Source organism: Sediminimonas sp. (assembly GCF_024637375.1).
Lineage (GTDB): Bacteria > Pseudomonadota > Alphaproteobacteria > Rhodobacterales > Rhodobacteraceae > Sediminimonas.
Genome location: NZ_JAGXFK010000018.1, coordinates 1 through 55567 on the forward strand (window position 1 = coordinate 1; position 55567 = coordinate 55567).

56 protein-coding genes (1 of these 56 cut by a window edge) are annotated in these 55567 nt (G+C 65.7%); 15 read left to right on the plus strand and 41 right to left on the minus strand.

The genetic code is table 11. The annotated features are described in order from the left end of the window. The 3 genes from Q0L89_RS01915 to Q0L89_RS01925 form a co-directional block, all read right to left on the minus strand. Window positions 1-140, minus strand: a 140-nt coding sequence (locus tag Q0L89_RS01915) for a GTP-binding protein (RefSeq protein ID WP_296762253.1), incomplete at its 3' end; no start/stop codon positions are given. A gap of 111 nt (window positions 141-251) precedes the next feature. Continuing rightward, window positions 252-908 carry a hypothetical protein gene (locus tag Q0L89_RS01920; protein ID WP_296762099.1) on the minus strand — a complete coding sequence of 219 codons (657 nt, stop codon included), beginning with the start codon at window positions 906-908 and terminating at the stop codon, window positions 252-254. A 122-nt stretch (window positions 909-1030) separates the two neighbouring features. Beyond that, window positions 1031-3340 carry a DNA topoisomerase IV subunit A gene (locus Q0L89_RS01925; RefSeq protein WP_296762101.1) on the minus strand — a complete coding sequence of 770 codons (2310 nt, stop codon included), beginning with the start codon at window positions 3338-3340 and terminating at the stop codon, window positions 1031-1033. A 136-nt stretch (window positions 3341-3476) separates the two neighbouring features. Between Q0L89_RS01925 and Q0L89_RS01930 the strand changes: the two genes are divergently transcribed. From Q0L89_RS01930 to Q0L89_RS01950, 5 genes are all read left to right on the plus strand, one after another. After that, window positions 3477-4307: an SDR family NAD(P)-dependent oxidoreductase gene (locus Q0L89_RS01930; protein WP_296762103.1), complete on the plus strand. Its 831-nt coding sequence runs from the start codon at window positions 3477-3479 to the stop codon at window positions 4305-4307. A gap of 133 nt (window positions 4308-4440) precedes the next feature. Then, window positions 4441-4644, plus strand: coding sequence for a twin transmembrane helix small protein (locus Q0L89_RS01935; RefSeq protein WP_296762105.1), 204 nt, complete (start codon window positions 4441-4443; stop codon window positions 4642-4644). Between the two features lies 1 nt (window position 4645). Then, window positions 4646-5218 (plus strand): cob(I)yrinic acid a,c-diamide adenosyltransferase, encoded by a 573-nt coding sequence (locus Q0L89_RS01940; protein ID WP_296762106.1) that lies wholly within the window; start codon window positions 4646-4648, stop codon window positions 5216-5218. 273 nt (window positions 5219-5491) lie between these two features. After that, a complete protein-coding gene (locus Q0L89_RS01945) occupies window positions 5492-6250 on the plus strand; it encodes an electron transfer flavoprotein subunit beta/FixA family protein (RefSeq protein ID WP_296762107.1) in 759 nt (252 codons plus the stop codon). Then, complete coding sequence (locus Q0L89_RS01950) at window positions 6250-7176, plus strand: FAD-binding protein (RefSeq protein ID WP_296762109.1); 927 nt, start codon at window positions 6250-6252, stop codon at window positions 7174-7176. The genes Q0L89_RS01945 and Q0L89_RS01950 overlap by 1 nt, the downstream gene beginning before the upstream one ends. 108 nt (window positions 7177-7284) lie before the next feature. Here Q0L89_RS01950 and Q0L89_RS01955 read toward each other — a convergent pair whose 3' ends face one another. Further along, window positions 7285-8133, minus strand: a complete 849-nt coding sequence (locus Q0L89_RS01955; protein WP_296762111.1) for a DUF6473 family protein — start codon at window positions 8131-8133, stop codon at window positions 7285-7287. A gap of 165 nt (window positions 8134-8298) precedes the next feature. Here Q0L89_RS01955 and Q0L89_RS01960 point away from each other — a divergent pair, with 165 nt between their 5' ends. Next, window positions 8299-9174 (plus strand): 3-hydroxybutyryl-CoA dehydrogenase, encoded by an 876-nt coding sequence (locus Q0L89_RS01960; protein ID WP_296762113.1) that lies wholly within the window; start codon window positions 8299-8301, stop codon window positions 9172-9174. Between the two features lie 134 nt (window positions 9175-9308). On the opposite strand, the gene Q0L89_RS01965 is transcribed toward Q0L89_RS01960, so the two are convergent. The 7 genes from Q0L89_RS01965 to Q0L89_RS01995 all read right to left on the minus strand — a co-directional run bounded on the left by Q0L89_RS01965 (window position 9309) and on the right by Q0L89_RS01995 (window position 14697). Continuing rightward, a complete protein-coding gene (locus tag Q0L89_RS01965; RefSeq protein ID WP_296762255.1) occupies window positions 9309-10139 on the minus strand; it encodes a lysophospholipid acyltransferase family protein in 831 nt (276 codons plus the stop codon). An 87-nt stretch (window positions 10140-10226) separates the two neighbouring features. Further along, a complete protein-coding gene (locus Q0L89_RS01970; protein WP_296762115.1) occupies window positions 10227-10505 on the minus strand; it encodes an HPr family phosphocarrier protein in 279 nt (92 codons plus the stop codon). Between the two features lie 2 nt (window positions 10506-10507). Beyond that, on the minus strand, window positions 10508-10906 hold the full coding sequence (locus tag Q0L89_RS01975) for a PTS fructose transporter subunit IIA (RefSeq protein ID WP_296762117.1): 399 nt from the start codon (window positions 10904-10906) through the stop codon (window positions 10508-10510). Between the two features lie 38 nt (window positions 10907-10944). Further along, window positions 10945-11826, minus strand: a complete 882-nt coding sequence (gene rapZ, locus Q0L89_RS01980; RefSeq protein ID WP_296762118.1) for an RNase adapter RapZ — start codon at window positions 11824-11826, stop codon at window positions 10945-10947. Between the two features lie 6 nt (window positions 11827-11832). Next, entirely contained in the window at window positions 11833-12279 is a 447-nt protein-coding gene (locus Q0L89_RS01985) for an HPr kinase/phosphorylase (RefSeq protein ID WP_296762119.1), read from the minus strand. A 1-nt stretch (window position 12280) separates the two neighbouring features. Further along, entirely contained in the window at window positions 12281-13996 is a 1716-nt protein-coding gene (locus Q0L89_RS01990) for a sensor histidine kinase (RefSeq protein ID WP_296762120.1), read from the minus strand. Continuing rightward, window positions 13996-14697: a response regulator transcription factor gene (locus Q0L89_RS01995; RefSeq protein ID WP_296762122.1), complete on the minus strand. Its 702-nt coding sequence runs from the start codon at window positions 14695-14697 to the stop codon at window positions 13996-13998. Before Q0L89_RS01995 ends, Q0L89_RS01990 begins: the two co-directional genes overlap by 1 nt. 371 nt (window positions 14698-15068) lie before the next feature. Here Q0L89_RS01995 and Q0L89_RS02000 point away from each other — a divergent pair, with 371 nt between their 5' ends. Next, window positions 15069-16667: a phosphoenolpyruvate carboxykinase gene (locus tag Q0L89_RS02000; protein ID WP_296762124.1), complete on the plus strand. Its 1599-nt coding sequence runs from the start codon at window positions 15069-15071 to the stop codon at window positions 16665-16667. 74 nt (window positions 16668-16741) lie between these two features. Here the strand turns inward: Q0L89_RS02000 and Q0L89_RS02005 are convergent, their stop codons facing one another. Beyond that, window positions 16742-17449, minus strand: a complete 708-nt coding sequence (locus Q0L89_RS02005; RefSeq protein WP_296762126.1) for a hypothetical protein — start codon at window positions 17447-17449, stop codon at window positions 16742-16744. 62 nt (window positions 17450-17511) lie between these two features. Beyond that, window positions 17512-18396: a LysR family transcriptional regulator gene (locus Q0L89_RS02010; RefSeq protein WP_296762128.1), complete on the minus strand. Its 885-nt coding sequence runs from the start codon at window positions 18394-18396 to the stop codon at window positions 17512-17514. A 244-nt stretch (window positions 18397-18640) separates the two neighbouring features. Between Q0L89_RS02010 and Q0L89_RS02015 the strand changes: the two genes are divergently transcribed. Further along, window positions 18641-18961: a helix-turn-helix transcriptional regulator gene (locus tag Q0L89_RS02015; RefSeq protein ID WP_296762129.1), complete on the plus strand. Its 321-nt coding sequence runs from the start codon at window positions 18641-18643 to the stop codon at window positions 18959-18961. A 20-nt stretch (window positions 18962-18981) separates the two neighbouring features. Here Q0L89_RS02015 and Q0L89_RS02020 read toward each other — a convergent pair whose 3' ends face one another. Continuing rightward, window positions 18982-19752 (minus strand): sulfite exporter TauE/SafE family protein, encoded by a 771-nt coding sequence (locus Q0L89_RS02020; RefSeq protein WP_296762131.1) that lies wholly within the window; start codon window positions 19750-19752, stop codon window positions 18982-18984. 145 nt (window positions 19753-19897) lie between these two features. On the opposite strand from Q0L89_RS02020, the gene Q0L89_RS02025 reads away from it, so the two are divergent. Further along, window positions 19898-21583 (plus strand): acyl-CoA dehydrogenase family protein, encoded by a 1686-nt coding sequence (locus Q0L89_RS02025; RefSeq protein WP_296762132.1) that lies wholly within the window; start codon window positions 19898-19900, stop codon window positions 21581-21583. A 93-nt stretch (window positions 21584-21676) separates the two neighbouring features. Continuing rightward, entirely contained in the window at window positions 21677-22507 is an 831-nt protein-coding gene (locus Q0L89_RS02030) for a 3-keto-5-aminohexanoate cleavage protein (protein ID WP_296762133.1), read from the plus strand. Between the two features lie 18 nt (window positions 22508-22525). Here Q0L89_RS02030 and Q0L89_RS02035 read toward each other — a convergent pair whose 3' ends face one another. The 13 genes from Q0L89_RS02035 to paaI all read right to left on the minus strand — a co-directional run bounded on the left by Q0L89_RS02035 (window position 22526) and on the right by paaI (window position 35619). Then, the gene (locus Q0L89_RS02035) at window positions 22526-23503 is read right to left on the minus strand and encodes an SLAC1 anion channel family protein (RefSeq protein ID WP_296762134.1); all 978 of its coding nucleotides are present in this window, start codon (window positions 23501-23503) and stop codon (window positions 22526-22528) included. A gap of 140 nt (window positions 23504-23643) precedes the next feature. After that, complete coding sequence (locus tag Q0L89_RS02040) at window positions 23644-24966, minus strand: TRAP transporter large permease (protein WP_296762135.1); 1323 nt, start codon at window positions 24964-24966, stop codon at window positions 23644-23646. Then, on the minus strand, window positions 24963-25556 hold the full coding sequence (locus Q0L89_RS02045) for a TRAP transporter small permease (RefSeq protein WP_366937890.1): 594 nt from the start codon (window positions 25554-25556) through the stop codon (window positions 24963-24965). Before Q0L89_RS02045 ends, Q0L89_RS02040 begins: the two co-directional genes overlap by 4 nt. 91 nt (window positions 25557-25647) lie before the next feature. Next, the gene (locus Q0L89_RS02050) at window positions 25648-26685 is read right to left on the minus strand and encodes a TRAP transporter substrate-binding protein (protein ID WP_296762137.1); all 1038 of its coding nucleotides are present in this window, start codon (window positions 26683-26685) and stop codon (window positions 25648-25650) included. A gap of 73 nt (window positions 26686-26758) precedes the next feature. After that, complete coding sequence (gene maiA, locus Q0L89_RS02055; RefSeq protein ID WP_296762139.1) at window positions 26759-27406, minus strand: maleylacetoacetate isomerase; 648 nt, start codon at window positions 27404-27406, stop codon at window positions 26759-26761. Beyond that, window positions 27403-28095 (minus strand): fumarylacetoacetate hydrolase family protein, encoded by a 693-nt coding sequence (locus tag Q0L89_RS02060; RefSeq protein WP_296762140.1) that lies wholly within the window; start codon window positions 28093-28095, stop codon window positions 27403-27405. The genes maiA and Q0L89_RS02060 overlap by 4 nt, the downstream gene beginning before the upstream one ends. Window positions 28096-28439: 344 nt before the next feature. Beyond that, window positions 28440-29315 (minus strand): glutathione-dependent disulfide-bond oxidoreductase, encoded by an 876-nt coding sequence (gene yghU / locus Q0L89_RS02065; RefSeq protein WP_296762142.1) that lies wholly within the window; start codon window positions 29313-29315, stop codon window positions 28440-28442. 109 nt (window positions 29316-29424) lie between these two features. Then, a complete protein-coding gene (locus tag Q0L89_RS02070; protein WP_296762143.1) occupies window positions 29425-30504 on the minus strand; it encodes a PLP-dependent cysteine synthase family protein in 1080 nt (359 codons plus the stop codon). Between the two features lie 364 nt (window positions 30505-30868). Next, complete coding sequence (locus Q0L89_RS02075; RefSeq protein WP_296762144.1) at window positions 30869-31981, minus strand: S-(hydroxymethyl)glutathione dehydrogenase/class III alcohol dehydrogenase; 1113 nt, start codon at window positions 31979-31981, stop codon at window positions 30869-30871. 134 nt (window positions 31982-32115) lie between these two features. Next, window positions 32116-32685: a TetR/AcrR family transcriptional regulator gene (locus tag Q0L89_RS02080; protein WP_296762146.1), complete on the minus strand. Its 570-nt coding sequence runs from the start codon at window positions 32683-32685 to the stop codon at window positions 32116-32118. Then, a complete protein-coding gene (paaK, locus tag Q0L89_RS02085; RefSeq protein ID WP_296762147.1) occupies window positions 32685-33995 on the minus strand; it encodes a phenylacetate--CoA ligase PaaK in 1311 nt (436 codons plus the stop codon). Before paaK ends, Q0L89_RS02080 begins: the two co-directional genes overlap by 1 nt. Continuing rightward, the gene (pcaF, locus tag Q0L89_RS02090) at window positions 33995-35188 is read right to left on the minus strand and encodes a 3-oxoadipyl-CoA thiolase (protein WP_296762149.1); all 1194 of its coding nucleotides are present in this window, start codon (window positions 35186-35188) and stop codon (window positions 33995-33997) included. Before pcaF ends, paaK begins: the two co-directional genes overlap by 1 nt. Then, entirely contained in the window at window positions 35185-35619 is a 435-nt protein-coding gene (paaI, locus tag Q0L89_RS02095; protein WP_296762151.1) for a hydroxyphenylacetyl-CoA thioesterase PaaI, read from the minus strand. Before paaI ends, pcaF begins: the two co-directional genes overlap by 4 nt. A gap of 122 nt (window positions 35620-35741) precedes the next feature. Here paaI and paaZ point away from each other — a divergent pair, with 122 nt between their 5' ends. The 3 genes from paaZ to Q0L89_RS02110 are packed head-to-tail and all read left to right on the plus strand — an operon-like array spanning window position 35742 to window position 39023. Further along, window positions 35742-37769: a phenylacetic acid degradation bifunctional protein PaaZ gene (paaZ, locus tag Q0L89_RS02100; protein WP_296762152.1), complete on the plus strand. Its 2028-nt coding sequence runs from the start codon at window positions 35742-35744 to the stop codon at window positions 37767-37769. 59 nt (window positions 37770-37828) lie between these two features. Next, the gene (locus Q0L89_RS02105) at window positions 37829-38647 is read left to right on the plus strand and encodes a PaaX family transcriptional regulator C-terminal domain-containing protein (protein WP_296762153.1); all 819 of its coding nucleotides are present in this window, start codon (window positions 37829-37831) and stop codon (window positions 38645-38647) included. A 31-nt stretch (window positions 38648-38678) separates the two neighbouring features. Continuing rightward, window positions 38679-39023 carry a DUF2794 domain-containing protein gene (locus tag Q0L89_RS02110; RefSeq protein WP_296762154.1) on the plus strand — a complete coding sequence of 115 codons (345 nt, stop codon included), beginning with the start codon at window positions 38679-38681 and terminating at the stop codon, window positions 39021-39023. A 6-nt stretch (window positions 39024-39029) separates the two neighbouring features. Here the strand turns inward: Q0L89_RS02110 and Q0L89_RS02115 are convergent, their stop codons facing one another. The 3 genes from Q0L89_RS02115 to Q0L89_RS02125 all read right to left on the minus strand — a co-directional run bounded on the left by Q0L89_RS02115 (window position 39030) and on the right by Q0L89_RS02125 (window position 41796). Then, window positions 39030-39917 carry an NlpC/P60 family protein gene (locus tag Q0L89_RS02115; protein WP_296762156.1) on the minus strand — a complete coding sequence of 296 codons (888 nt, stop codon included), beginning with the start codon at window positions 39915-39917 and terminating at the stop codon, window positions 39030-39032. Next, entirely contained in the window at window positions 39914-41308 is a 1395-nt protein-coding gene (locus Q0L89_RS02120) for a M17 family metallopeptidase (protein WP_296762157.1), read from the minus strand. Before Q0L89_RS02120 ends, Q0L89_RS02115 begins: the two co-directional genes overlap by 4 nt. A 77-nt stretch (window positions 41309-41385) precedes the next feature. Continuing rightward, on the minus strand, window positions 41386-41796 hold the full coding sequence (locus Q0L89_RS02125) for a hypothetical protein (protein ID WP_296762159.1): 411 nt from the start codon (window positions 41794-41796) through the stop codon (window positions 41386-41388). A 120-nt stretch (window positions 41797-41916) separates the two neighbouring features. On the opposite strand from Q0L89_RS02125, the gene Q0L89_RS02130 reads away from it, so the two are divergent. Further along, the gene (locus Q0L89_RS02130; protein WP_296762161.1) at window positions 41917-42567 is read left to right on the plus strand and encodes a carbonic anhydrase; all 651 of its coding nucleotides are present in this window, start codon (window positions 41917-41919) and stop codon (window positions 42565-42567) included. A 90-nt stretch (window positions 42568-42657) separates the two neighbouring features. Here Q0L89_RS02130 and Q0L89_RS02135 read toward each other — a convergent pair whose 3' ends face one another. From Q0L89_RS02135 to Q0L89_RS02175, 9 genes are all read right to left on the minus strand, one after another. Continuing rightward, on the minus strand, window positions 42658-43680 hold the full coding sequence (locus tag Q0L89_RS02135) for an aspartate-semialdehyde dehydrogenase (RefSeq protein ID WP_296762163.1): 1023 nt from the start codon (window positions 43678-43680) through the stop codon (window positions 42658-42660). Window positions 43681-43854: 174 nt separating this feature from the next. Next, window positions 43855-45033, minus strand: a complete 1179-nt coding sequence (locus Q0L89_RS02140) for an MFS transporter (RefSeq protein ID WP_296762165.1) — start codon at window positions 45031-45033, stop codon at window positions 43855-43857. Between the two features lie 78 nt (window positions 45034-45111). Beyond that, window positions 45112-45855, minus strand: coding sequence for an SDR family oxidoreductase (locus tag Q0L89_RS02145; protein ID WP_296762167.1), 744 nt, complete (start codon window positions 45853-45855; stop codon window positions 45112-45114). 36 nt (window positions 45856-45891) lie between these two features. Then, a complete protein-coding gene (locus Q0L89_RS02150; RefSeq protein WP_296762169.1) occupies window positions 45892-47349 on the minus strand; it encodes an aldehyde dehydrogenase family protein in 1458 nt (485 codons plus the stop codon). Then, entirely contained in the window at window positions 47349-48935 is a 1587-nt protein-coding gene (locus Q0L89_RS02155; RefSeq protein WP_296762170.1) for an ABC transporter ATP-binding protein, read from the minus strand. Before Q0L89_RS02155 ends, Q0L89_RS02150 begins: the two co-directional genes overlap by 1 nt. Next, window positions 48932-49780: an ABC transporter permease gene (locus tag Q0L89_RS02160; protein WP_296762172.1), complete on the minus strand. Its 849-nt coding sequence runs from the start codon at window positions 49778-49780 to the stop codon at window positions 48932-48934. Before Q0L89_RS02160 ends, Q0L89_RS02155 begins: the two co-directional genes overlap by 4 nt. After that, window positions 49777-50724 carry an ABC transporter permease gene (locus tag Q0L89_RS02165; RefSeq protein WP_296762174.1) on the minus strand — a complete coding sequence of 316 codons (948 nt, stop codon included), beginning with the start codon at window positions 50722-50724 and terminating at the stop codon, window positions 49777-49779. Before Q0L89_RS02165 ends, Q0L89_RS02160 begins: the two co-directional genes overlap by 4 nt. A gap of 98 nt (window positions 50725-50822) precedes the next feature. Further along, complete coding sequence (locus Q0L89_RS02170; RefSeq protein WP_296762176.1) at window positions 50823-52307, minus strand: ABC transporter substrate-binding protein; 1485 nt, start codon at window positions 52305-52307, stop codon at window positions 50823-50825. 4 nt (window positions 52308-52311) lie between these two features. Further along, a complete protein-coding gene (locus tag Q0L89_RS02175) occupies window positions 52312-53622 on the minus strand; it encodes an acetylornithine deacetylase/succinyl-diaminopimelate desuccinylase family protein (protein ID WP_296762178.1) in 1311 nt (436 codons plus the stop codon). A gap of 93 nt (window positions 53623-53715) precedes the next feature. On the opposite strand from Q0L89_RS02175, the gene Q0L89_RS02180 reads away from it, so the two are divergent. After that, window positions 53716-54258, plus strand: a complete 543-nt coding sequence (locus tag Q0L89_RS02180) for a PAS and helix-turn-helix domain-containing protein (RefSeq protein ID WP_296762179.1) — start codon at window positions 53716-53718, stop codon at window positions 54256-54258. A 44-nt stretch (window positions 54259-54302) separates the two neighbouring features. Here Q0L89_RS02180 and Q0L89_RS02185 read toward each other — a convergent pair whose 3' ends face one another. Together Q0L89_RS02185 and Q0L89_RS02190 are read right to left on the minus strand one after the other, a co-directional pair. After that, window positions 54303-54842 carry a hypothetical protein gene (locus Q0L89_RS02185; protein WP_296762181.1) on the minus strand — a complete coding sequence of 180 codons (540 nt, stop codon included), beginning with the start codon at window positions 54840-54842 and terminating at the stop codon, window positions 54303-54305. Then, window positions 54820-55567, minus strand: partial view of an IS630 family transposase gene (locus Q0L89_RS02190; RefSeq protein ID WP_296762182.1) — the 3' portion only. The gene runs 344 nt beyond the window's last position; 748 of the gene's 1092 nt are visible here — the last part of the coding sequence; its start codon lies off the right edge, out of view — the gene reads right to left on this strand; it ends in the stop codon at window positions 54820-54822. Before Q0L89_RS02190 ends, Q0L89_RS02185 begins: the two co-directional genes overlap by 23 nt.

Genomic DNA, 55567 nt, shown 5'->3' on the forward strand with positions numbered 1-55567 from the left:
CCGTCGATCTTGTCATACGCCTGAAAATCGCCGAAATACTTGGTGATCGCCGCCGTCAGCGTCGTCTTGCCGTGGTCAACGTGACCAACCGTGCCAATGTTCACGTGCGGTTTCGAACGGTCAAACTTTTCCTTAGCCATGTCAGAGGCGCCTCGCGATTTGGGGGCCGACACGGGCCCGTTTCAGGTTCGCGCGCCGTTTATTTCGTCGGGCAGGGAAAATCAAGCGCCACGTGCGCCGATTGGCGCAGGTCAGTCCGCGTCAGCGGGTGGCGCGGATGCGGCGGTATCTCCGTCCCCCTCGTCGGGGGTTTCTTCGGCGTCCTGCGCGGGCTGCGCGCCTGTCTCGTCACCCGGCGCGGCTGCCTCTTCGGGCACGAACCAGCCCTCGGCGTTCATCATGCGCACCAGATAGGTCTGGATCTGCTTGGCGGCATTGCGGCTGAGATTGCGCATCTGCTCCTGCTTGGTCTGGGTCAGGCCCGAGCCGACCATCGTGTCGCCCGACAGGGTCTCCATGATGGTGATCTGCTTGGGTTCTGCGTTGAGCTTTTTCTCCGCCGCGTCGTCCCAGACCGTTAGCCGGATGATCAGCACCGACTTGGGCGACAGCACCACCGGTACGCCCGGTTGCGCCAGCACGTAACCCTCGACGCTGACACCGAAATGGTAGAGCCGGTCGCCCTCGTAGCGGTCGAACCGCTCGGCGATGGCGTCGGTCAGCGCCTCGGCCCATTCCTCTTTGCTGGCCTCGCGCGACAGCGGGCCCTTCTGCATCTTGGGGGCCACCACGATGTTGTGGCCCAGCCGGAAATCGCCCATATCCACCGGCGCGCGGTCCAGGTCGTTGGCGTTGGTGCAGGCAGCGAGGCCCGCCATGATCAGCAGGGCGGTGATGAAACGCGGCATCCGGGACTCCGGCTCTTGGCAGTTGCGCGACCTGCATAGCGCAGCCCTGCGGTCCACGCAATCACGCCGGGGCGAGCTGTGCCTCCGGCGGAAGTGCTTGAAGCTAGATAAGGGACGCGGCGTCAGGTAAAGCGGTTGTCGCGCGGGAAACCGCGCGGTGCCATGCGCCCCGCCCCGGCGCGTTTTCCCAGCCATTCGGCCAGGTCGGTTTCGGTGCGCGTACGCCCGGCGGGGTCTTTCCACGACAAGCCGTCGGCCAAGGTGAATGTGGTGGCGTCACTGAGCCCGCCATCGCGGTATTTCTGCATCCGCACGCCCTTGCCACGCGCCATGCGCGGCAATTCGTCAAGCGCGAAGACGATCACCTTGCGGTTCTCGCCCACGCAGGCGACATGGTCGCCCGCGACCGGCTTGCACAGCAGCGCCCGCGCATCGCCGCGCAGGTTGAGTACCTGCTTGCCGCCGCGGGTCTGGGCCAGCACCTCGTCCTCGGGAACCAGGAAGCCGTCGCCAGCGCTGGAGGCCACCAGCAGCGTGCGCCCCGGCGCGTGCACCAGCAGAGTGACGATGTCGGCCTCGTTCGGCAGATCGACCATCAGGCGCACCGGGTCGCCCATGCCGCGCCCGCCGGGCAGGTTGACAACCGGCAAGGTGTAGGCGCGCCCGTTGGAGCCGAACAGCAGCAGGCGGTCGGTGGTCTGGGCGTGGAACATGAAGCGCGGGCCGTCGCCGTCCTTGAACTTGAGCGGCTTGTCGAGGGGCACATGCCCCGCGAGCGCCCTGATCCAGCCCATCTGCGAGCAGACCACGGTGATGGGCTCGCGTTCGATCATCGCCTCGATCGGCGTCTCGGGCGCTGCCCCGGCATCGCCGAAGGTGGTGCGGCGGGCGCCGCCGGGCGCGTCGCGGCCGAACTGCTTGCGGATTGCACGCAGCTCGTCGGCAATGTGCGCCCACTGGCGGGCCTCGTCGGCCATCAGGTCTTCGAGACCGGCGCGCTCCTCGATCAGCGCGTCGCGCTCGCGGTTGAGTTCGATCTCTTCAAGCCGGCGCAACGAGCGCAGGCGCATGTTGAGGATCGACTCGGCCTGCAATTCCGACAGCTCCCCCTCGCCGTCGGCGGGCAGCGGCGAGACGTAATCCGCCTCGGACGCGGCGCGGGCACGGCCGCGGCCCCACTGCTCGGCCATCAGGGCGGCTTTCGGGTCGTCGTCGTAGCGGATGATGTCGATCACCCGGTCGAGGTTGAGAAACGCCACGATCAGCCCTTCGAGCACCTCGAGCCGGTGATCGATGCGGCCCAGCCGGTAGCGCGTGCGCCTGAGCAGCACCTCGCGGCGGTGGTCGAGGAAGGCGCGCAGCAGCTCGCGCAGGCTGCACACCTTCGGCGTCAGCCCGTCGATCAGCACATTCATGTTGAGGCCGAAACGAACTTCGAGATCGGATTGCCGGAACAGCATCCCCATCAGCACCTGCGCTTCCACGTTGCGCGAGCGCGGCTCCAGCACGATGCGGATGTCGTCGGCCGATTCGTCGCGCACGTCGGCAAGGATCGGCACCTTTTTCGTCTGGATCAGTTCGGCCAGTTTCTCGATCAGGCGCGACTTGGGCACCTGGTAGGGGATCTCGGTCACGACGATCTGCCATTGGCCGCGGGACAGATCCTCGACTTCCCAGCGGGCGCGCAGGCGGATCGCGCCGCGGCCCGTCCGGTATGCCTCGGCGATCGCCTCGCGCGGCTCGACGATGACCCCGCCGGTGGGGAAATCGGGGCCGGGGATGTGGTCGAGCAGCGTTTCGTCGCGCGCGTTCGGCGACTTGATCAGGTGCAGGCAGGCGCCGATCAACTCCCCTATGTTGTGCGGCGGGATGTTGGTGGCCATGCCCACCGCGATTCCGCTCGACCCGTTGGCCAGCAGGTTGGGAAACCGCGCCGGCAGCACCACGGGCTCGCGCAGGGTACCGTCGTAATTGTCGCGAAAGTCGACCGCGTCCTCGCCCAGCCCTTCCAGCAGCGCCTCGGCGGCGGCGGTCATGCGGGCCTCAGTATAGCGCGGGGCGGCGGGGTTGTCGCCGTCGACGTTGCCGAAATTGCCCTGCCCGTCGACCAGCGGGTAGCGCACGTTGAAATCCTGTGCCAGCCGCGCCATCGCATCATAGATCGCGGCGTCGCCGTGCGGGTGATAGTTGCCCATCACGTCGCCCGATATCTTGGCCGACTTGCGAAAGCCCCCCGACGAGGCGAGCTTGAGTTCGCGCATGGCGTAAAGGATGCGCCGGTGCACGGGCTTCAGCCCGTCGCGCGCATCGGGCAGCGCGCGGCCCATGATGGTGGACATCGCGTAGCTGAGGTAACGCTCGCCGATGGCACGGCGCAGCGGCTCGGTCAGGTCTGGCAGCGGGGCCGGGGCATCATCGGGCGTGTCATTCATGGGGCCGGGTTTAGCGACGTGCGGTCGGTGCGTAAAGGTGCGTAAAGCGCTCATCGCGGGGGCGGGTATTCAGGGCGACGCCAAAATAGCCGCGGCGGCGTTGCGCCCGGCCGCATGTCGGGGCATGGTCGCGCCGATGACGCGCAAATCCATCCTGATCACCGGCTGTTCCTCGGGCATCGGCCTCGACGCCGCCACCACACTGAAGGCGCGCGGCTGGCGCGTCTTCGCCTCATGCCGGCAGGAGGCGGACGCGAGCGCCTTGCGTGCGCAGGGGTTCGAGGCGATGCGCCTCGACTACGCCGACCCGGACAGCATCGACGCAGCACTGGCGCAGGTGCTGGAGGCCACCGGCGGCACACTGGACGCGCTGTTCAACAACGGCGCCTTCGCCTGCCCCGGCGCGGTCGAGGATCTGCCCCGCGATGCGCTGCGCGAGATATTCGAGACCAACCTGTTCGGCTGGCACGATCTGACCGTCAAGGTATTGCCGGTGATGCGCGCGCAGGGCCACGGGCATGTAGTGAACTGCTCGTCGGTCCTGGGCCTGGTGGCGGCACCGTGGCGCGGCGCCTACAACGCCACCAAGTTCGCGCTGGAGGGGCTGACCGACACGCTGCGCGTCGAGATGCGCGACACCCCCGTGCGCGTGGTGCTGATCGAGCCGGGGCCGATCAGCACCCGGTTCCGGGTCAATGCCGTCACGCATTTCGAACGCTGGGTCGATTGGCAGGGATCGGCCCGTGCCGATCAGTACCGTGCGACCCTTCTCAAGCGGCTCTACCGCGACGGCGGCCCCGACCGGTTCGAACTGCCGCCCGCCGCGGTCACCGCCAAGCTGATCCGTGCGCTCGACACCCCGCGGCCCAGGGCGCGCTACTATGTCACCACACCGACCTACGTGATGGGCACGCTCCGCCGCGTACTGCCGGTGCGCACGCTGGATTGGCTGCTGGCCAGGGGCTGAACCGCCACGACGTCGGCGCAGGTTGTCATCCCGCATCGCCCGACAGACCTTGGACTTTCGGCAAATTTCCGGTTCGCTTTTTGCGCCGTAACCACTACATCGGGACCAAAAGCATGACGCGAGGAACCTGACGATGAAGGACGATCCGCTATTCTACGTGGTTGCCGCCGCCTGCCTGGTGGTGGTGGTCATCCTGATGGTCGGTATCGGTGGCTTCGCCAAAGGCGGCGACTTCAATCGCAAAAACGCCAACCGGCTGATGCGCTGGCGCATCATCGCGCAGTTCATCGCCGTGTTGCTCATATTGGCTTTCGTATGGCTCAGGGGTGGAAACTGACATGGTCGTTCTCAACAAGATATACACGCGCGGCGGCGACAAGGGCGAAACCGCGCTCGGTAACGGCACACGGGTGCCCAAGCACGCGCCGCGCGTCACCGCCTACGGCACGGTGGACGAGTTGAACGCCACGCTGGGGATGGCCCGGCTGCACGCCGATGGCGACACCGACGCCGCGCTGGCGCGCATCCAGAACGACCTGTTCGATCTGGGCGCCGACCTGTGCACCCCCGACATGGATCGCGACGCCGAAGCCGAGTATCCGCCGCTGCGCGTCGCCGCCTCGCAGGCGACGCGGCTGGAATCCGAAATCGACGCGATGAACGCGGCGCTGGAACCGCTGCGCAGCTTCGTCCTGCCCGGGGGCACGGCGCTGGCCGCGCATCTGCACCTGTGCCGCACCGTGGCGCGCCGGGCCGAACGGCTGTGCACCGACCTGGCCACGGCCGAGCCGGTAAACCCCGACGCGGTGAAATACCTCAACCGCCTGTCGGACTGGTTCTTCGTCGCCGCGCGCATGGCCAACGACGAGGGCCGCGCCGACGTGCTGTGGACGCCTGGCGCCAACCGCTAGGCCGCCCCAGGCAAGCCCCCGAAGGCGCGGAATTAAAACGCGCAGCGCCACCGTGTCAGCGCCAGGTCGAAGACCGCCACCGCGGCCCGCGAGGCGGCACATGCGCCGCACCGATTGGCAAGAATTCCTGACCGCGACCCGTAACGCGACGTTGGTTGGCGCTAACGTGACGATTTTCCCCTGTTTCACCGCTTGCCAAGTCTGTATCAACGCGCGAGAGGAGCGCGGTAAGCCTCACGAGGCGCCCGCCAAACTGTAAAGGAGACCACGCATATGAAGGTGCTTGTGCCCGTCAAACGCGTGATCGACTACAACGTGAAGGTCCGTGTCAAGTCGGACGGCAGCGGTGTCGATCTCGCCAACGTGAAAATGTCGATGAACCCGTTCGACGAGATCGCCGTCGAAGAGGCGATCCGCCTGAAAGAGGCCGGCAAGGCCGACGAGGTCATCGCCGTCTCGATCGGCGTCAAGCAGGCGCAGGAAACCCTGCGCACCGCTCTTGCCATGGGCGCCGACCGCGCCATCCTGGTGGTGGCCGCCGACAACGTGCATACCGACATCGAACCGCTGGCGGTGGCCAAGATCCTCAAGGGCGTGATCGACGAGGAACAGCCCGGCCTTGTTATCGCCGGCAAGCAGGCCATCGACAACGACATGAACGCCACCGGCCAGATGCTGGCGGCGCTCATGGGTTGGAGCCAGGCAATGTATGCCAACAACATCGACATCGACGGCGATCATGCGGTCGTCACCCGCGAGGTCGATGGCGGCCTGCAGACGATCAAGGTGAAAATGCCCGCGGTCGTCACCGCCGATTTGCGCCTCAACGAGCCGCGCTATGCCTCGCTGCCCAACATCATGAAGGCCAAGAAAAAGCCGCTGGATGAAAAGACCGCCGAGGATTACGGCGTCGACGTCAGCCCGCGGCTCGAAGTGGTCAAGACGTCCGAGCCCGAGACCCGCCAGGCGGGCGAGATCGTGCCGGATGTTGATACGCTGGTGGCCAAACTCAAGGAAAAGGGGGTCGTGTGATGGCTGTTCTTCTGCTTGCCGAAGTGAACGACGGCGAACTGGCGCGCGACGCCACCGCGAAGGCCGTGACCGCCGTGAAAGACCTGGGCGAGGTGACGATCCTTGCCGCCGGCGCCACCTGTTCGGCCGCGGCCGAAGAGGCCGCCAAGATCGACGGCGTCGCGAAGGTGCTGTGCGCCGAGCACGATCTTTATGGCCATCGCCTTGCCGAACCCGTGGCCGACCTCGTCGTGTCGCTGGCTGGTGATTACGACCACATCGTCGCGCCGGCGACCACGGACGCCAAGAACATCCTGCCGCGCATCGCCGCGCTGCTGGACGTGATGGTGCTGACCGATGTCTCGGGCGTGGTGGATGCCCACACTTTCGAGCGCCCGATCTATGCCGGCAACGCGGTGCAGACGGTCAAGTCTAAGGACGCCAGGAAGGTGATTTCGATCCGCACCTCTACCTTCGACGCCGCCGGCGAACAGGATGCCGCCCCGGTCGAGAATATCGATGCCGCCGCCGATCCGGGCCTCAGCGAATGGGTCGAGGACAAGGTCGCCGAATCCGATCGCCCCGAGCTGACCTCGGCCGGCGTGGTCGTGTCGGGCGGTCGTGGCGTCGGCAGCCAGGAAGACTTCGCCCTTATCGAGAAACTGGCCGACAAGCTGGGCGCGGCCGTCGGCGCCTCGCGCGCCGCGGTCGATTCGGGCTTTGCCCCCAATGACTGGCAAGTGGGGCAGACCGGCAAGGTCGTCGCGCCCGACCTTTATGTCGCTATCGGCATCTCGGGCGCGATCCAGCACCTGGCCGGCATGAAGGACTCCAAGATCATCGTCGCCATCAACAAGGACGAGGAAGCGCCGATTTTCCAGGTCGCCGATTACGGCCTGGTTGCCGACCTGTTCGAGGCCGTGCCCGAGCTGGTCGAAAAGCTCTGACAGGCGGGGACGCTCGGGCGCACATCGTACGCCGCGCCAGTACGAACCGTACATCCTGCGAGAAGGGGTCCGCCCGTCGGCGGGCCCCTTTGCGTTTTCTCCACGGCGTTATGGCCGCCCTTGTGCCACGCGTGCCAAGGGCCGCAACAGCGCCTCGGCCACTTCGCGGTGTGCCAGCGGACCGGGCACCCCGGCCGCGGCCGGAGCTTCCATCTCGTTGAAAATCATGCCTTTCGTGCCTTGCGCGCGCGCCCTTCGGCTCAGCACCACCTCGACGACGCGCGCGGCATGGGGGCTCAGCTTGGCCATCATCGGCCCGGTGACGAAGACCGGGTCGCTGATCAGATCGCCCTCGCAACCTTCCTTGAGTCGCTGCGATATTGGCCGTTCGGAAACCCATAACAGTATGGTTTTACTCCCAATTCTACCCAGAACCATACGCATCCGCCGCACCCAGCAGCGACGTGCCGCGGCACGCACCTGCGCATATCGCCGCGGCGACACCCGCCACAGCCGGCCCAGCATGTGCCGGGTGAAATGGAATTCGGTGAAATCGATCTCGGGAAACAGCCTCAAGAGCGGCGCGTTGGCCGCGACGAAGCGGTCGTTGCGCCGCGGATGAACGCGGTAAAACGGGTTGGTCACGTTCTGCGCTCCGGTCACCTGCACAACAACAGCCCGCGCGCCGGAGGCGGCATACATGATGTCGTCATCCTGCGCGAAGGCATCCACCCCGGCATTCGGCCAGCCGAAATTGATGCACCGCATCCCGCCAAGCCGCTCGGCCATGACCGGGAACGGCTCGGCAACGAACTTGCCATAGGTCTCGGTGCCGCCCAGGAACAGCACATAGCGCCCCTCCAGGCGCCGCGCCGGCCCCCGGAACATGAGCTTCGACGCGCCGTAGCGCCACGGCATATAGTCCAGCGCCCCGCCGGACGCGTCCGCATAGGTCATGCAAACCCCCACCAATTGATTTTCTCACCCGCGACCAGAGTCGCGCGGACATCTTGCCAAATCGCTAAAGCCCGCATTTATCGCGGTTTTTAGCGACCCTGCGGCCTTGCGGCAGAACCCGCCGCGGGCCTATGCTGCGCGTGCAATGGCGAAGGGAGTGGCGTGATGGAGATCGAAAGGATCGGCGTGATCGGTGCCGGCCAGATGGGCAACGGGATCGCCCATGTGATGGCACTGGCCGGGTACGAGGTTTTGCTGACCGACATCAGCCAGGATGCGCTGAACGAGGCCGTGGCGCTGATCGACCGCAACCTGACCCGGCAGGTGAGCCGCGAAAAGATCAGTCAGGCCGAAAAGGATGCGGCCATGGCCCGGATCGGTACCACGCTGACGCTGACGGATCTGGGCATTTGCGACCTGATCATCGAGGCCGCGACCGAGCGCGAGACAGTCAAGCAGGCCATTTTCGAGGATCTGCAACCGCACCTGCAACCGCACACGATCCTGACCTCGAACACCTCGTCGATCTCGATCACCCGGCTGGCCAGCCGCACCGACCGCCCCGAACGGTTCATGGGGTTCCATTTCATGAACCCGGTTCCGGTGATGCAACTGGTCGAACTGATCCGCGGCATCGCCACCGACCAGGAAACCTACGACACCTGCCTCGGCGTGGTCGAAAGGCTGGGCAAGACGGCCGCCAGCGCCGAGGATTTCCCCGCCTTCATCGTCAACCGCATCCTGATGCCGATGATCAACGAAGCGGTCTATACCCTCTACGAAGGAGTGGGCAACGTCCGCTCGATCGACCAGGCGATGAAGCTGGGCGCCAACCACCCGATGGGGCCGTTGGAACTGGCCGATTTCATCGGGCTGGATACCTGCCTTGCGATCATGAACGTCCTGCATGACGGATTGGCCGACACCAAGTACCGCCCCTGCCCCCTGCTGACCAAATATGTCGAGGCCGGATGGCTTGGGCGCAAGACCGAGCGCGGATTCTACGACTACCGCGGCGAGACGCCGGTGCCGTCGCGTTGATAGATCGCCGAGGCAACCGAAACCCAAGCCCGGGCAAGCGGGTCGTGGCAAGGCGTTGAAATACCTCGATGGATTGACCCGTGAAGAAAACCCAAAGGGTCAACTCGTCGAATTCGACCTGCTGGGCGTGCCCTTCAGTCACGCAGCGACAGCGTCTGCTCGCGCAACCAGGCCGCGAAGGCGCGCGGCTCGGCGCTGCGCGCCTGCGCTTCCTCGGGCGAAATCGGGTGCCCGATGACGGGCGCCTGCGGTTTGTCGAAGGCGTGCACCACCTCGTGCAGCAGCAGCCCCTGGCGCAAGGTCGGCGATATCCGGTTGGCGATCTGGTACCAGCGCGAATTCGATCCCGGGAAATGGCACATCGACACCGCCGCGCCCGACCGCCGGATCATCTTGGCGGTGAAGACGTTCCAGTCCGCCTCGACCACGGGGCCGAACATCGTCTTCGACGTGGCCACGACACCAGACGGGAAAAGCGCAACGAGCCCGCCCTGCGCGAGGTGATCCATCGCCTGCTTGCGCATCTCGATCATCCTCTTCTGGGCGTCGGGCTCGTGCGGGAACGGAACGGGAATCATGTAACCCGCCGCGCTTTCGTCGATGCCGGTCAGCAGCGAGCGCGTCAGGATGCGATAGTCGTTGCGCACCCGGCTGATCAGGTCGGCCAGGATCATGCCGTCAACCAGGCCGTGGGGATGGTTGGCCACCAACACCACCGGCCCCTCGGCCGGGATACGGTCGAGCTGCTCTTGTGGTGTCAGAAGGTCGATCCCCATCACCTCCATCGTGGCGGGCCAGAAGGCCTGCCCGGTTGGGACGCCGCGCCGTTCGAACTCGCGGATACGGCGCAGGATGGTGATCTTGCCCGTCATCCACTCCATCGTCTTGATGGCTGTGCGCTTGGCGGCGCTGTCGAAACTGTTGGCGTAGGTCAGACTACGTCGGTCGTATTTCGTGAAGGTCACCCCCGGCGCATCCGACGCCTGGCCGGGCTTGTCGTTGTGAGCCGGTTCCTTCACGATACGCTTCCACCTTCCCGACGCCCGCGCGCCTTACATGTCTTCGCCGAACTGATCCGCCACCAGCGCCGCGAGGGCATCGGCCAGCGCCTCGGCATCCGGTCCGGATGTGGCAATCTCGATACTCGTCCCGCGCGATGCTGCCAACATCAAAAGGCCCATGATGCTGTCGCCCGAAGCATATTGCCCATCGCGAGAGACCTCGGCCGTCGCATCGAACCCTTCCACCACTTCGACCAGCTTGGCCGCCGCGCGGGCGTGCAGCCCCTTTTCATTGATGATTTCGAGGCTCCGATGAATCGTGTCGGACATGGCTACCCCTGGTCCTTGCTGATCGTCTGGGTGTCAATATACTTGCGGCCCGCCTCCATCGCTGCCCGCACTGCGGTGCCGACAGCCATGTGGCGACTTTTTGCCAACTTGATCAGCATCGGCAGGTTGGCGCCGTAAAGCACGCGCCGCCCTTCGGGCCTGCAGGCCAGCAGCGACAGGTTCGACGGCGACCCGCCGAACATGTCGGTAACCACCACGACGCCATCGCCCTGATCGACCTGATCGGCGGCTTCGCAAATCTCGGCCTGTTTCTGCGCACGGTTGTGGTCGGCCTCGATCGCGACGGCACGAATGCCGCTTTGCGGGCCGATCACATGCTCAATCGCCGCGAGATACTCACGCGCGAGGCGTCCATGTGCAACGATCACGATTCCTATCACGCAGGCTTCCTTCTGCAGTGTCGCGGGCCTCGCCGGGATCAGTCGAGTTCGCGGTGTCTTATTGACACCCGCCAGCCGCGTTCTACAAGGGCCGCGGCCAGTTTTTCTGCACTCGCAACCGAGCGGTGACGCCCGCCCGTACACCCCAGCCCGACGGTGAAATGCGCCTTGCCCTCCTCGGCGTAAGCCGGCAGCAGGGTTTCGAGAAGGTCCAGAACCTTGGCGTGGAACTCGGCGAAACGGGGGTCGGCGGCGACGTAATCGGCCACCTCGGACGCGCGTCCGTCAAGCGCGCGCAGGTCTTCCTGCCAATGCGGGTTCCGCAGGAAGCGGCAGTCAAGGACCATGTCGAGCCCCCGCGGCAGCCCGCGCTTGTAGGAAAACGACGCCACCGTGATCGCCAGCCGCCCCGCGCCGTCGGGCATGAAGTGGTGATCGATTTCCTCGCGCAGGTCATGCGGGGTCATGTCTGAGGTGTCGATCAGCACGTCGGCACGCGACCGGATCGGCCCCAGCAGCCGCGCCTCGCGCTCGATGCCCACGCCGGGGCTTTCGTCCGGGGCCAGCGGGTGCCGCCGCCGCGTTTCCGAGAACCGACGCAACAACACGTCGTGCCGGCAATCCAGGTAGATCAATTCCGGCTTGAAACCGTGCGTCTTCTCAAGCTGGGCAAGCGCGTCCAGCACCCCATCGACCGAGAAATCCCGGTTGCGCACGTCCAGCCCCAGCACCAGCGGGCGATCGGGGATCGGCCCCGAAATCAGCCGTGGCAGCAGCGACAGCGGCAGGTTGTCTATCGCCTCGAAGCCCAGATCCTCGAAAACGCGGATCGCAGTGGTGCGCCCGGCGCCCGACGGGCCGGTGACAAACACGATGCGCTGTGCCTCGACATCGGGGTTTTCCAGGGGCGCCTGCGACATGATCTTTCATTCCCTTCTTTGTGCCTCGAGGTATAGCATCAGGGCGGCGGGAAAATGATCGGTCATGGAATTGTGAAGAACCGGCAGCGAACAGCCCAGAACGGTGCGGCGGCGCGGGGGCGGCAGACGCTCGGTTTCCTCGCGGTCGAGATCCACGATCAACCGCAGCGGCGCCGGCGCCGCGCAGGGCACCTCCAGGATGCCCAAGAAACGTGCCTCGATCCGTCCCCGGATCGCCGCCGGCGCCTCGGCGATCAGTGCCTCGCCACGCCGGGTCACACTGGTGCGGTCATCCGCGACGAGCCCGGCGCCCAGCGCCAGCATTCGCAACGCCAGCGCCGACTTTCCCGCGCCCGCGCGCCCCATGATCAGCACGCCGGCACCTGCCACGCTGACGCTGGTGGCATGCAGCACCACCGCGTCGCCACCGTCATGCGCAGCCCCCGCGGTCACGTCAGACCGGCAGGCCGACAACGAACCGCGCCCCCAGCGGGTCGGACGTTATGTCGGCGTCGGTCGGGCGGATATTCTCAGCCCATATGGCACCGCCATGGGCCTCGACGATCTGCTTTGAAATCGCCAACCCGAGGCCCGAATTGTTGCCGAACTCCCCCTCGGGGCGCTGCGAGTAAAACCGCTTGAAAACCTTTGACAGCGCCTCTTCGGGGATACCCGGGCCGGTATCTTCGACCACCACGAGAACGCGGTCGTCGCGTCGGCGCGCCCACAGGCGGATCGCGTCGCCCTCTTCGCAGAAGCTGATCGCGTTGGTGATCAGGTTGACGAAGACCTGCGCGAGTCGTGCCTCAAGCCCATGCATCCTGATTTCGCCATCGGGCAGGTCGGTGATGAAATCAATTCCCTTGCCGCGCGCCTCTTCGCCCAGGTACTGGCCGAGGTTGTCGAGCATCCTGAGCAGGTCGAACGGCTCTTGCTCTTCCTTGACCAGTTCGCTGTCGAGGCGCGAGGCGTTGGATATGTCGGAAACCAGCCGGTCGAGGCGACGCACATCGTGTTCGACCACGTCGAGCATCTTCTCGACCTGGTCGGGCCGCTTCGCCACCCGCATGGTGCCGACCGCCGAGCGCAACGAGGCCAGCGGGTTCTTGATTTCGTGCGCCACGTCGGCGGCAAATTGTTCGTTGCTGTCGATACGGTCGTAGAGGGCCGTGACCATGCCCCGCAGGGCCGCCGAGAGGCGACCGATCTCGTCCGGACGGGCGCTGAGATCGGGGATGCGGATGCGGCGCGATCGCGAGCCGCTGCGGTTGCGCCGGTGGCCCTGCTCGGCGGCATTGGCCAGATCGGAAATCGGTGTCGCGATGGTCGAGGCCAGAACGATGCTGAGCCCGATCGACACCAGCGTCGCGACCAGAAACATCTGCAGGATGCGCTCGCGTTCGGCCCTCACGATTCGGTCGATTTCACCCGCCGGGCTGATCAGGGCCACCGCGCCCACTGCCCTGTCGCCCTGCATGATCGGGGTCGCGGTGGCAATCACCGTCCCGCCCGAAGCGTCGCGCGCCGTCTCCAGCGCGGTGCGCCCCGCCAGGACGTCGGGCAACAATTTGGCGGCCTGCGCCTCGACGCTGGGGGGCGAGGCAGCGTCCGGCGGCGCCCCCGGCAACAACCACTCGATCGCCGTCCACAGCGACGACAGGAAATCAATGATGACGGTCCTCTCATCACGCTGGCCGGCGTTGTCGGGCTTGCGCCCCACGCCCCGCTCGACGATCCTGGCCGAGGTGTCGAAGACCAGCACTTCCAGCCCCTCGCGCAGGTCAAGCCCGCCCAGCGTTGTCGCGACATCCACTCCGTCACCGGTTGCCAGGCTGACGGGCGCCCCGGCAGGAAGCTGCGCCTCGAACACGTCGGCAATCAACTCGGCCTGTCCGACCAGGGCATTGCCCCGGTGCATCGCGAGCGACTCGCGCGAGGAATTCAGAAACAGAACCCCTGCGACAAGGATGTTGAGCGCCACCAGGTTGAAGATAATGATCTTGCGGGTCAGCGGCGAATGCCGGAACGAAAACCGCCCGCTGGAATTCGCGCGTCCGGCCGTGTCGCGGTCGCCGGAAGGGGCCGGTGCGATGAAATCATCGCCCAGAACGACATCGCCGTCGCGCCTTGGCGTCTGATCATTCACCGCTACCCCTTCCGCGAGCGCCATCACTCTTCGTTGTACCTGTAGCCGATGCCATAAAGTGTCTCAATCGCGGAAAAGTTGCCATCTACATTGCGCATCTTTTTCCTAAGCCGCTTGATGTGGCTGTCGATGGTCCGGTCGTCGACATAGACCTGATCGTCATAGGCGACGTCCATCAGCTGGTCGCGGCTCTTGACAAAACCGGGCCGTTTGGCCAGCGCCTGCAATAGCAGGAATTCGGTCACGGTCAACGAGACGTCCTTGCCCTTCCACGTCACGGCATGGCGGAGCGGGTCCATGCGAAGCTCGCCGCGCTCCATCACCTTGGTTTCCTCGGTATCGCCGACGATATCACCTGAAATCGCTTCCTGCCGGCGCAACAGCGCGCGGATGCGTTCGACGAGCAGACGCTGCGAGAACGGTTTCTTGACGTAATCGTCTGCCCCCATGCGCAGGCCGAGCACCTCGTCGACCTCGTCATCCTTGGAAGTGAGGAAGATGACTGGCATCTGCGTCTTCTGGCGCAGGCGCTGCAACAGGTCCATCCCGTCCATGCGGGGCATCTTGATGTCCAGCACGGCCATGTCCGGAAGCTTCTTGTTGAAGGCGTCGAGGGCCGACTGTCCATCGGTGTAGGTTTCGACCTCGAAGCCCTCGGCCTCGAGGGTCATGGATACCGACGTCAGGATATTCCTGTCGTCGTCCACCAGGGCGATCTTCGACATGGTTGATTTCCTTGTACTGCTGTTCCTGCCGTTTTTTGTGCGCAATAATCCCCTTTTCGGGCTTTACAATCAATCGTTATCTGCGAATCGCCCGCCGACCGCGCCCATTCGAACACGGTCCGCATGAGCCAGGCGTTAAACGCATCCTGACAAGTCGCACACATAAGGTCACGATCCGAGGAATCCCGCCGCGTTTGCGCTAACCTCGCGTTGGTTGCGCTAACGCCTTGGGAGCGCCCTGTTCTTTCGCTGGATGCACATGCTATGAGGCCCGCGACGGGCCACCGTGGCCCGGTCTGGCGCGGGCCCGATTTCTCGCGCATTCGTTTCTCAAGGATCGCCGCAGTTCATGCGGCTGAAGGAGCTTGCACATGACATTCGGACGGGTGAACCCGCAATTCCGGCTTGAAGAACAGGGGATCACGGGGCTGGGAAATGTCTATTACAACCTTTTGGAACCCGCGCTTGTCGAGGCCGCGCTGAAGAACGGCGAAGGCACCCTCGGCAAAGGCGGTGCGTTGATGGTCGAGACCGGAAAGTTCACCGGCCGCTCGCCCAAGGACAAGCACGTGGTCAAGACCGCCTCGGTCGCAGACAGCATCTGGTGGGAAAACAACGCCACCATGTCGCCCGAAGGGTTCGATGCGCTCTATGCCGACATGCTCGAACACATGAAGGGCCGCGACTATTACGTCGAAGACCTGGTCGGCGGCGCCGACCCTACCATGGCCATCAACGTGCGCATGGTGACGGAACTGGCCTGGCACGCGCTGTTCAACCGGCACCTGTTGCGCCGGCCCACGCCCGAGGCGCTGGACGGCTACCTTGCCGATTTCACGATCGTCAACTGCCCGAGCTTCAAGGCCGACCCGCAGCGCCACGATTGCCGGTCAGACACCGTGATCGCGCTCAATTTCGACCGCAAGCTGATCCTGATCGCCAACACCGGATACGCGGGCGAGAACAAGAAATCGGTTTTCACGCTGCTCAACTACCTGCTGCCGGAAAAAGGCGTGATGCCGATGCACTGCTCGGCCAACCATGCCATCGACAACCCGGTCGATGCGGCGGTGTTCTTCGGCCTCAGCGGCACCGGCAAGACGACGCTGTCGGCCGATCCCGGGCGGGTTCTGATCGGCGACGACGAACACGGCTGGTCCGATCGCGGCACCTTCAACTTCGAGGGCGGCTGCTATGCCAAGACCATCGGCCTCGACCCCGACGCCGAACCCGAGATCTACGCCACCACGTCGAAATTCGGCACGGTGATCGAGAACATGGTGTTCGACCCCTACACCAGGGAACTGGATTTCGACGACGACACGCTGACCGCCAACATGCGCTGCGCCTACCCGTTGCATTATATCTCGAACGCGTCCGAAACCTCGCTTGGTGGCCACCCCAAGAATGTCATCATGCTGACCTGCGACGCCTTCGGCGTGCTGCCTCCTATCGCGCGGCTGACGCCGGCGCAGGCGATGTATCACTTCCTGTCGGGCTTTACCGCCAAGGTGGCCGGCACCGAACGCGGCGTCACCGAACCGCAGCCGACTTTCTCGACCTGTTTCGGCGCGCCCTTCATGCCGCGGCGTCCCGAGGTCTATGGCAACCTGCTGCGCGAGAAGATCGCCAGGCACGGCGCGACCTGCTGGCTGGTCAACACCGGCTGGACGGGTGGCGCCTATGGCACCGGTTCGCGCATGCCGATCAAGGCAACCCGCGCGCTGCTGACCGCGGCGCTGGACGGCAGCCTGAACGATGTCGAGTTCCGCAAGGACGACAATTTCGGCTTTGACGTGCCGGTTGCCGTTCCCGACGTGGCCGAGGTTCTGCTGGACCCGCGCCGCACCTGGCCCGACACCGATGCCTACGATGCGCAAGCGGCCATGCTGGTGAAGATGTTCGCCGACAATTTCGCGCAATACCTGCCCTATATCGACGACGACGTGAAAGCCGCGGCCATCGGCTGACCCCGTATCGACGGACCCACACCATGCGCGCGCGCCCCGATCAAACCGGTCGGGGCGCTTTCACTTGCGGCCGGTCATGCCGCGACCTCGTCCAGCGGCACGTGCATGACGTGGCGAATATCGTCGCCGGCCATCCAGACCATGTTGCAATCGAGCGGTTCGTTGCGGCCATGCACCTTCCAGCTCAGGCAATAGGGGTCGGTGTGCATGTATCCCTCGCGCTCGGCCAGGCCACGCCGTGCCACCGGGCGCAGCATGAACCCCACCACGTAGTCGGGTTGCCAGTGCAGCAACCCGGTCAGGAACGCGACGCGCGCCAGCACATCGATAATCCCGCGGCCGCGGTAGACCCCCGAATCATCGTTCAACCACATCTCGCCGTGATAGCAGACGCGCCCGCTTATCCGGTGTGCTGCCGGGCCCGGGCGAAACCATGATCCGTCGTAGTCGATGTCCAGCCCGGCCGGCGGAAAATCGTGGAACCGGGCCTGCAGGTACTGCGCCAGCGTTTGGTCGTCCAGGTCCAGCAGGCGCATCGCCTGGGTGTGCACGACCTGCCCCGCTGCATTGTGCCCGACAACCCACATCCCCTTGGAACGCGGCAACAATTTCTTTGCCGGATCAAAGGGCGGCCCGAGCGGCTGATCGGGCCGATGCTGGGCCACGAGCGCCGCGTACTCGGCAAAATCGTCCCCCATCGTCAGGAACAACTGGTTGCGGCGCAGGGTCGCGATGCTTTCGCACAAAAGCTGCGCCCCGTCGAAAACGTCTTGGATGGTCATGCCGTCTCTCCCGTGTTGCGAACAACCACAGGATGACCAACCAGCGTGTCGATGTTCTATCCCTATTTCATGTGACCGGTGGAGCCGTCCATCGCCTGATCCGCGGGCATGGACAGCCGGCGCGCCTCGGGCAGCCCCTCGATCTCGACGTCAAAGGTCCGCTCGACCAGCGAGATCAACGCAAAGCTGTCGTCGGGGAAACGTCCGCCCATCAACAGGCGCCGGTAATTGATCGCTTCGAAAACACCCTCCTCGCCGCGCGCCATCTGGGTGTGGATGTGATCGTATCGCAGCCCGTGATGCGTGGCCACCTCTTCGAAGTGCTGCCCCAGAAGCCGCGCCAGACCCGGGCCGCCCGGCAGGCCGGGCAGGCCCCGGCCGACGGCGCTGCGCTCCCACCTGCGACCGTACCATGTGGCATAGGACGATGCCTTTCCGACCTCCACGCAGATCCATTCGCGTTCCAGCTTGCGAAACACCATCAGGTAGGGGCGCAGATCGTGCAGCGCCGGATGATCGAGCGCCCCGCCCGCCCCGGCCCAGGCCTGCACCCCCTGACGCAGCAAAGGCGCGCGCTGCGTCCAGACCTTGCTGATGGGCTGCTGTTGCAGGAAAAAGCACCAGTCATCGGACTCCTCGATCGCGATATGCGTCAGCCCGTCCACCCGCCGCGACTGGTTGGCCAGCCAGGCATTGCCGCCGGTCAGGATATCCTCGGCATCCTGCAACGCCGCGCACCCGGCATCGGTCAGGTGGTACTGGCGGTCCCGCATCACGAACAGCCGCTCGCCGCGGGCCTGTTCCAGTTGCGCGATGTGGCGGCGCACGGTCTGCCGGGTGCTGCCCAGGTCGCGCACCGCCCGCGACAGGTTGAGCGTGCGCGCCAGCGTGGTGAACGAGCGCAGCATTTCGTGCAGGATCGCGTGCATTTGGCGCTTGTCGGTCACGGGCCCGCCTTTCCGGTTTCGCGGCACGGGTCGCGTCGCCGATTCCAGCCGGCCATGGCCGGACTCGTGTTGCGATGGCGGTTGATGGTACACTCATCATCCATATTGGGAACATCTATAACACTATTTGGTGTATTGATAACAAGTTGATTTGCAGCGTCCAATAGACATCTTCAGGATGTAATCGGAGATTTCTCAGGGAAGTAACATGTCTCATCCAGTTGATGTTCACGTCGGAAAGAAGTTGAAACAGATCCGTATCCTGCGCGGCATGACGCAGACAGATGTTGCCGACGGGCTGAACATCTCGTTCCAGCAGGTGCAGAAATACGAACTGGGGCGCAACCGCATCTCGGCCAGCAAGCTGTTCGAACTGGCCCGCATCCTGAACGTGCCGCCTGCCTATTTCTTCGACGGGCTTGAAGGAACGGGCCCTGACAAGGCACCCCGGATGGATGACGAAGCAGCCAAGGTCGCGGCGATGCTGACCCGCATCAAGGATACCAAGCTGCGCAACCATATCCGCAGCTTCATCAGCGAAGTTGCGGCGACGCACAGCGCCTGAACCGCTCCGGGCTGCGATGCCTAGGCCATCAGCGCGCGCCGGATCAGGTTCAACCCCGCGACGAACAGCACCAGCAGGGTGGCCGTGCGGAACGCCTGCTGGTTGATTCGGTCCTGGATGCGGAACCCGACCCACATCCCGGCCAGCGCCGGCGCGACCATGGCGATCGAAAAGGGCAGCGTCTCGGCACGCAGCACGCCCGACGCGACATGCGCCCAGAACAGCGCCAGCGCCCCCAGCCCGTAGATCACCCCCTGCACCCTGATCTGTTCGGTCTTGGGGGTGTCGAGCGCGGTCAGGTACAGGATCGTGGGCGGCCCCCAAATGCCCGACATGCCGCCGACAAAACCCGCGAAGGCACCCAGCGTCGCCTCGACCCAGGCATGGCCGCGCACCGGCAGACGCGGTTGCCAGCCGGCCAGTTGCATGCTGGTGAATGCCACCACCGGCACGCCGATCAGCAGCAGCAGCACGTTGCCGGGCAACACGCGCACCATCTGGGCGCTGAGCACCAGCAACACCAGCCCGGACAGCAGGAACCGGCGGAACCGCCTGAGCGACTGCCACGCCGCGCGCGGGCCCTGCCTGAGCGCCTGCAGGCCGTTGCTAAGCAGCGTCGGCAGGATCAGCCCGGCAAGGGCCAGTTCGGGGCCGATCACGCCCCCGAGCAGGGAAATCATGATCATCGGCATCGCAAAACCCACCATGCCCTTGACCACCCCGGCCATCAGGACAACCAGACAGGAAACCGCAAGTGCCTCAGCGGACAGCATCGGGAAGGCGCTCATCATGGAAGGGTCATAGCGCGGCCCCGACTCCGCTGCACGGAGAAATCTCCGTGCGCAACTATACATCGCGTGGGCATGATATTTGGCATATTAATTGCGCTGCAACTGCAAAGTAGCTAGGACAGGCCCTAGCGAAAGGAATCGATCCATGGCTCATGACGGACAGGACATCACGATGACATCATCCCCCCTGCTGACCGATCTTCTGGCACTTGGCGAGGGGGCGATCGGCGCCGCCGAGACGGTGCTGGAAAAGGCAACGGCCCGGGTGCGCGAGATGGTGAGCGAGGATGGCCGGGTCGCGGGTCGACTGATCGAAACGCACCAGACCGCCGCGCACGGGTTGGCCTGGCTGGCGACTTACGTCGAATCGTTGCGCCAGATGCAGAAATGGGCCGAGGCCCTGCAAGCGGCCGGCAGGTTCGGCGATGTGGAACAACTGATCCACCAGATCGCGCTTGGCGAGTACCTCGACCAGATCGCCGGCGGTATCCCGATGAGCCAGGGCGAGCGTGTCCGCATGCACGATGTCGGGCTCGACTGGGACACTCTCGCCGCCTTCCAGACAGATGCCGTGCGCACGCTGCGCGGCGCCGGCAACACGCAAGCCGCGCGCACCCGCCTTGTGGAGTTGATGCAGGAACGCAGCGCCGAAATCACCGTGGGCGCGACCGGGCTGGATGACGAGTTGGAGATGATCCGCGAGCAGTTCCGCCGCTACGCCGTCGACCGGATCGAGCCGAACGCCCACCACTGGCACCTCAAGGACGAGCTTATCCCGATGGATGTCATCGCCGAGTTGGCCGAAATGGGCGTGTTCGGCCTGACCATCCCCGAAAAATTCGGCGGCCTCGGGCTCAGCAAGGCCAGCATGGCCGTGGTGTCCGAGGAACTGTCGCGCGGCTATATCGGGGTGGGCAGCCTCGGCACGCGCTCGGAAATCGCCGCCGAACTGATCCTGTGCGGGGGCACCGACGCGCAAAAGGCCAAATGGCTGCCCGGCATCGCCAGTGGCGAGGTACTGCCGACAGCGGTGTTCACCGAACCCAACACCGGCTCGGACCTGGGCAGCTTGCGCACCCGCGCCGTCAAGGACGGCGACGACTACCGCGTGACCGGCAACAAGACCTGGATCACCCACGCCGCGCGCACGCACGTCATGACGCTGTTGGCGCGCACCGACCCCGACAGCACCGATCATCGCGGCCTGTCGATGTTCCTGGCCGAAAAGACACCGGGCACCGACGACGCGCCGTTCCCCGACGACGGCATCACCGGCGGCGAGATCGAGGTGCTGGGCTATCGCGGCATGAAGGAATACGAACTGGGCTTCGACAATTTCCACGTCAAAGGCGAAAACCTGCTGGGCGGCGAAGAGGGCAAGGGCTTCAAACAGCTCATGCAGACGTTTGAATCGGCCCGCATCCAGACCGCGGCGCGCGCCGTCGGCGTGGCGCAGGCGGCGCTGGACGTGGCGATGCAATACGCGCAAGACCGCAAGCAGTTCGGCAAGCCGCTGATCGCGTTCCCCCGGGTGTCGGACAAACTGGCGATGATGGCGGTCGAAATCATGGTGGCACGGCAACTGACCTATTTCGCCGCCTACGAGAAAGACCATGACCGCCGCTGCGACCTGGAGGCAGGCATGGCCAAGCTGCTGGGCGCGCGGGTGGCCTGGGCGGCGGCCGACAACGGCTTGCAAATCCACGGGGGCAATGGTTTCGCGCTGGAATACACCATCAGCCGCATCCTGTGCGACGCGCGCATCCTCAACATCTTCGAGGGCGCCGCGGAAATCCAGGCGCAGGTGATTGCCCGCCGTTTGCTGGGCTGATCCGGCAGCCGACGAGGGACGACCGCCGGCTTGCCGGGGGCGCGGGGAATGTGGCAGTGTCAATGAAACACTGAACACGAAAGCCCCCCACCCATGAGCAAGCCTTGCATCATTTGCGTGGCCATCACCGGATCGGTCCCCACCAAGGCGGACAACCCCGCCGTACCCGTCACCGTCGATGAGCAGATCGAAAGCACCCATGCCGCGTTCGAGGCTGGCGCCAGCATCTGCCACGCCCATGTGCGCAACGACGACGGCACGCCATCGTCGGACCCGGAGAGATTCGCGCGCCTGAAATCGGGGCTGGAGAAACACTGCCCCGGTATGGTGATACAGTTTTCCACCGGCGGGCGCTCGGGCGCGGGCCAGGCGCGTGGCGGTATGCTGCCCTTGCGTCCCGACATGGCCTCGTTGTCGGTGGGATCGAACAACTTTCCCACCCGCGTCTACGAGAACCCGCCCGACCTGGTGGCGTGGCTGACCTCCGAGATGCGCAAATACGACGTGACACCCGAGATCGAGGCGTTCGACCTCAGCCACATCCACCAGGCCGTGCGCCTGCACGACGCGGGCGCGCTTCCCGGAAAGCTCTACATACAGTTCGTGATGGGGGTGAAAAACGCCATGCCCGTCGATCGCCCGACCTTCGATTTCTACATCGAAACGGTCGAGCGGCTCGCGCCGGGCACCGAATGGTGCGCGGCCGGCATCGGGCCGGGGCAGATCGTGGTCAACGAATGGTCCGTCGCCACGGGCGGGCACGCGCGCACCGGGCTGGAAGACAACATCCGCCTCGACCGCGACACGCTGGCGCCCTCCAACGCGGTGCTTGTCGAGCGGGTGGTCGAGCTGTGCGACAAGCACGAACGCCCCGTGGCGACCCCGGCCCAGGCGCGCGAGATGCTGGGCCTGCGCCCGGCCTGACCCGCGGCGCGTCGGGGCTTACTCGGGAACGCAGACCTCGCCGGCGCGCATCGCGCGCAGGGTTTGAACGACGAGTACCGCGATCACGACGACCAGAACCGCCAGCAGGCCGGTTCCGATGATCCGGTGCGTGGTTGATCCGACCGCGCCGGCATAGACGAAACTGGCGATCGTCACCGCCGCGAAGGGAAACGACAGCGCCCAGAACGACATGGCGAACGGCAACTTCACCATGCGCGGCAGTTGTATGGCGACGATCAGGGTAAAGAAATAGGCCCCGTTCAGCAGCAACCGCGCGAAGGCATCCACATCGCCGACCAGCCGCATCCAGGCCACGAAGGCCACCGCCGGCGGCGCGATCAGGATCACCAGCGTCGGCTGCAAGCGCCCCGGCAGCGGGTCGTGAAAGATCAGGCGGTTGACGACCAGCGTCATGAGGACGATCCAGAAGATCAGCCCCACTGACATGAAATACCAGCTCAACTCGATATATCCCAGCGGCACGCCGGCAATTGGCACGATCACGTTGCCGACGGCGGGGATGAACCACGCCGGGCTCAGATGCCCGGCAAGGAACGACCGTGCCCCGATCCAGCCGGTGACCACCGCGATGGTCAACACGCCCTGCAAGGCCATGCCGACAAGCCAAAGGGCGTGCGCGGCCCCCTCGTTGCCCGGAAGCGCGCATGTGGCGAGCAACAGCAGAGAGATCGAGATCGCCGGGAAAAACGAAAGCCGCACCGGGTGATGCCATTCGCCCGCAACAGCTTGTGGATGGCGCAGCGCCTTGAGCGCGTAAATGACCGCTATGACAACAAACATCGCCGCAGCGAGCGCGAAAACAGCGCCCGATGCGGCGCCGCCTGTCCCATAGGCATGTTCCGCCGCATGCAGCGCCAGCGAAAACCCGCCCACCCCCATCACCGTGGCGAAGAAGGTAACGGGGAAGTTCTCAAGCCGGTTGCGTGGCGCCTGCGTGGCAGAAGTGTCGGTCATCGGTGGGCTCCTGCTGCGGCCGCGCCAAGGCCCGGCCGGCGATCCTGCGTTTCGCGTTACATATGACGATTCGCATATGACTGAAGCCCGGACATTGATCCAAATCAAAGCCGCATCGACAATACATCATTTTGCCGGCGTCAGTGCAGCAGCCGCAGCAGGAACAGGGTGATACCGGGGAACGCCACCAGGATGACGACGCGCAGGATATCGGAGGCCACGAACCACAGAACCGCCTTGTAGGTTTCGACCATCGGCGTCAGCCGGTCCATCGAGTTGATGACGAACAGGTTCATCCCCACCGGGGGCGTGATCAGCCCCACCTCGACGACGATCAGTACCAGGATGCCAAACCAGATCGCGACCTCTTCGGTTGTCAGCCCGAAATCGAGGTTCGAGATGATCGGAAAGAATATCGGGATCGTGAGCAGGATCATCGAGAGGCTGTCCATCAGGCAGCCGAAGACCAGGTAAAGCGACAGGATGATCGCCAGGATCATCCACGGGCTGTAGCCAAGGCCGACCACGTAATCCGACAACTCCTGCGGCACCCGTGTCAGCGCCAGGAACCCGTTATAGAATCCGGCTCCGAGGACGATGAAAAAGATCATCGCGGTGGATCGCGCCGTGGCGATGAAGCTTTCGACAAGCGAGTCGCGCGTCAGCCCGCCCTTGGTCAGTGCGATCAGCCCGGTCCCTGCCGCACCCACGGCCGCGCCTTCGGTGGGGGTGAAGACGCCCAGGTAGATACCGCCAACGACCGCGAGGAAAACCAGCAGCACCGGCCAGACGGCCCTTAGCGCGACGAACCGTTCGCGATAAGGGATCGGCTCGCGCACTCCGGCCGAGCCCGGGTGGACGCGCGCATATAGCGAAATGGTGATCATGTAGCCGAGCGCCGCCAGAAGCCCGGGGATGAACGCCGACACGAACAGCTTGGCGATGTTCTGCTCGGTCAGGATCGCGTAGATCACCAGGATCACCGAGGGCGGAATGAGAATCCCGAGCGTGCCGCCGGCGGCCAGGGTGGCGGTGGAAAAGCCACCCGAATAGCCATAGCGCCGCAGTTCGGGCAGGGCGACCTGGCTCATCGTGGCGGCGGTGGCCAGCGACGAGCCGCAGATCGCGCCGAAGCCCGCGCACGCACCCACGGCCGACATCGCCACGCCCCCGCGGCGGTGGCCAAGCCACGCCTCGGCCGCCTTGAACAACGCCGTGGACATGCCGCCCAGGGTGGCGAAATGGCCCATCAGCAGGAACATCGGAACGATCGACAGTGAATAGCTGGAAAAGGTCGAATAGGTCTCGGACTTGAGCTTGTTGAGGGGAACCGCCGTGCCGTCGGTGACGAAATAGATGCCCACAAGCCCCACGAGCAGCATCGACAGCCCGATAGGGATACGCAGGAAAATCAACAGCAGAAGAACGGGAAATGATGTCAGGCCGATTTCCAGGTTGGTCATTGGTCGCCCCCCCCGCCGATGCTGAGCACGCCGTGGCCGCTGAGGAATTCGATAACGCGTACCACGGCCACGTAAATACCCACCAACGCGGCGGCGATGGCTGCGGCCAGGCTGGCCGCATAGGACCACCACACGGGAATCTGCAACAGATAGGTCGTCTCGCCATAGCCCAACTTGCTCATCATGCCCTCGTAGAGCCGCCACGCGATCACGATGAGAACAATCGCGAACAGGGCATCGGCAACCATCTGGATAAAGCGGTTGACCCGCGTCGGAAACGCCGAGGTAAAGACATCCACCGTCGCGTGCCCGCCGGTGATCTGGCACAACGGTATGAACGCGAAGATCGCAAAGGCGATCCCGGCCTCGACGATCTCGAAATCACCCAGGATCGGGCCGACACCTGTCGCCAAAAGCGCGTCGGCAAGCTTTCCCATTGATCCCTGCACGGCATCGCTGTGCAGGATGGTGTTGATCGCCCGCCCGGTGACCGAAACGCATGTTAACAGGATCAGCGCCGACAGGACCGCGCCGCCGACGATCGCGAAGGCGCGGGCGACCGCATTCATCACCCAGTGTATCCGCTGCATTCCCATCCCCGTTTCTGCATGCAGGTAAGCCGGAACAGTGCCGCCGCGACGGCTGAAAACCATCGCGGCGGGTCTTTCGTGACAGCCCCGATTACTCGGCGCTGTGCTTTTCGATCAGGCCCTTGGCCTCGTCGAACACGGCCTGGCCGTCAAAGCCCTTGGAATCCATGTTCGCGATCCACTGCTCGATCGTGGGCTGCGCCGCCTCTTTCCAGCGCGCGACTTCTTCGGGCGGCAGGGTGATGATGTTGTTCCCCATCTCCTTGGCCGCTTCGTAGCCGGGCTGGTCGGACGCCGCCTGGGTCTTGCCGGCGAAGGCCGAGAAGTCGGCGCCCGAATTCTCGTCGATCACCGCCTTCAGGTCATCCGGCAGCGCCTCGTACTTGTCCTTGTTCATGGCAAAGATGAACGCGGTGGTATAGAGAGCTTCGTCGCCGAACGTGGTGTGGTTGTGAACCATCTCGGGGATCTTCAGCATCGCGGTCACTTCCCACGGGATCACCGCGCCGTCGATCACGCCCTTGGACAGCGCCTCGGGAATGGCAGGCACCGGCATGCCGACCGGGGTCGCGCCCAGATCACCCAGCATCTGGGTGATGATGCGGGTCGGGCCGCGCAGTTTCTTGCCGTTCATGTCCTCGAGCGAGGTAACCGGTTCGGCCGAATGGATCAGGCCGGGGCCGTGCACCCAGACGCCAAGAACCTTGAAGTCCTTGTAGTCGGAGTCGAACATGTTCTTTTCGGCATATTCCCAATAGGCCCGGCTGGTGTCCTCGGCATTGGACATCATGAAGGGCAGTTCGAACACCTCGGCCTGCGGAAAGCGGCCGGGGGAATAGCCCGCCACCGTCCAGACCACGTCGGCCACGCCGTCGATCGCCTGGTCGATCAGTTCCGGCGGCTTGCCGCCAAGCTGCATTGAGGGGTAGTGCTGCACGTCGATGCGGTCGCCGGAGTCTTCTTCGACGTCCTTGGCCCACTTTTCCAGGACCAGCTTTGGCACATTGGCCTGCGCCGGCAGGAACTGGTGCATCCGCAGCGTTACCTCCTGCGCGAAGGCGGTGCCGCTCATCCCGGCCAGCACGGCCGAGGCGGCCGCGGTCCGGAGCATTGTCTTGAACAGTGTCATGTTGATGTCCTCCCTTTGGTTCAACACTTGTCGGGCCATTTTCTGGCGGCCCGGTTCCGAGTGATACGCCGGCCTACTCCCTATAGTCCGGTTGCCGGGCGGGATGCGCCTCGGCAAATGCGGGCAGAGCCTCGCAACGTTGGTGAATATCATTGATGCGGGTCAGGGCGCCTATATCAACCCCGAATCGCGCCGCAGAGTAGATTTGCGGCACCAGGCAGATATCGGCCAACCCGGGCGTGTCTCCGAAACAGAACTTCGTGTTTTCCGCGCGCCGCGCCAGCAAATCCTCGCATGCGGCCAGCCCTTCGCCGATCCAGTGCGCAAGCCACGCACTTTTCCGGCCCGCATCCACGCCCAATTCCCCCGACAGGTATTCCAGCACCCGCAGGTTCTGTAGCGGGTGGATCTCGCAGGCAATGGTCTGTGCAAAACCGCGCACCGCGGCGCGCAGGTCGGGCTCGGCCGGCAACAGCGGCGGCGCGGGGTGCGTCTCGTCCAGCCATTCGATGATCGCCAGCGATTGGTGCAGCGCATGGCCCTCGTCGGTGACAAGCGCGGGTACCAAGCACTGCGGGTTGATGCGCTCGAAATCCGGCTCGTGCTGCGCGCCGGCCCGCAGGTTGACCGGCGCGTTTTCATAGGCGAGACCCTTGAGGTTCAGGGCGATGCGGCAGCGATAGGACGAGGAGCTGCGGAAATATCCCAACAGGCGCATCATCGGGCCGCTCCGATACTCAATTCGACCGGCGCCAGCGCATCGATCGTGCCATGCAGCACATCGCCGGGCGACACCGCACCTACCCCGGAAGGCGTGCCGGTATAGATCAGGTCGCCCGCGTCGAGGTGATAGTAGCGCGACAGGTCCGCCACGATTTCCGGCACCGACCAGATCATGTCGTCCAGCGTCGCCTCCTGGCGCGTGACGCCGTTGCATGTCAGCGCGATGGATTTGCCGGACGGGTCGAACTCCTCCGCCCGCGTGATCGGCGCGATCACCGCGGCGTTTTCGAAATCCTTGCCCAAATCCCAGGGGCGGCGCTTGTCTTTCCCCTGCTGTTGCAGGTCGCGGCGCGTCATGTCGAGCCCCGTGGCATAGCCCAGAACCGCGCCTTCCGCCTGCGCCACCTCCACCCGGAAAGCGGGCGCACCGATCGCGACGACCAGTTCCATCTCGTGATGCACATCTCGCGTGCCGGGCGGATAGGGGATTGTACTGCCGCTGTGGCAGATCGCGAAAGCCGACTTGGTGAAGTAGAACGGCGCCTCGCGGTCGACCTCATTGCCCATTTCGGCCGCGTGGGCGGCATAGTTGCGGCCGACGCAAAATATCCGACGCACCGGAAAACCCTGTGCGCCCCCTGCAAGGGGCACCACGGGCAAGGCTGGCGGGGCGAAAAGCGGCGTCATGCACCACCCCCGCCCGGACGCGGGGACGCCGTGGCGTAAGGCAACCGTGTTGCGCGCATCGCTGACATCAAGCCCCCTCCTGCCGCGCGGGGGTGTGCCCCACTGACAAAGCCGACCAAACGGTCGCTTTTGTCAAGATGCCAGAAAAATTTAACAAAGCAAGTAAAAATTCGTGTGCGTCGTGCTGAAACGCCGCCCTGCCGCGCGCTTGAGCCGCAACTACGCCGGATAATCGCAACCAGAAGACGCACCCGCCCCCGGCGGAGTGCATCTTCATCCTGCCCGAAAAAAATACTCCCGCCGGAGGCGCCCTCTCCGCCAGCCCGTGCCAGCGATCAGGGCGATCAGCCTTCGCCGTCGCCGATCTTGTCCTGCGTGCGGGTTTCGAAATCCTCGGCCGCGTGGCGCTCGTGCAGCTGCATCTCGGGCTCGCCGAAGGTGCGGTTGACCATGCGCCCGCGCTGCACCGCGCCGCGAGCGTCGATCCGGTGGGCCCAGTCCATCACATGCGTGTAGCTTTCGGCATCAAGGAAGGTTGCCGCGTCATAGAGCCGCCCCAGCACCAGTTGCCCGTACCACGGCCAGATCGCCATGTCGGCGATGGTGTAGTCATCACCGGCAATATAGCGCCGTTCGGCAAGCTGCCGGTCAAGCACGTCAAGCTGACGCTTGGTTTCCATGGTGAATCTGTCGATAGGGTATTTCCATTTTTCCGGCGCGTAGGCATAGAAATGGCCGAACCCGCCGCCAAGGTACGGCGCGCTGCCCATCTGCCACATGAGCCAGTTGAGCGTTTCGGTGCGCGCCGGCCCCTCGGGCGCCAGGAAGGCGCCGAATTTCTCGGCCAGGTGAATCAGGATCGAGCCGGATTCGAACACCCGCAGCGGTGCATCGCCGGTATGATCCACCAACGCGGGAATCTTTGAATTGGGGTTGATGTCGACGAAGCCGCTGCCGAACTGGTCGCCATCGACAATGCGGATCGGCCAGGCGTCGTATTCGGCACCGGCATGGCCGGCGGCGAGCAACTCCTCGAACATCACCGTGACCTTGACGCCATTGGGCGTGGCTAGCGAGTAAAGCTGGAAAGGGTGCGCGCCGGTCGGCAGATCCTTGTCATGTGTGGCCCCCGCGACGGGGCGATTGATGCTGGCGAACTGACCACCGGAGTCGCCCTCCCATGTCCAGACCTCGGGCGGGGTGTAGCTGTCGTCGCTCATATCTGAGTGTCCTTTGATTTGTGTGGCAGCAACATCCTATTGCTTTGGGGCAGGCCCGCAATCGGCGCGGTCGCACAAGGGGATGTGCAACCGCGCATGGGAAGGTGCGTCAGTCGAGTTGATAGCCCGGTGTCGAGGCGGAAATCGCCTGCTCCTCGTCGTCCATCCCTTCGGGAATCCCTTCGAAAAGCGGCGTGGTCATGTAACGCTCGCCAGTATCGGGCAGCATGCACAGGATCACCGATCCGGGCGCGGCATTTTCCGCGACCCGAAGCGAGACGGCGAAAGTAGCACCGCCGGAAATGCCGGTTAAAATCCCCTCTTTCGCCGCCAGATCACGCGCCGCCTTGATGCCGTCAGGCCCGGTGACTGGCACCAGGTCGTCATAATAACGCCTGTCCACGGCCTCTTGCAGAACCAGCGGGATGAAATCCGGGGTCCAGCCTTGGATCGGGTGCGGCTCGAATGCCGGGTGACTCTCGGCGGGGGCGCCGTCAGCGGTGCGCTCCTGCGCGTGGCCGCTGCCCAGAAGGGCCGCGTTGGCGGGTTCCGACAGGACGATCTTCGTCTCGGGCCGCTTGTCGCGCAACACCCGGCCCAGACCCGTCACCGTGCCGCCCGTGCCATAGCCCGTCACCACGCAGTCGAGACGCTCGCCCTCGAAATCGCCCAGGATTTCCTGCGCGGTGGTGGCCTCGTGGATATCGGCATTGTCGTCGGTCTCGAACTGATGCGCCAGGAACCAGCCATTTTTCTCGGCCAGTTCCTCGGCCTTCTTGTACATGCCGAAGCCCTTTTCGGCCTTTGGCGTCAGCACGACCTTGGCCCCCAGCATCCGCATCAGGCGGCGCCGCTCGATGGAAAAGCTCTCGGCCATGGTGATGACCAGCGGATAGCCTTTCTGCGCGCAGACTATGGCCAGACCGATGCCGGTATTGCCGCTGGTGGCCTCGACCACGGTCTGCCCTGGCTTCAGCCGCCCGTCGCGTTCGGCGGCCTCGATGATATTGACCGCCAGCCGGTCCTTGACCGAAGCCGCCGGATTGAATGCCTCGGCCTTGACGTAGATCGTGACGTGATCGGGGCCGAGATTGTTGATGCGGATGACCGGCGTGTCGCCGATCGTGTCCAGAATGCTGTCATAGCGCTTGCCGCGCCCCTTGGTGGCTCGAATGCCGGTATCTGCCATGATCTGTCTCCCGGTTGCTTTGGGTAAACCTATGCGCCGAAAAGGCTGTCGAAAAGGGTTGTTCCAACGTTGCGCGTCGCTCAGCGCCAGATCGGAAAATCATTCTCGATATGGACCCGGAAGAAGGATGAAACAGGCGTTTCGGTTCCCGCGCGCCGAACGGGAAAGGCCGCCCGTGACAGGCGGCCTTCGTGTCGCGCGGTGCCCGCGACCGGCCCGTTTCGCAGCCCTGGAGGGTCGGCTCTGACGCTTCGACCCACCAAGGTTCTTAGGTATGGATCAACTCGTCAAGACGTTTGAAAGACCTGCCACGATGCGTCTTTGCCAGACGGAGGGGGGCAGATGTCTTGGTCGACCCACTGGCTCAATACACGACCACGGCGCGGATGCTCTCGCCGCTATGCATCAGATCAAACCCCTTGTTGATATCGTCTAGGCTGAGGACATGCGTGATCATCGGGTCGATCTCGATCCGGCCATCCATGTACCAGTCGACGATCTTGGGCACGTCGGTGCGTCCGCGAGCGCCGCCGAAGGCGGTGCCCTTCCAGGTGCGCCCGGTGACCAGTTGGAAGGGCCGGGTGCTGATCTCGGCGCCGGCCGGCGCCACGCCGATAATGACGCTTTCACCCCAGCCCTTGTGCGCGGCTTCCAGCGCGGTGCGCATCACGCCCACGTTGCCGGTGGCGTCGAAGGTGTAGTCGGCGCCGCCGCCTGTCAGGTCGACCAGATGCGCGACCAGGTCGCCAGTCACGTCCTCGGGATTGACGAAATCGGTCATGCCGAAATGCTCGGCCATGGTGCGCTTGTCGGGGTTGATGTCGACGCCCACGATCTGCCGCGCCCCGGCCATGCGCAGCCCCTGGATCACGTTGAGCCCGATCCCGCCCAGGCCGAAGACGATCGCGGTGCTGCCGATCTCGACCTTCGCGGTGTTGATCACCGCGCCGATCCCGGTGGTGACGCCGCAGCCGACATAGCAGACCTTGTCGAACGGTGCGGCGGGGTCGATCTTGGCCAGCGCGATCTCGGGCATAACGGTGTGGTTGGCGAAAGTCGAACAGCCCATGTAGTGCAGGATCGGCGTGCCGTCGAGCATCGAGAACCGTGTCGTGCCATCGGGCATCAGCCCCTGCCCCTGGGTGGTGCGGATCGACTGGCAGAGGTTGGTCTTTGGGTTGAGGCAATATTCGCATTCCCGGCATTCAGGCGTGTAGAGCGGGATGACGTGATCGCCGGGTTGCAGGCTTTTGACACCGGGGCCGACCTCAAGCACCACGCCGGCGCCCTCGTGGCCCAGGATGGCGGGAAACAGCCCCTCGGGGTCGGCGCCCGAGCGGGTGAACTCGTCGGTATGGCAAATGCCGGTGGCCTTTATCTCGACCAGAACCTCGCCTTCCTTCGGGCCGTCGAGGTTCACCTCCATCACTTCCAGCGGCTTGCCGGCCTCGAGGGCCACGGCGGCACGTGTGCGCATGTCTTTGCATCCTTCCCTGTTGACGGTCGAACCCTGCCCCGATCACGGCGGCGTTTCAACCGTCAGGCTGCCCGCCGGCGGTGCCGACAGCTTCGCCCGCAGCGACAGCCGAGCCGCCGCTTGCGACGCGCATCCTAGAGGGCGCGCAGCCCGCCGATCACGAAATCGCCGACCAGGTCGGCATAGTCCGCGCGGCTCAACCCCTTGCCGGGGCGGTGCCACATGTAGAACCAGTTGATGATCCCGAAGATCGACATCGTCACCGCGCGCAGCCGGTCGGGCGGCAGTTCGGGCGCCTGCGCGGCCACCGCGTCCGACACTACCGCCACCAGCCGCCGTTGCAGCGCATAAAGCGGCTCTTGCCGGTCGCGCGGCAGAACCGTCAGCGCGTCCAGTTGCAGCTTGTGCTCGGCGTCGGCGTCTTCATAGGCGGCGAGGATCGCACGGATGATACCGCGCAGGCCGGCGCCGCGAGCGGCCTCGACCACCGCGACCAGGTCCGACAGGTGCGTATCCAGGATATCGAACAGCAAGTCCTCCTTGCTGCTCCAGTAGTGATAGATCAACGCCTTGGACACACCGCAGGACTTCGCCGCGCCGGTCATCGAGGCACGGTCGAACCCGTGGCGCGCGAAATACCGCGCCGCGCCCTTGCGCAGGGCCGCGCGTTTCTCGTCATGGTCACGGGCCAGACCGCGCGCCATCAATCGGCCTTGGGGCGATTGTCGATCAGGCGCACCGCCTTGCCCTCGCTGCGTGCCACCTTGCCCGGCTCGGCGACGTTGACTGTGATGGAGATCCCGACATTGGATTTCACCCGACCGCGCAGATCGTGCGCCGCGGCATTGCGGGCCTCGATCGACACGCCTTCGATCGGTTCGACATGCACGGTCATCTCGTCCATGCGGCCGGGACGCGACAGCTCGATCTGGAAATGCGGTGCCAGCTCGGTCACCGTCATCAACTGTTCCTCGATCTGGGTCGGGAAAACGTTTACGCCACGCAGGATGATCATGTCGTCGCTGCGCCCGGTGACCTTTTCCATCCGCCGCATGCTGCGCGCGGTGCCGGGCAACAGCCGAGTCAGGTCGCGGGTGCGGTAACGGACGATGGGGAATGCCTCCTTGCTGAGCGAAGTGAACACCAATTCGCCCAGTTCGCCATCGGGCAGCACCTCACCGGTGGCCGGATCGATCACCTCGGGGTAGAAGTGGTCTTCCCAGACGTGCAGGCCGTCCTTGGTTTCGACGCATTCGTTGGCCACGCCGGGGCCGATCACCTCGGACAGGCCGTAGATATCGACCGCGTGCATGTCGAAGGCTTCTTCGATCTCCAGGCGCATCGCATTGGTCCACGGCTCGGCGCCGAATATCCCGACCTTGAGCGGCGATTGGCGGGGGTCGCGGCCCTGCGCGGCATATTCGTCGAGGATCGACAGCGCATAAGAGGGCGTGACGGTGATGCCGTCGGCGTGGAAATCCTCGATCACGCGCACCTGGCGCTGCGTCATCCCTCCCGAGACGGGCACCACCGTCAGGCCCATCTTCTCGGCCCCGCCATGCACGCCCAGCCCGCCGGTGAACAACCCGTAGCCATAGGCATTGTGCAGCACATGACCGGGCCTGAGCCCCGCGGCGCGCAGCGACCGCGCCATCACGTCGGCCCACATGTCCAGATCGCCCTTGGTATAGCCCACAACGGTAGGCTGGCCTGTCGTGCCCGACGAGGCATGCAAACGCGAAATTCGCTCGCGCGGCACGGCGAACATGCCGAACGGATAGTTGTCGCGCAGATCCTGCTTCACGGTGAAGGGGAATTTCGACAGGTCCGAAAGCTGTTTCAGGTCATCGGGATGCACGCCGGCCTTGTCAAAGGCATCGCGGTAGAACGGCACGTTGTCATAGGCATGGCGCAGCGACCATTTCATCCGTTCCAACTGCAGCGCCGACAACTCGTCGCGGCTGGCCGTCTCGATATGCTCCAGATCGCCGGGTTTGGGGGACAGATCTTCCATTACACAGCCTCCATCATAAGCGCGATGCCCTGGCCCACGCCGATGCACATGGTGCAGATCGCGCGCCGGGCGCCAGCGTCCGACAGGTTGATCGCCGCGGTCAGCGCCAGGCGTGCGCCGGACATGCCCAGGGGATGGCCAAGCGCGATCGCGCCGCCATTGGGGTTCACATGGTCGGCATCGTCGGGCAGGCCCAGCTTGCGCATGACGGCCAGCCCCTGCGCGGCGAACGCCTCGTTCAACTCGATCAGGTCGATGTCGGAAATCTTCAGCCCGTGCCGGTCCAGCAAGGCCCGCGTGGCCGGCGCCGGGCCGAGCCCCATGACCCGCGGCGGCACGCCGGCACTCCCCATGGCGGTGATTCGGGCGCGCGGGGTAAGCCCGTATTTTTCGACCGCAGCAGCAGAGGCCACGATCAGCGCCGCCGCGCCGTCGTTGACGCCGCTGGCATTGCCCGCCGTCACCGTGCCGCCGTCGCGGAACGGGGCTGGCAGGTTGGCCAGTTTTTCGGCCGTAGTAGCGCGGGGGTGCTCGTCGGTATCGACGACGCGCGGCTCGCCCTTGCGCTGCGGGATGGTCACCGACGTAATCTCGCGCGCCATGCGTCCCGACTCGATCGCCGCCAGCGCCCGGGTCTGCGAGCGCAGCGCGAACGCATCCTGATCGACGCGGGAGATACCGAACTCCTCGGCCACGTTCTCGGCCGTCTCGGGCATCGAGTCGGTGCCATAGGCCTTGTGCATCGCCTTGTTGACAAAGCGCCAGCCGATGGTGGTGTCATAAATCTCGGCGCGGCGCGAAAAGGCCGCGTCGGCCTTGGGCATGACCAGCGGCGCGCGACTCATCGATTCGACACCTCCGGCCAGGATCACGTCGGCCTCGCCCAGCCGGATGGCGCGCGCAGCACTTCCCACGGCGTCGAGCCCCGAACCGCAGAGCCGGTTCACCGTGACGCCGGGCACCGATGTGCCCAGCCCTGCCAGCAGCGCCGCCATGCGCGCGACGTTGCGGTTGTCCTCGCCCGCCTGGTTGGCGCAGCCGATGATGCAGTCATCCACGCGCAGCCCCTCGAACGGGGCCACAACCTCGCGCATGACATGCGCCAGCATGTCGTCGGGGCGCACCGCGCTCAGCGCCCCGCCATAGCGGCCGATGGGGGTGCGCAGCCCCTCGCACAGGAATGCCTCGGTCATGTGTCGTCCTCCTGGAAATGCTGCCCCTTGACCTGGCGCGAGAGGCCGCGGAACAGCGCCACCTGGCGGCCGTCCTCGCCCGTTACCTCGACGTCGTACACGCCGCTGCGCCCGTTCATCGCCGCCTCTCGCGCGACCGCGGTCAGGCGTTCGCCGGGGCGCCCGGCAGACAGGAAGGTGATCGAGTTTTCCTGCGCCACCACCAGCGTGTTGTAGCTGTTGCAGGCAAAGGCGAAGGCGCTGTCGGCCAGGGTGAAGATGTGCCCGCCATGGCAGATCTTGTGACCGTTGAGGTGATGGTCCGCGACCGTCATCGACAGCGTCGCCGTGCCCGGACCGATCGCGTCGATCCGCATTCCCATGGCCTGGGATGCGGCATCGCCGGCCCACATCGCCTGTGCCGACCGCTCGGCGCGTTCCTGTGGTGTCATGTGCTGCGCTTCCTCCCCTGACGCGTTCTGCAGACGATGCAACAAAACCGACCGCACGGTCAAGAGTATTGCGCGCGCCCGCGATTTCCAGCATGCTGGCGCCAAAGCAGGAGGAGCCTGATATGCTGACAGCACAAAGCTACGCCACCGGTCGCTGGATCACGCCGGACGACACCGCAACCGACATCATCGGCCCCGTCACCGGCCAGACCGTCGCCCGCGCCGGCAGTGCGGCGCTGGATTTCGGCGCCATGCTGGAACACGCCCGCACCCGCGGCGGCCCGGCCCTGCGCGAGATGCCGTTCCACCAGCGCGCCAAGATGGTCAAGGCGCTGGCCGCCTATATCGATGGCCGGAAAGAAGAGTTGTACGCCATCAATCCGCTGACCGGCGCCACCCGGCGTGACGGCTGGGTCGATATCGACGGCGGCATCGGCACCATGTTCCTGTTCGCATCGAAAGGCCGGCGCGAAATGCCCGACGGTCATGTCTATGTCGATGGCGATGTGGAACAGATCAGCCGCAAGGGCACTTTCTTGGGTCAGCACATCGCCGTGCCCCTGCAAGGGGTGGCGGTGCAGATCAACGCCTTCAACTTCCCGGTCTGGGGGATGCTTGAAAAGCTGGCCCCGGCGCTCATCGCCGGGGTGCCGTCGATCGTGAAACCGGCGACGCAAACCTGCTACCTGACCCATGCCTGTGTGCAGATGATCGTCGACTCGGGGCTGCTTCCCGAGGGCGCGCTGCAACTGGTGATCGGGCGCACCGGCGACCTGCTCGACCGGCTGGGCGCACAGGACATCGTCAGCTTCACCGGATCGGCGGATACCGCGCTCAAGCTGCGCAGTAACCCCAACCTGATGCGCAACGCCACCCGGTTCCTGGCCGAACAGGACAGCCTCAACGCCTCGATCCTGGGGCCTGATGCCGGCCCCGACAGCCCCGAGTTCGACCTGTTCATCAAGGAAGCCGTGACCGAGATCACCAGCAAGGCGGGGCAGAAATGCACCGCCACGCGCCGCCTGATCGTGCCCGAGGCGCGGATGGAGGCGGTCGCCGAGGCGCTGTCGGCGCGCCTGTCAGGGGTGACCATCGGCAACCCGGAGGCCGAGGGCGTGCGCATGGGCGCGCTGGCCAGCCACGCACAAAAGGCCGACGTTTTGGGACAGCTGGCGCAACTGCGCACCGAGGCGCGGCTGATCCACGGCGACCCCGACGCGCTGAACCTGACAGATGCCGACCCGGCGCAGGCGTTCCTGCCGCCGATGATCCTGGCGTGCGACGACCCCGACGCGGCGCGCGCGGTGCATGAGGTCGAGGCGTTCGGCCCCCTTTCCACCCTCATGCCCTACCGCGATACCGCCCACGCGGCGGCGCTGGCCAATCGCGGCGGCGGTTCGCTGGTGTCATCGCTGTTCACCCACGACACCGGGGTCGCGCGCGACATCACCCTGAACGCGGCGGCGTGGATGGGGCGCATCTACATCATGGGCCGGGATTCAGCGGCCGAAGCCACCGGCCACGGCTCGCCCCTTCCGCACATGATTCACGGCGGGCCGGGCCGGGCCGGCGGCGGCGAGGAACTCGGCGGCGTGCGCGGCGTCATGCACTACATGCAACGCACCGCGGTGCAGGGCAGCCCCGACATGCTGACCGCGATCACCGGACAATGGGTCAAGGGCGCGGCACAGACGACCGGGCCGAAACACCCGTTCCAGCGCACCTTTCGCGAGGTCGAGATCGGCGAGACGATCCACACCGACGCACGCACCGTGACGCTGGAGGATATCGAGCATTTCGCCCGTTTCACGGGCGACACGTTCTACGCCCACATGGACGAAGAGGCCGCCCGCGCCAACCCGTTCTTCCCCGGACGGGTGGCGCATGGCTACCTGCTACTGAGCTTTGCCGCGGGTCTGTTCGTGCAGCCCGACCCGGGGCCGGTTCTGGCCAATACCGGGCTGAATGCGCTGTCGTTCCAGAAACCCGTCAGCCCCGGCGACGCGATCAAGGTGGCCCTGACCTGCAAGCGCAAGACCGGGCGTACCGACACCTATGGCGAGGTGGCTTGGAACGCCACGCTGACCAACCAGGACGACGAGCAGGTGGCCGAGTACGAATTGCTGACCATGGTCGCCTACGAGCGTTGAGCGCAGTGCCCCGCCCGGCAGGGCTTCACCCCCCGCGCGGGCCCGTGTAACAGGGTGGCATGGACCCGCTTGCCCCCCTGATCGACGCCCTGCATTCCGAGGGCCGCCTGCGCGTCTGGTCGCTGGTCATCACCGTGTTCGGCGACAACGTCCAGCACCGCGGCGGGCGCATTTCGACCGCCCGTCTGGGGCGTCTTCTGGGTCGCGTGGGCGTCGAGCCGGGGGCGCTGCGCACGGCGTTGTCGCGGCTGGCGCGCGATGGCTGGGTGACTTCCGAAAAGGTCGGCCGGTCAAGCGTCTACCGGCTCAGCCACAGCGGGCTTGCCCGCTTTACCGAGGCCACGGGCCGCATCTACGCACCGCCGCGCAACCAACCTGTGCAGTCATGGGTGATCGCCTGCGGCGACAGCCAGCCCGGCATGCCGCTTGGCGGGGGGTGGGTGCTGCGCCCGGCCGACACGGCTGACGCGGACATGCCTGCGCCAGCCCTCGCGGTGACCGGGGCGCTTTCCGCCCTGTCGGACGACATGCGCGACGGGTTGCTTGCAGACGGCCAGCGCGACGCGCTCGACGCGCTGTGGCGCGACCTGAACGCCATCGACGCGTTGTCGCCTTCGCCGCTGGACGCGGCGGCGGCGCGCACTTTGCTGATCCATCGCTGGCGGCGAATTGTGCTGCGCTACCACGAACCCGCCGACGAATTGCTGCCACGGGCCCTGCGCCACCCCGCCGCGCCGCGGGCGCGCGTGGCCCGGGCCTATCACCGTCTCACCCCCGCCGCCGAGCAATGGTTCGACGATGCGGATGACGATGTCATGGCAATGCCGGCGGCGTCGGACGGGGTGGGCTGGCGCTTCTGCAACAAGCACGAGGCTTGATTTCCCCCGCCCGCGGCGCAATTGTAAAAACATGACCGTACCCCCCAACGCCCCGCTCGTGCATGGCGTCACGCCAGACCAGGTTGCATTCCAGCGGCAGGAACTCGGCGTTATCCTGGGGCTCTACGGGCGCATGGTCGCGGCCGGCGAATGGCGGGATTACGGCATTTCCTGCCTGCGCGAGGTGGCGGTGTTCTCGATCTTCCGCCGCACCGCCGAGCACCCGCTCTACCGCATCGAGAAGCGCCCCGGGCTGCGCAACCGGCAGGGCATGTACGCGGTGATCGGCATGGATGGAAGGGTGCTCAAGCGCGGGCACGACCTGAAATCAGTCCTGCGGGTGCTGGAGCGCAAGCTGATCCGCGCGGTGGAATAGAGCACACTACAACCGCTTGTGCGCCGTCACCGGCCCGTCGCCCTGCGCCGCGATCCGGGCAATGGCTGCGTCGATGCCCTCGTATGCCACAGCAATATCGTGGGCGTTGGCATGGATCAGGGTGCCTGCGTCCACCACCAGCGCGATGTGCCCTTTCCAGAACAGCAGATCGCCACGCCGATACGCGCTGCCCTCGGGCAGGGTATGGCCCAGCCCGGCCTCCTGCTGGTCGCTGTCGCCGGGGCAGGTGATGCCGCAGGCAAGGCAGGCCATCTGCAACAGTCCCGAGCAATCGACGCCAAACCCCGAATTGCCGCCCCACAGATACGGCGTGCCGATGAAACGCTCGGCCACGGCGACCGGCTCGCGTTCGACCTCGTCGATGGGTCGCAGGTGCGCCGCCGGGGCATATGTGGTGTCGACCGTCTCGTGCCTGTCCGGTTGCGGTCGCAGCATGGACACCTCGGCCCAGCGTCCGCCCTCGTGGGGGCCTGCGACCTCCAGCGCCGTTCCGAACGAGATCGGCAATATTTCATCGCCGTTTTTCAGTTCCGGCACCCCGGTCAGGTAACTCTGCCGTGCCGCGACCACATGGGTGGGCCTGATCGGCGCGGCATCGGCCAAGGCATCGCGGGCCATGTACCCCACGTATCCGTCGCGGTCGGCATAGCCGAAAACCCATGCGCCGGCGATTTCGAGTACATGGAAAAGCTCATGCAGCACCAGTTCGCGGGTGCGCCGCCATGCCCCGGCCTCCACCGAATCGCAAAGCGGCGCAACCGGACGCACGACGCGCATCGCGACCGGTACGACAAAGCGCGCCGCGGTCGCCTGCCCCTTCAGCGTGGCATCGGCCACCCGGCCGTTGGATTTCAGCAACCGCCGGTCGGTCACAGCTTCAGCAGCGCCGGCAGCGCATCAAGCAGCGCCCGCGGCCCCTGGCCCAGGCCGCCCTTGGGCCGCGCCGGGGCATCCTTGGGCTGCCAGCCATAGATGTCGAAATGTGCATAACGCGGCGCGCCTTCGGCAAAGCGGCGCAAGAACAGCGCGGCGGTGATCGCGCCGCCCATGCCACCCGAGGGCGCGTTGTCCAGATCGGCGATGCCGGGTTCGATATCGGCCTCGTAGGGGGCCCAGAACGGCAAGCGCCAGACCGGGTCGGCCGCGGCCGGCGCTGCTTTCGACAGGCTTTCGGCCAGCGCCTCGTCGTCGGTGAAGAACGGCGCCAGGTCGGGCCCGACTGCAACCCGCGCCGCGCCGGTCAGCGTCGCCATCGACACCATCAGGTCGGGCGCGTCCTCGGCCCCGCGGCACAGCGCGTCGGCCAGCACCAGCCGGCCTTCGGCGTCGGTGTTGTTGACCTCGACCGTCAGCCCCTTGCGCGAGGTCAGGATGTCGCCGGGGCGGAAACTGCCGGCGCTGACGCTGTTTTCCACCGCCGGGATCAGCACACGCAGCCGCACCGGCAGGCCAAGCGCCATGATCATGTGCGCCAGCCCCAGCACGTTCGCGGCGCCGCCCATGTCCTTTTTCATCGTGCCCATCGACGTGCCGGGCTTGAGGTTCAGACCCCCGGTATCGAAACACACACCCTTGCCCACCAGCGTGAGCTGCGGGCCGGCCTCGCCCCAGTGCATGTCGATCAGGCGCGGCGCCTGCATGCTGGCGCGGCCCACGGCATGGATTAGCGGATAGTTCTGCTCGATCAATTCGTCGCCACGGATCACCGCGACCCGCGCGCCGTGGGTATGCGAAAGGCCCAGTACGGCCGCCTCCAGCGCGTCCGGCCCCATGTCATTGGCCGGCGTGTTGATCAGATCGCGTATCATCACCTCGGCATCGGCCAATACTTCAAGGCGCGCGGTATCCACCCCGTCCGGGGCCACCAGCATCGGCGCATCGCGCTCGGTGGCGGCCCGGTAGCTGTCGAACCGGTAATCGGCCAGCAGCCAGCCCAGTGCCTCTTGCACCGCCTCGTCGCCGGGCAGGCCCGACGCGACACGATAGGTAGCCGCCGGCAGCGCCGCGTGCGCGCCAGCAAGGTGGAACCGCCCGCGCGCCCGCTTTCCGGGCGTGCCGAACCCCACGACGCCCATGATCGGCGCGCCGTCCGGCCCCGGCACGGCAAGGCACTGGCCCAGCGCGCCGGTGAACCCGTGCGCGTCGACCCAGCGCGCCACCGGCTCCGGTTGCCGTGCGCACCACTCGTCGACATCGCCCTCTTCGACAAGGTGAAGCGGCAAGGCATCCGCGGCTGTAGCGGGGTCGGCAAATCGCGGCGTCATGGGGCTGGCCTCCAATGTTTGAACACTCGCGGCGCAGCCTACGCCTTGGCGTCCCACCTGCAAGGGGGCACAGGCATCTACACGGACATGTCACGCAGATCCCATACCTCCGCCACCGAGCGCTCGCCCACCCGAGCCAGCCGCGCCAGCACCGCCGCTTGCGCCACGGAATCGTCGATTGAAATGCAATGCAGCGCGTCGCGCGCGACGCGGGCCAGCGTGCACATGCCCACCCGGTCGGCCGCCGGCACCAGCGCACGAAACGCGACATCAAGCGACGCACGATCCCCGGCGCGCGCCAGCACCGTTACCCGCGACAGATCGCGCGCCAGCCCTTCCAGCGCCGCACAAAGGGCCTCCTCGGCCGCGTCTTCGTCCATCTGCTCCAGAAACCACTGGAGCCGCGCCCCGTCGAGGCGCAAACGTTTCTCATGCCTGAGCCGTGTCACCATGGCTTTCATCACCCCGCCGGAATCTTCCCACTCCAAGCCGCATCATGGGCATGGCGGGGTTGGCAAAACGTTGCGGCCGGGCGTGATTTTCTCTCGAATTGCGATAGCATGCACGCTATCACCAGCCAGGCCCCGGAGACCTGCGAGGATCATGACATGGAAAACGCGAAACCGCTGCCGCAATACCTGGTCAAGCGCTATCACGGCTGGAAGGCCACCAGTTTCGCCGAGAACCGCACCTGGTATCGCCACCTGGCCGAGGAAGGCCAGCACCCGCGCGCGATGGTGATCTCGTGCTGCGACAGCCGCGTGCACGTCACCTCGATATTCGGCGCCGATCAGGGCGAGTTCTTCATCCACCGCAACATCGCCAATCTGGTGCCGCCATTCGAATCCGACGGCGCACAGCACGGTACTTCGGCGGCGGTCGAATTCGCCGTCACCTCGCTGAAGGTGGCGCATATCCTGGTGGTGGGGCATTCCGGCTGCGGCGGCGCCAAGGGCTGTGTCGAGATGTGCTCGGGCGCCAACCCCGCGCTGGCCGAAAAAACCAGTTTCGTCGGTCGTTGGCTCGACATCCTGCGCCCCGGCTACGAGCGGGTCAAACATATCGAGGATGGGGCCCAACTGCAGGGCGCGATGGAACGCGAGGCTGTCGCGATATCGCTGGAAAACCTCATGACCTTCCCCTTTGTCGCCGAGGCGGTCAGGGGCGAACGTCTGTCGCTGCACGGTCTGTGGCACGACATCGGCAGCGGGGGGCTGGAGTCTTTCGACCCCGATTCGAAGTCGTTCCAGCCGCTCTGACAGGTCGGGCACCGGCCCGGAACCCTTTCCGCAAGACGCGAACGGGCGCCCAAAGGGGCGCCCGCAATCCGAAAGTGCGTCGTCGCGGCCTCAGCCCTTCTTGAGAACCTCACGGCCCAAAAGCTCGGCGATCTGCACCGCGTTCAGCGCCGCGCCCTTGCGCAGGTTGTCGCTGACGCACCACAGGTTCAGCCCGTTGTCGATGGTGCTGTCCTGGCGGATACGGCTGATGAAGGTGGCAAAATCGCCCACGCATTCAACCGGCGTGACGTAGCCGCCATCCTCGCGCTTGTCGATCACCATGATGCCCGGCGCCTCGCGCAGGATGTCGCGGGCCTCGGCTTCATCGAGGAAATCCTCGAACTCGATATTGATCGCCTCCGAATGGCCGACGAAGACCGGCACCCGCACGCAGGTCGCGGTGACCTTGATCGACTTGTCGACGATCTTCTTGGTTTCGGCGACCATCTTCCATTCTTCCTTGGTCTGGCCGTCTTCCAGGAAAACGTCGATATGCGGGATCACGTTGAACGCGATCTGCTTGGGATAGACCTTGGGCGGCACATCGTCGGTGGGGTTGTAGACCGCCTTGGTCTGATCCCAAAGCTCGTCCATCCCCGCCTTGCCGCTGCCCGACACCGCCTGGTAGGTGCTGACCACCACGCGCTTGATCCGCGCCCGATCGTGCAGGGGTTTCAGCGCCACGACCATCTGCGCGGTCGAACAGTTGGGGTTGGCGATGATGTTTCTCTTGGCATAGCCGTGAACGTCGCCGGGGTTCACCTCGGGCACGATCAGCGGCACGTCGGGGTCGTAGCGGTAGAGCGAGGAATTGTCGATCACGACGCAGCCCGCGGCAGCCGCCTTGGGCGCATAGGTCTTGGTCGCATCCGACCCGATGGCGAACAGCGCCATGTCGCAGCCGGTGAAATCGAAGGCGTCCAGATCCTTGGTCTTCAGCGTCTTGTCGCCATAGCTGACCTCGGTGCCCAGGCTGCGGCGGCTGGCCAATGCCACGACCTCGTCGGCGGGGAACTCCCGCTCGGCCAGAATGTTGAGCATTTCGTGGCCCACGTTCCCCGTGGCGCCGACAACGGCAATCTTGTAGCCCATCTTGGACACACTCCTTTGCTAAGGCAATTTCAGAAAAAGATGATATACCTTCTCGGTTCGAAATTGCGACAAACTTGAAACCTGCGGCGTTTCTTCCGACTCGGTGGAAAACCGGAATGCTGCAAGTGTTGCGCGCCTGATACCGCAGCGCGGCAAGGTATGAAAGGGGGCGCGTCAGTCCAGCCGATCGCGGCTGAACAGGTATAGCCCCAGCCCCAGCGCCATCAGCACCGCAAAGAAGCCGAACACCGCCTGATAGGGAAACGCCGCCGCGCCCCCCATGGCATCGGCGGCGCCGTGCAGGCGCCCGGTGACCACCTGCAACAACCCGACGCCGCCAATACCGAACAGGTTCATCAGCGTCACGCCGCGCCCGGCCAGGTGCGCCGGGATGAAGCTGCGGCCGTGGGCCATCAGCATCGGGAAGGACATGCCGAACAACCCTACCGCAGCACACAGCGCCACCGTTGCGGCAAAATCCAGTTCGGGCCACAACGCCAGCGTCGCCAGCGCCAGCATGCCGCCCGCGTTGCCCACAAACACCACCCATTTGCGCGTACCCAGCCAGCGATCGAGCGGGCCATAGGCAAAGGTGCCCAGGATCATCGCCACCCCCATTATCAGCGTCGCGTTGCCGATCACGGCGGAACTTGCCCCGTGCACGTCGCCCAAGTAAGGGCCCACCCACAACCCGCGCAGCCCCGCCGCCGGGGCATAGTTGACGAACATCAGCGGAAAGATCAGCCACATCGCCGGCAGCCTGAGCAGGTCCAGCACCGAGCCTTGCCGCGCCTGCTCGACGCGCGGCGGGTCCTGCACCGTCAGCCAGATCCCCGCCGCCATCAGCGCCGAGATCGCCGCCATCGCCATGAGGGAGTCGCGCCAGCCGAACGCCTCGACCGCCCAGGCCAGCGGCGCCGACCCGGCCAGGTTGCCGACCGATCCCACCCCGATCATCACCGCGCCCAGGGTGGCGAACATGGGGGCGGGAAACATCCGCGCGAATATATAGTAGCTGGCCATCAACACCGGCGAACAGCCCACACCGATCATCGCCATGGCAATCGCCACATGCGCGGGCGTGGTGGCCAGGGCGAAAACCAGCGCACCGCCGCCACCGCCCAGCAACAGAAGCGTCGCCGCCGTGCGCCGCGGGCCGATCCGGTCAAGCGCCTCACCCACCGGGATCTGCATCGCGGCAAAGGTCAGGAACCACAACCCCGAGGCAAAGGCCAGGTCCTCGGGCCCGGCACCGATATCGGCCTGCAGCACCTGGCTGAGCACCGCCAGAAAGGCGCGGTAGAACTGGCTGAGCACGTACCCCGCGCAAAGCAGGACAAGACCGAGACGCATTGCGCCCTCCGTAAATATGATGCCGAAAAGGCTGCGTGCCACGGGGCGCGGGGATGTGCAAGCACAGTGCCCGGCGCCTCAGATGCAGCGCCCGCCGTCCACCTCCATCGCGACGCCGGTGATCATGCCCGCCTCGTCCGAACACAGGAACGCGGCGGCGTTACCCATGTCCTCGGGCGTTGAAAACCGCCCCAGCGGGATCGTCGACAGGAACTTGGCGCGCATTTCGGGGGTGTCCTCGCCCATGAACGAGGCCAGCAGCGGCGTCTCGCCCGCCACCGGGCAGATAGCATTGACGCGCACCCCCGACGGGGCCAGTTCGACCGCCATGGTCTTGGTCGCGGTCACCATCCAGCCCTTCGAGGCGTTGTACCAGTTCAGGTTCGGGCGCGGGCTGATTCCGGCCGTGGACGCCACGTTCAGGATCGCGCCGCCGCGCGCCTTCATCCCCGTCACGAAGGCGCGCGCCATCAGGTAGACCGATTTGCAGTTGACCGCGAAAACGCGATCGAAATCGGCCTCGCTGACATCTTCAAGGGGCGCGGGCATGTGGGTGATGCCGGCATTGTTGACGATGATATCCGGGGCGCCCATCTGCGCCGCCACGGCCTCGGCCAGCCGTGCCACGCTGTCGCCATCGGCCACGTCGCAGGCTTTCCCAAACGCTCCGCCGCCCAGCTCGGCGGCCAGGTCCGCGGCACCGTCACCGTTGATGTCCACCACCACCACGCGCGCGCCCTCGGCGGCGAGCTTGCGCGCGATACCAGCGCCAAAGCCGCTGGCGCCCCCTGTCACGATGGCCGTTTTTCCTGCAAGTCGCATGTCGCTGTCTCCTTTTTCATAGTGCCGCCAAAGCGGTCAGCCGTGCCGCGCCGCAACCGTTTTCAGCGTCGTGAAACCGTAAAGCGCCTCGAACCCCTTTTCGCGGCCGTGCCCCGATTTCCCGACCCCACCAAAGGGCAGTTCGACCCCGCCGCCGGCGCCGTAGTTGTTGAGAAACACCTGCCCGCAGCGCAGCGCCCGCGCCAGCCGCATCTGGCGCGCGCCGTCGCGGGTCCAGACGCTGGCGACAAGCCCGTAATCGGTGCCGTTGGCGATCTGCACTGCCTCGGCTTCATCCTCGAACGCGATCACCACCTGCACCGGGCCGAACACCTCTTCGCGTGCCAGCGCATGATCGGGGGAAACCCCGGTGAAAAGCGTGGGCGCCACGTAGTGCCCGCCGGCGGGCACATCGCCGATCTCCGCCCGCGCCGCGCAGGTCAGATCGGCACCCTGATCCAGGAAACCCAGCACGCGATCCTTCTGCGCGGCCGAGATCAGCGGCCCGACATCGGGGTCGTCCATCGCCGGCCCGACCCTGAGCGCGCGGTAGCGCTCGGCCATCCGCTCCACCACCTCGTCAAGACGGTCGCGCTGGACCAGGATGCGCGAAGAGGCCGAACACGTCTGACCGCAATTCTGTACACCCGCGCCGACAAGGAACGGCAGCGCCGCGTCCAGGTCAGCATCTTCGAACACGATCTGCGGCGACTTTCCGCCAAGTTCCAGCGTTACCGGCACCACATTGGCCGCCGCCGCGGCCTGGATGGCGGCACCCGTGGCGACCGAGCCGGTAAAGCTCAGGTGCTGGATGCCGGGATGCGCGCTCAGTGCCGCACCGGCCTCGGCCCCGAGCCCCGGCACCACGTTCAGCGCCCCGTCGGGCAGGCCAGCGGCACGCGCCATGTCGGCAAAGGCCAGCGCCGTCAGGCAGGCATCCTCGGCCGGCTTGAGCACGCAGGCGTTGCCGGTTGCTAGCGCCGCGCCGACCGACCGCCCGATGATCTGCATCGGGTAGTTCCAGGGCACGATATGGCCGGTCACGCCGTGCGGCTCGCGCAGGGTGTAGACGGTATACCCCTCCTGGAACGGGATCGTCTCGCCGTGCAGCTTGTCCGCCGCGCCGCCGTAGAATTCCATGTAGCGCGCCAGCGCCAGCGCGTCGGCGCGCGCCTGCGCCAGCGGCTTGCCCACGTCGCAGGCCTCGACCCAGGCCAAGTCCGCGACCCGCTCGGCCACCATGGCACCCAGCCGGGCCAGGATGCGGCCGCGCTCGAACGCGGGCATCCGCCCCCAGTCGCCATCGCGCGCCGCCTGCGCGGCCGCAACGGCGGCATCGACATCGGCGGCCTGCCCGCGCGCGATGGCCCCGATCACCGCCCCGGTCGAAGGGTTTTCAAGCGGCAGGCTGCCACCGCCCGCGGGCGCCACCCATTGCCCGGCGATCAGGCACTTTCCGGGGTCGAACCACAGCTCGGAGTCTTGCGTCGTCATCATGCCTTCCTTTCAGCTTCGGTCGCCAACCGCGGCGCCGCGGCGATCAGCTTTCTGGTGTAGTCGTGTTGCGGCGCGTCGAAAACCTGTGCCGTTTCGCCCTGCTCGACGATTTCGCCGGCCTGCATCACCAGCACCCGATCGGTGATCGACTGCACCACGCTCAGGTCATGGCTGATGAACAGGTAGGAGAGACCGTACTCACCCTGCAACCGCGCCAGCAGGTCCAGTATCTGCGCCCGGATCGACACGTCGAGCGCCGAAACCGCCTCGTCGAGGATCAGTATCTCGGGCCGCAATATCAGCGCCCGCGCGATGGCGATGCGCTGGCGCTGGCCGCCGCTGAACTCGTGGATGTATCGGTCCATCGCGTCGGGCTCCATACCGACATCGGTCAGCACCCGCGCCACGCGGTCGCGCCAGTCGTCGGGGCGCGCGGCCATCAGGTGGAACGGCTCGGCGACCAGCCGCGCCACCTTCCAGCGCGGATTGAAGCTGCCGTAAGGGTCCTGGAAGACCACCTGTATCCCCGCGCGCAACGCGTTGGGAAAGCCGCGCCCGACGGAATGGCCAAAGGCGCGGATTTCGCCGCCCTGCACCGATTCGAGCCCCAGAATGGCACGGGTCAGGGTGGACTTGCCGCAACCCGATTCGCCGACCAGCCCCAGGCTTTCGCCCTTGCGTAGCTGGAACGAAACGTCGTTGACGGCGCGGAACGCCCCGTCGCCGCCCCACCAGCCCTTGCGCCGGATCGCGTAGTCGCGCACCACGCCGCGCACGTCCAGCAGAACATCGCTTGGCGCCTCTACCGGGCGCTCGGGCTGATGCGACGACGCCGCCAGCAGAGCGCGCGAATAGGGATGGCGCATGTTGTCCAGCAGCCAGCCGGCGGCGCCGCTTTCCACCACCTCGCCGTCACGCATGATGACGATCTCGTCGGCCATGTCGGCCACCACCGCCAGGTCGTGACTGATCAGCATCAGGCCCATGCCTTCCTCGCGCACCAGCCGCTTGAGCAGGTCCAGGATCTCGGCCTGCGTTATCACGTCGAGCGCGGTCGTCGGCTCGTCCGCGATCAGAAGTTTCGGGCGCAGCGCGATCGCCATGGCGATGACCACGCGCTGACGCTGCCCGCCCGACAGCTCGTGCGGGTAACGCGACATCGGAAACCGCCCGGGCGGCAACTCGGCCCGGGTCAGGGCATCGGCGGCGCGCTCCATCGCCTCGGCGCGGGTGACACGTTCGTGGACCAGGATCGTCTCGGCCACCTGCGCGCCGATGGTCTGCAACGGGTTCAGCGCCGTCATCGGTTCCTGGAACACCATGCCCGCATCGCGCCCGCGCACGCGGCACAGCGCCGGCTCGGACAATGTCAGAACCTCCTGACCTGCGAGCGTGATGCGGCCGGTGCAGTGCGCGCCGCGTGGCAGAAGCTGCATCACCGAAAGCGCCGTCATCGACTTGCCGCTGCCCGATTCGCCGATCACGCCCACGATCTGCCCGGCCGCGACGGCAAGGCTGACCTCGCGCAGGATCGGCAGGCCATGCACGTTCATGTCAAGCTTGTCTATCCGCAGCAGGGTCATCGACCCGCCCTGCGCAGTTGCGGGTCCAGAAGGTCGCGCAACCCGTCGCCCGTCAGGTTGAGCCCGAGAACCGTCAGCAGGATCGCCATGCCCGGAAAGATCGTCATGTGCGGCGCCAGCGAGATCATCGTCTGGCTGTCAGCCAGCATCCGCCCCCAACTGGGCGTGGGCGGCTGCGCGCCGAGGCCGACATAGCTCAGCCCCGCCTCGGCCAGGATGCCAAGGCTGAACTGGATCGTGCCCTGCACGATCAGCAGGTTGGTCACGTTGGGCAGGATGTGCTCGACGCTGATGCGCGCCGCGCCCTTGCCCGCCACGCGCGCGGCCAGAACATAGTCGCGCGTCCACAGGCTCAGCGCCCCCGAGCGTGTCAGACGCGCGAAGACGGGGATGTTGAATATACCGATAGCGATGATCGCGTTCACCGCACTGGCGCCGAAAACGGCGGTGATCATGATCGCGATCAGCAGCGCCGGAAAGGCAAAGACCAGGTCGTTACCGCGCATGATGACCTCGTCCAGCAGGCTGCCCTTGTGCGCCGCCGCCGCCAGCCCCAGCGGCACCCCCAGCCCCATGCCGATACCCACGGCGACAAGCGCAACCGCGATCGAGGTGCGCGCGCCAACCATGATCATGCTCAGGATGTCGCGACCGAAATGATCGGTCCCCAGCGGGTGCGCCGGGGCGGGCAGGGTCATCTTGTTGGCGATGTCCAGCGCGGTGATATCGTAGGGCGTCCACGCCAGACTGACCAGCGCAGCCCCGGTGAACACCAGCGTCAGCAGCGCCCCCACCAGCAGGCTCCGCCCCCGCGCGGCGGCCAGAATCGCATCACGCGCGCTCATCTTGACCGCCTCAGCCGCGGATCGACCGCGGCATAGGTCAAATCAACGACGAAGTTCACCATGATCACCGCGAAGACCAGCAGCATCACCACCGATTCAACAACGATCAGGTCGCGCGCGCTGATGGCCTGGAACACCAGCCGCCCCAGGCCGGGCAGGAAGAACACGTTCTCAATGATGATTGCCCCCGCGATCAGGAACGAGAACTGCAACCCGATGATCGTCAGCACCGGGATCAGGGCATTGCGCAGCGCGTGCCGCCACAGCGTCTGACCACGGGTCAGCCCCTTGGCGCGCGCGGTGCGGATGAAATCCTCGCCCAGCGTGTCCAGCAGCGCAGAACGCATAACCCGCGTCAGGATCGCCGCCTGCGGCAGCGCCAGCGCCACCGCCGGCAGCGTGAGGCTGTGCATGGCAGGGCCGACCCCGGCATCCCAACCGGCGAACCCGCCGGCCGAGAACCAGCGCAGGTTGATGGCAAAGATCAGCACCATCAGCATGGCGAACCAGAAATTCGGGATCGCCACCCCCAGTTGCGTCAGCCCCATCACCCCCAGGTCGACCCCCGACCCGCGACGCGCCGCCGCCCAGATGCCGGCGGGAATCGCCACAAGGGTGCTGAGCGCCAGCGCATACAGCGCCAGCGGCAGGCTGACCACAACCCGGTCGGCGATCATTTCGGACACCGGTGTGCGATAGGTGTAGGAGGTGCCGAAATCGCCCACCAGCATGCCGCCGACCCAGTCGGCATAGCGCGCCACCGGACCGCGATCGAGACCCAGTTCCTCGCGCAAGGCGGCAAGGGTTTCCTCCTGCGCGTTGATCCCCAGCATGTTGGCCGCCGGGTCGCCCGGCACCACCTCGAGCGCCAGAAAGATCACCGCGCTGGCCACGACCAGGCTGACCGCCAGCGACAGCAGCTTCTTGACCATGTAGCGCAGCATCGCACCCACCGCCCATTACCAGATCGGGGCGTCCTGCCCCGGGAATTTCAGAAAACCCGCCCCGGCCGCGCGCATCGCGCCGGGGCGGTATCGCGGCGTCAGTCGGCCCAGGACACGCCGGTCAGGTCGATCGCCTGCGTCGGCGCGTTCTTCCACAGCCCCTGAACGCCCGTCTTGGCGACGCTGAGCGACGCCAACTGGAACAGGTAGCCGTTGACATAGTCCTCCGCGATGATCCGCTGCGCCTTGCGCAACATCTCGCTGCGGGCTTCGGGTTCGGATTCGCCCTGAAGGTCGGTCATCAATTCGGTGAACGCGGGGTTGTCGTACTGGAAATAGTAGTCGGGGTCGGCATAGATGCCGATATCCATCGGCTCGGTATGGCTGACGATGGTCAGGCCGAAATCCTTGCCGCGAAACACCTGTTCCAGCCATTGCGCCCATTCCAGGTTGGTGATCTCGGTCTCGATCCCGACCTCGCGCAGTTGCGCCGCGATGATCTCGCCGCCACGCCGCGCATAAGACGGCGGCGGCAGCTTCAGCGTGGTGGTAAACCCGTCGGGATAGCCCGCCTCGGCCAGCAGGCTGCGCGCCAACTCGGGGTCGTGTGCGCTCTGGCCGGTGAGATCGACGTAATCGGGATGGTGCGGCGCGAAATGCGTCCCGATCGGTGTGCCGTAGCCGAACATCGCGCCGTCGATGATCGCCTGCCGGTCGATGGCGTGCGCCATCGCCTTGCGCACCTTCACGTCGTCGAAGGGTGGCTGCGCGTTGTTGGTCGACAGGATGGTTTCGCCCTCGGTCGACCCGACCAGCACCTTGAACCGCGGGTCTGCATCGAACTGCGGCAGGTTCTCGGGCGCGGGAAAGCCGGAAAAGGCGTCGATATCCTCGGCCATCATAGCCGCGAAAGCCGCGGTCGGGTCCGAGATGAACTTGAAAGTCGCGCTCTCGAGGCCGGCCGGGGTGCCCCAGTAATCCTCGTTGCGGACGATGTCGATGCGGTCGCCCTGCGCCCAGTCGGCAAACCGAAACGCGCCGGTGCCCACCGGGTTGGTCTTGAGCTGATCGACGCTTTCGGGCGCCACGATCACCGCGTCGCCCCAGGCCATGTTGAACAGGAAACTGCCATCGGGCTGCGCCAGCGTCACGCGCACGGTCAGCGGGTCTACCACCTCGACCGTCTCGATCCCGGCGAAAAGCCCCTTCTGGGCGTTGGTGCTGTCCTCGCCCCGCGCCCGATCGAGCGAGAATTTCACGTCGCCGGCATCAAGCGCGGTTCCGTCATGGAATGTCACGCCTTCGTGCAGGTGGAACGTGTATATCCGCCCGTCGTCGGAGATGTCCCAGCTTTCGGCCAGCCCCGGGTTGACCGAGCCATCGGGCCCGAACCGCGTGAGCCCCTCGAAGATGTTGGCATAGGTTACCTGGTCGATTGCCCCGGCGGCGGCGCTCGTCGGGTCCAGGTGCGGCGGTTCAAGCTGCATGCCGATCACCAGATCGCCCTGCGCCTGCGCTGCTCCCATTCCCGCGATCAACGCCAGAACACTGGCCAGTCCGGTCGTGGTCGTCTTCGGTTTCATTCGGTCATACCCCCTGTTTGTCGGCCATCCGGCCTTCTTCGGTCAGCAACCGGATCAGGGACAAGCCCATCACCCGCGCCGAGATCAGCATATCATCGACACCGACATATTCATCCGGTTTGTGCGCAAGGTCCAGAATCCCCGGCCCGTAGGCGATGCAATTGTGCAGCCGCCCGATCCGGTCGATATGTTTCTGGTCGTAGGTGCCCGGGCTGACCACGTATTGCGGCGGCTGCCCGATGGTCTGCGCGATCGCGTCGGCGACCGTGCGCACCACCGGCGCCGATTTCTCGGTCATCGAGGGCAGCACGCTGTGCAACTCGCGGATGTCGAAACGGAACCCCTCGCGCCGCTCGGCCACCGCACGCAGCAACGCCATGACCTCTTCGCGGACCTCGGCGATATCTTCTTCGATCAGGAAACGCCGGTCGATCACCATGCGGCAACTGTCGGGCACGCAGGGCGCCGGCAGGCCGGTGTAATCCGCCGCCTGCTCGGATTCGCCACCATGGATCGAGTTGATGTTCAGCGTCGATTGCCGCGCGCCTTCGGGCACCACCGGCATGTCGGTGCGTTTGCGCGCCAGCGCCGGGAACAGGGTCTCTTCCATCTCGTGCATCACGGCGCCCATGTGGCGTACCGCGCAATCGCCCAGAAACGGCATCGAGCCGTGCGCGATCTCGCCATGGGTTTCGATCTCGGCCCACCAGACGCCGCGATGACCCAGGCAGATGCGATCCTTGTTCAGCGGCTCGGGGATGATGACATGCTGCACCCGGTCGGGCGCGAACCATCCCTTTTCGGCCAGGTAGGCCACACCGCCGAAGCCGCCCGATTCCTCGTCGGCGGTGCCGCTGATCTCGACCGCGCCGTCAAAGTCAGGACACACCTCAAGAAACGCCTCGGCGGCGATGATGCTGGCGGCCAGCCCCCCTTTCATGTCGCAGGCGCCGCGGCCGTAGATGCGGCCGTCCTTCAATTCGCCTCCGAACGGGTCGGTCGTCCAGCCGCGGCCAACCTCGACCACGTCGATATGGCTGTTGAAATGAACGCACTCGCCGGCGCCACCGCCCTCGCGGCGCGCCACGATGTTCCAGCGCGGGTGGCGGTCGCTGTCGCCCAATGCGCCGTGGGCGCGTACCAGGTGCGTCTCGAACCCCGCCGCGCCCAGCCGCCGGTCGAGGTAGTCGCAAATCTCGCGATAATTCTCGCCAGGCGGATTCAGCGTCGGGATGCGGATCAGATCCTGCGTCAACGCGACCAGGTCATCGCGCCGCGCCTCGACCGCCTCGACCAATCGTTCGGAAAGGGACATTCGCGCGCCTCGGTCCTGTTGCGTTGTCCGCCCGATCATGCTGCTCTGCACATACGGTATCAATACCGTACAATTACGGGAATTAGGGTGTCCATGACAGATTTCGCGCGCCTGGCCTTCGATGCCGCGCCTGTTGGGTTGGTGCTGACGGAGGCACGGGTGATTCGCGCCTGTAACGCCACCTTCGCAGCGATGACCGGGCACAGCGAAAGCGCGCTGCGCGACCGCAGTTTCCGTGTGCTCTATACATCGGACGACGAATTTCACCGTGTTCGCGATATCGGAATCGAGCTGCTACGCCGCGACGGGGCCTATAGCGACGAACGCCTGCTGCGTCGCGCCGATGGCGGGGCGGTGTGGTGCCGGTTTCGCGCCCGCACCCTTACACCAGAGAATCCGCTGGCGCGCGTGGTCATGAGCTTCGCCTCGATCGCGCCGCGCGACGGGCCACCGCTCAGCCCGCGCGAACGCGACGTGGTCAGCGGCCTGGCGCGCGGTCAAACCAGCAAGGAAATCGCCCGCGCCCTCGGCCTGTCGCCGCGCACCGTCGAGGACGTGCGCGCACGGCTGCTGAAAAAATACGGCGTGCGCAACGCCGCACTGCTGCTGGCCCGGCTCAGCGACCTGGGCCAGTGAGGCGCCGGCGCGACGCATCCGCCACGCCGACGCAGCAGGCGGCATCAACAGCCGATATGGCCGCCCACATCCAGCGGCTCCATCATCATCGTGCGCGCACCCTCGAACGGCGTCGGCTGCCACTGGCCACTGCGGCCCTCACCGGCCCATCCCCAGCGTCCGCCGCGGATCGTGCCCGTCTTCGACAGGACGTCGAAATCGAACCACCCGGTGCGCGCGCCATTTGTGAAGCGGCCGACAAAGCCGTTGCCGTCCCACATGCCCGCGATCACTCCCTTGTCGGCGTATTCCCCCAGGAGGAACAGATCACGCGAGGTAAGGTCGAGCATGCCATGGCGGCTTTCGTAGAGCCCGTCCAGAATCGCCCGATCCTGCCGCATGGTGCGCGTTGATCCCCCGCCGCGGGTGAAATTGCGCAGCGCGTCCGGGGCCGGGCCGGTGCGGCGGCCGGTCCATTCGCCCGCCGGCGGCTCATCGTGCCAGGCCCAGATCCCGCCGAATCTTTCCGGGTCGTCATGGTTCAGCACGAACTGGAAGCTACTGTTCCGAGTCTGACGCTTCCTACCTATTTCCACGGATTTCATCGAGAGCGTCCAGCGCGCGACGTTCCCGGGTGAGGATATCTTCGGCGGTTTTGGTCCATTTGAAGGGCGTCGGCGTCGTGTTGTGCTGCGTCAGGTAGTCGTAAATTGCGGCCTCCAGATCATCGACGCTGGTGTAACTGCCACGTCGGATGCGCTTGGACGTGATCTCAGCGAAGAAGCGCTCCACGAGGTTCAGCCACGAGGCGCTGGTCGGCGTGAAGTGGAGCTTGAAGCGTGGGTGCCTCGACAGCCAGGCCCGCACCTCGGGCGTTTTGTGCGTGGCGTAGTTGTCGAGCACCAGATGGACATCGCGCTTGGACGGCACGGCCTTGTCGATGTTGCGGAGAAACTTCAGGAATTCCCTGGCGCGGTGGCGCGGCATGCAGTCACCGATGACCTTGCCCGACTTCACGTCGAGCGCCGCGAACAGAGTGGTCGTGCCGTGGCGCTTGTAATCGTGGGTCATCGTCGCTGCGCGACCCTTCTTGAGCGGCAGCCCCGGCTGGGTCCGGTCCAGCGCCTGGATCTGGGACTTCTCGTCGACACATAGCACCACCGCCCGCTCCGGCGGGTCGAGGTAGAGCCCAACGATGTCGGTAACCTTCTCCTCGAACAGCGGGTCGTTCGAGACCTTGAAGCTGCGCGTCTGGTGCGGCTTCAGCCCGGCCTCGGCCCAGATGCGGCCCACGCTCGACGGCGAGATGCCCACCGCCTCGGCCATGGCG

Coding starts and splice junctions, on each gene's coding strand:
- Q0L89_RS01920 (WP_296762099.1), bottom strand. CDS start 908: ATGCCGCGTTTCATCACCGCCCTGCTGATCATGGCGGGCCTCGCTGCC.
- Q0L89_RS01925 (WP_296762101.1), bottom strand. CDS start 3,340: ATGAATGACACGCCCGATGATGCCCCGGCCCCGCTGCCAGACCTGACC.
- Q0L89_RS01930 (WP_296762103.1), top strand. CDS start 3,477: ATGACGCGCAAATCCATCCTGATCACCGGCTGTTCCTCGGGCATCGGC.
- Q0L89_RS01935 (WP_296762105.1), top strand. CDS start 4,441: ATGAAGGACGATCCGCTATTCTACGTGGTTGCCGCCGCCTGCCTGGTG.
- Q0L89_RS01940 (WP_296762106.1), top strand. CDS start 4,646: ATGGTCGTTCTCAACAAGATATACACGCGCGGCGGCGACAAGGGCGAA.
- Q0L89_RS01945 (WP_296762107.1), top strand. CDS start 5,492: ATGAAGGTGCTTGTGCCCGTCAAACGCGTGATCGACTACAACGTGAAG.
- Q0L89_RS01950 (WP_296762109.1), top strand. CDS start 6,250: ATGGCTGTTCTTCTGCTTGCCGAAGTGAACGACGGCGAACTGGCGCGC.
- Q0L89_RS01955 (WP_296762111.1), bottom strand. CDS start 8,133: ATGACCTATGCGGACGCGTCCGGCGGGGCGCTGGACTATATGCCGTGG.
- Q0L89_RS01960 (WP_296762113.1), top strand. CDS start 8,299: ATGGAGATCGAAAGGATCGGCGTGATCGGTGCCGGCCAGATGGGCAAC.
- Q0L89_RS01970 (WP_296762115.1), bottom strand. CDS start 10,505: ATGTCCGACACGATTCATCGGAGCCTCGAAATCATCAATGAAAAGGGG.
- rapZ (WP_296762118.1), bottom strand. CDS start 11,826: ATGTCGCAGGCGCCCCTGGAAAACCCCGATGTCGAGGCACAGCGCATC.
- Q0L89_RS01990 (WP_296762120.1), bottom strand. CDS start 13,996: ATGGCGCTCGCGGAAGGGGTAGCGGTGAATGATCAGACGCCAAGGCGC.
- Q0L89_RS01995 (WP_296762122.1), bottom strand. CDS start 14,697: ATGTCGAAGATCGCCCTGGTGGACGACGACAGGAATATCCTGACGTCG.
- Q0L89_RS02000 (WP_296762124.1), top strand. CDS start 15,069: ATGACATTCGGACGGGTGAACCCGCAATTCCGGCTTGAAGAACAGGGG.
- Q0L89_RS02005 (WP_296762126.1), bottom strand. CDS start 17,449: ATGACCATCCAAGACGTTTTCGACGGGGCGCAGCTTTTGTGCGAAAGC.
- Q0L89_RS02020 (WP_296762131.1), bottom strand. CDS start 19,752: ATGATGAGCGCCTTCCCGATGCTGTCCGCTGAGGCACTTGCGGTTTCC.
- Q0L89_RS02025 (WP_296762132.1), top strand. CDS start 19,898: ATGGCTCATGACGGACAGGACATCACGATGACATCATCCCCCCTGCTG.
- Q0L89_RS02030 (WP_296762133.1), top strand. CDS start 21,677: ATGAGCAAGCCTTGCATCATTTGCGTGGCCATCACCGGATCGGTCCCC.
- Q0L89_RS02035 (WP_296762134.1), bottom strand. CDS start 23,503: ATGACCGACACTTCTGCCACGCAGGCGCCACGCAACCGGCTTGAGAAC.
- Q0L89_RS02040 (WP_296762135.1), bottom strand. CDS start 24,966: ATGACCAACCTGGAAATCGGCCTGACATCATTTCCCGTTCTTCTGCTG.
- Q0L89_RS02045 (WP_366937890.1), bottom strand. CDS start 25,556: ATGCAGCGGATACACTGGGTGATGAATGCGGTCGCCCGCGCCTTCGCG.
- Q0L89_RS02050 (WP_296762137.1), bottom strand. CDS start 26,685: ATGACACTGTTCAAGACAATGCTCCGGACCGCGGCCGCCTCGGCCGTG.
- maiA (WP_296762139.1), bottom strand. CDS start 27,406: ATGATGCGCCTGTTGGGATATTTCCGCAGCTCCTCGTCCTATCGCTGC.
- Q0L89_RS02060 (WP_296762140.1), bottom strand. CDS start 28,095: ATGACGCCGCTTTTCGCCCCGCCAGCCTTGCCCGTGGTGCCCCTTGCA.
- yghU (WP_296762142.1), bottom strand. CDS start 29,315: ATGAGCGACGACAGCTACACCCCGCCCGAGGTCTGGACATGGGAGGGC.
- Q0L89_RS02070 (WP_296762143.1), bottom strand. CDS start 30,504: ATGGCAGATACCGGCATTCGAGCCACCAAGGGGCGCGGCAAGCGCTAT.
- Q0L89_RS02075 (WP_296762144.1), bottom strand. CDS start 31,981: ATGCGCACACGTGCCGCCGTGGCCCTCGAGGCCGGCAAGCCGCTGGAA.
- Q0L89_RS02080 (WP_296762146.1), bottom strand. CDS start 32,685: ATGGCGCGCGGTCTGGCCCGTGACCATGACGAGAAACGCGCGGCCCTG.
- paaK (WP_296762147.1), bottom strand. CDS start 33,995: ATGGAAGATCTGTCCCCCAAACCCGGCGATCTGGAGCATATCGAGACG.
- pcaF (WP_296762149.1), bottom strand. CDS start 35,188: ATGACCGAGGCATTCCTGTGCGAGGGGCTGCGCACCCCCATCGGCCGC.
- paaI (WP_296762151.1), bottom strand. CDS start 35,619: ATGACACCACAGGAACGCGCCGAGCGGTCGGCACAGGCGATGTGGGCC.
- paaZ (WP_296762152.1), top strand. CDS start 35,742: ATGCTGACAGCACAAAGCTACGCCACCGGTCGCTGGATCACGCCGGAC.
- Q0L89_RS02105 (WP_296762153.1), top strand. CDS start 37,829: ATGGACCCGCTTGCCCCCCTGATCGACGCCCTGCATTCCGAGGGCCGC.
- Q0L89_RS02110 (WP_296762154.1), top strand. CDS start 38,679: ATGACCGTACCCCCCAACGCCCCGCTCGTGCATGGCGTCACGCCAGAC.
- Q0L89_RS02120 (WP_296762157.1), bottom strand. CDS start 41,308: ATGACGCCGCGATTTGCCGACCCCGCTACAGCCGCGGATGCCTTGCCG.
- Q0L89_RS02130 (WP_296762161.1), top strand. CDS start 41,917: ATGGAAAACGCGAAACCGCTGCCGCAATACCTGGTCAAGCGCTATCAC.
- Q0L89_RS02135 (WP_296762163.1), bottom strand. CDS start 43,680: ATGGGCTACAAGATTGCCGTTGTCGGCGCCACGGGGAACGTGGGCCAC.
- Q0L89_RS02140 (WP_296762165.1), bottom strand. CDS start 45,033: ATGCGTCTCGGTCTTGTCCTGCTTTGCGCGGGGTACGTGCTCAGCCAG.
- Q0L89_RS02145 (WP_296762167.1), bottom strand. CDS start 45,855: ATGCGACTTGCAGGAAAAACGGCCATCGTGACAGGGGGCGCCAGCGGC.
- Q0L89_RS02150 (WP_296762169.1), bottom strand. CDS start 47,349: ATGACGACGCAAGACTCCGAGCTGTGGTTCGACCCCGGAAAGTGCCTG.
- Q0L89_RS02155 (WP_296762170.1), bottom strand. CDS start 48,935: ATGACCCTGCTGCGGATAGACAAGCTTGACATGAACGTGCATGGCCTG.
- Q0L89_RS02160 (WP_296762172.1), bottom strand. CDS start 49,780: ATGAGCGCGCGTGATGCGATTCTGGCCGCCGCGCGGGGGCGGAGCCTG.
- Q0L89_RS02165 (WP_296762174.1), bottom strand. CDS start 50,724: ATGCTGCGCTACATGGTCAAGAAGCTGCTGTCGCTGGCGGTCAGCCTG.
- Q0L89_RS02170 (WP_296762176.1), bottom strand. CDS start 52,307: ATGAAACCGAAGACGACCACGACCGGACTGGCCAGTGTTCTGGCGTTG.
- Q0L89_RS02175 (WP_296762178.1), bottom strand. CDS start 53,622: ATGTCCCTTTCCGAACGATTGGTCGAGGCGGTCGAGGCGCGGCGCGAT.
- Q0L89_RS02180 (WP_296762179.1), top strand. CDS start 53,716: ATGACAGATTTCGCGCGCCTGGCCTTCGATGCCGCGCCTGTTGGGTTG.
- Q0L89_RS02185 (WP_296762181.1), bottom strand. CDS start 54,842: ATGAAATCCGTGGAAATAGGTAGGAAGCGTCAGACTCGGAACAGTAGC.